The organism is Streptomyces sp. NPDC001816, from assembly GCF_042892235.1.
GTDB lineage: Bacteria > Actinomycetota > Actinomycetes > Streptomycetales > Streptomycetaceae > Streptomyces.
Window position 1 is genome coordinate 113,710 of sequence record NZ_JBIATY010000004.1, and the last position, 56,512, is coordinate 170,221.

Below are 56,512 nucleotides of genomic sequence, written 5' to 3' on the forward strand. Positions count from 1 at the left end.
GTAGCCGACGTCGCCGCAGATCAGGCGGTCCATGGGGACCGACTTCTCCATGTCCTCCTTGACCTCGGCGATGGTGGTGAGCTGGTCGGGGGTCTCCACGTACGGGAAGGCGTCCTCCAGCTCGCGCTGCCAGGGCGAGTCGCCGGCGAAGGCGTGCCCGGGGGCGGCCATGCGGGCGCTGTAGAGCTTGATCAGGTCGGCGGCGATCTCCTTGACCGCCTTCTTGGCGCGCGCCTTGGTCTTCGTCCAGTCCGCGCCGCCGAGGCGGTGCAGGGTGGGGGCCTCGCCGCCGACGTACTTGGTGATCTGCTCCAGCTGGTCGGTGGGGATGTAGAGGCGGTCGCCGGGCTGGCCGCGCTTGGCGGGGGCGTACTCCACGACCAGGTACTCGCGGGTGGCGCCCTGGACGGTGCGCTGCACCATCTCGATGTAGCGGCCGACGCCGTGCTGTTCGTGGACGATGTAGTCGCCCGGCTCCAGGGTGAGCGGGTCGATGGTCTTGCGGCGGCGGGCCGGCATGCGGGCGCCGTCCTTGCCGGCGGCCTTCTGGCCGGACAGGTCGGTCTCGGTAAGGACGGCGAGCCCCAGCGCCGGGTCGACGAAGCCGAAGTCGATCGAGCCGCAGGCGACGTGCACGACGGAGGGGTTCAGTTCGCCGAGGTCGGCGTCGAGGCGGGCCGCGATGCCCTCGCCGCCGAGCACCTCGACGGTGCGGGCGGCCGGGCCGTGGGCCTCGGTGACGAAGACCGTGCGCCAGCCGTCGGCGAGCCAGCCCTTGGTGTCGGCGAGGGCCTTGGCGGTGTCGCCGCGGTAGGTCTCGGGGGCGTGCATGCCCAGCTTGAGGGTGTCATCGTCAAGCTCTTCGTCGGCGGCGAAGGGCGAGACGGACCACCACATCATGTCCAGCTCGCGGGCGCGGTCGCGGACGTCGGCGATGGACCACAGGGAGGCGGCGCCGACGTCGATGGGGGCCTCGCCGCCGCCTGCCGTGGCCGCCCAGGAGGCCTGCAGGAACTCCTGGCTCGTCGCCACCAGGTCCGCGGCACGGGTGCGCACCCGCTCCGGGTCGCACACGACGGCCATGGCGCCCTTGGGCAGGACGTCGAGCAGCAGCTCCATGTCGTCCACCAGGACCGGCGCCAGGGACTCCATGCCCTCCACCGCGATGCCCTCGGCGATCCTGCCGAGCAGTTCGCCCAGCTCCGGGTGCTCCTCGGCGAGGGCACGCGCGCGCGTACGGACGCTGTCCGTCAGGAGCAGTTCGCGGCAGGGCGGGGCCCACAGGCCGTGCTCGGCGACTTCGAGGGAGCGCTGGTCGGCAACCTTGAAGTAGCGGATCTCCTCGACGTCGTCGCCCCAGAACTCGATGCGCAGGGGGTGTTCCTCGGTGGGCGGGAACACGTCCAGGATGCCGCCGCGTACGGCGAACTCGCCGCGCTTCTCCACCAGCTCCACGCGCGCGTAGGCGGCGGCCGCGAGGGCTTCCACGACCTCGTTCAGGTCCGCCGTCCGGCCCGTCCTCAGGGACACCGGCTCCAGGTCGCCGAGGCCCTTGACCTGCGGCTGGAGCACGGAGCGTACGGGCGCCACGACCACGGAGACCGGGCCGGTCTCGGGGTCGTCGGGGCGGGGGTGGGCGAGGCGGCGCAGGACGGCGAGGCGGCGGCCGACGGTGTCGCTGCGCGGGCTGAGGCGCTCGTGCGGGAGAGTCTCCCAGGAGGGGTACTCCACGACGCCCTCCGGGGGCAGCAGCGAGCGCAGGGCCGCCGCCAGGTCCTCGGCCTCGCGGCCCGTCGCCGTCACGGCGAGCACCGGGCGGGCGGCCTCGCGGGCGAGGGCGGCGATCGCGAAGGGGCGGGCGGCGGGCGGGCCGACGAGGTCGATGTGCATGCGGTTGCCGTCCGCGGCCGCCGTGATCGCTTCCGCGAGGGCGGGGTCCTTGACGACGGCGTCGAGCAGGCCGTGCAGGCTCATGGGGGGTTTTCCGTCCGGAGGTGGGCAACGCAAGTAGCCCGGCGCGGGTGGCAGCCGGGGGTGTCCAGCCTACGACGCTGCCGCGGTGGGCGTCGGAGCCTGTGGATAACTCGGGTGGCCGACAGCCCCGGCGGGGGAAAAGCCCGGTGCCGGGAAGTCCCGTAGGACTTCCCGGCACCGGGTCTTCCCCCGCAACCCCCGTATGCGGTGGCTGTCGGCCGTGGGGCCGTTAGTCGGTCGCGATGGCGTTCAGTACGTTCATCCGGGCCGCCCGGAACGCCGGGATCAGGGCGGCGAACAGGCCCACGAAGGCTGAGCCGATGAAGACGGCGATGATCGTCGGCCAGGGGATCTCGAGGACGTTGAGACCCTCCAGGGCGAGCAGCTTCTGGGCGGTGGCGCCCCAGCCCATGCCGAGGCCGAGGCCCAGCAGGGCGCCGAAGAGGGCGATCACCACGGACTCCAGGCGGATCATGCGGCGCAGCTGGCGGCGGGAGAGGCCGATGGCCCGCATGAGGCCGATCTCCCGGGTCCGCTCGACCACCGACAGGGCCAGGGTGTTCACCACGCCGAGGACGGCGACGATGATCGCGAGCGCCAGCAGGCCGTAGATCATGTTCAGCAGCTGGCCGATCTGGTCCTTGAGCGCCTTCTTGTAGTCGGTCTGGTCGCGCACGGTGTACGCCGGGTACTGGTGCAGCGCCGACTTCAGGGCCTTGTAGGCGGCCGCCTGCTGTCCGTCCTTGGCGCTGGCGAAGACCAGATCGTCGAGCGGCATCCTGCCGGCGGGCACGTACTTGGCGACGGTGGCGATGGAGGCGTACATCGCGCCCTTGTCGATGAGCACGTCGTCGCTGGTGATCGCGCGGACCGTCAGCCTGGCCCTCGTACCCTCCTTGAAGTCCACCGTGACCGTGGAGCCGAGCTTGATGCCGTGCTTCTTGGCGAAGCCTTCGAAGACGGACATCGAGTCGGGCTTGTAGGCGTCGGTGAGGCTGCCGGCGACGGTCTTGGTGCGCAGGTCCTTGGCGTAGGTCGGGTCGGCCGCGTTGATCGTCTCCTTTGTGGAGACGTGCCCGTCCGGGGTGGTCAGGTCCGCGTCGAGAACCTTGTACTCGGTGACCCGCTCCAGGCCGGGTGTGTCCTTGACGGCCTTGACCGCCTGTGTGTTGATGAGGCCGTTCTGCGGGTTGTCCGGCGCGATGATGAAGTCCGTGCCGACCGTCTTGTCGAGCTGGTCGGTGGCGGAGGCGACCATGGAGGAGCCGACCACCGACAGGCAGGCCACCAGGGCCAGGCCGATCATCAGCGCGGCGCCGGTCGCGCCGGTGCGGCGCGGGTTGCGCAGCGCGTTGCGCTCAGCCATCCGGCCGACCGGGCCGAAGATCCGCAGCATGACGGCGCCGAGGACGCGGACCAGGCCGCCCGCGAGCAGCGGGCCGATGACGACGAAGCCGATCAGGGTGAGGACCACGCCGAGGCCGAGCATCCCCGAGCCGCTCTTGGCCTTGTCGGCTTCGGCGGCGGCGTACAGGCTCGCGACACCGGCGCCGGTGAGGACCAGGCCGATCAGGGCCCGTACGAGCCCGGCCTTGGCATCGGCCGGGGCGCCGGCCTCGCGCAGCGCGGCCATCGGGGAGACCTTGCCGGCACGGCGGGCGGGCAGGTAGGCGGCGAGGACGGTGACGATCACGCCGAGGAGCAGGCCGACGGTGGGGGTCGTCCAGGCGACGGTCAGGTCGTCGGTGGACAGGTGCATGCCCATGGTGCCCATGAGCTTCATCAGGCCGACCGCGATGCCCACGCCCGCGCCGACGCCGAGCACGGAGCCGATCACACCGAGCAGCAGCGCTTCGACCAGCACGGACCGGTTGACCTGGCCGCGGGAGGAGCCGATGGCCCGCATCAGGCCGATCTCCCGGGTGCGCTGGGCGACCAGCATCGAGAAGGTGTTGATGATCAGGAAGATGCCGACGAGGAAGGCGATCCCGGCGAAGCCGAGCATCGCGTACCTCATGACGTTCAGGAAGCTCTCGACGCTCTTCTGGTTGGCCTTGGCGACCTCTTTGGCGGTCTGCACCTTGTAGCCGTGGCCGAGTTCGGCGGTCACGTTCTTCTTCAGCTGCGCGTCGGTGACGCCCTTGGCGGCGGTGACGTTGACGTTGGTGTACACGCCGGTCCGGCCGACCAGGGTCTGCTGGGCGGTCTTCGTGTCCAGGTAGAAGATCGCCGCGCCGGGGTTGGTGACGGTGAAGGTGGCGATGCCGGACACGCGCGCGTGGTGCGTACCGACGGCGGTGATCACGCCTATCTCGTCGCCGAGCTTGAGGTGGTGTTTGTCGGCAGTGTCCTCGTCGACCATGATCTGGCCGGGGCCCTTGGGCGCCGCACCGGAGGTGATCTTCATGGTGCGGGCGTCGTTGCCGTTCCAGCTGCCGACGATGGTCGGGGCACCGCTGCTGGGCGAGAGCTTGTCCAGGTCGTGGTCGACGACGGTCACCGCGGTGGAGAACACCGTCCCCTCGGCCTTCTGGACGCCCGCGGCCTTGCGGACCTCGCCCAGCACGGAGGCCGGCATGACCGGCGGCTTGCCGGTGCGCGACGTGGTCTGGCCGGTGTCGGAGGAACCCTTGGCGCTGACCGTCACGTCCGACGAGGTCGCCTGGAAGAGCTTGTCGAAGGTGGTGTTCATCGTGTCGGTGAACACCAGGGTGCCGCAGACGAAGGCGACCGACAGCAGGACCGCGATCGCCGACAGCGCCATGCGGCCCTTGTGCGCGAAGAAATTGCGCATCGAGGTCTTCAGGACGGTCATGACGTACGCCCCCGGGCGTCGAAGTCCTTCATGCGGTCCAGGACCTGATCGGCCGTCGGCTGGTACATCTCGTCCACGATCCTGCCGTCCGCGAGGTAGAGCACGCGGTCCGCGTAGGAGGCGGCTACGGGGTCGTGGGTGACCATCACGATGGTCTGGCCCAGCTCGTCCACCGAGCGGCGCAGGAAGCCCAGAACCTCCGCCCCCGCGCGCGAGTCGAGGTTTCCGGTCGGCTCGTCACCGAAGATGATCTCCGGGCGGGCCGCGAGCGCACGGGCCACGGCGACGCGCTGCTGCTGGCCGCCCGAGAGCTGGGTGGGCCGGTGCTTGAGCCGTCCGGCGAGCCCGACGGTCTCCACGACCCGGTCCAGCCACTCCCGGTCCGGCTTGCGGCCCGCGATGTCCATGGGCAGCGTGATGTTCTCGAGCGCGTTGAGCGTCGGCAGCAGGTTGAAGGCCTGGAAGATGAACCCGATCCGGTCGCGGCGCAGTTGGGTGAGCTTCTTGTCCTTCAGGCCGGTTATCTCGGTCTCGTCCAGGTAGATCTGCCCGCCGGTCACGGTGTCGAGGCCGGCGAGGCAGTGCATCAGGGTGGACTTGCCGGAACCCGAGGGGCCCATGATCGCGGTGAACTGGCCCCGGGCGATGTCCACGTCCACGTGGTCCAGGGCGACGACACGGGTCTCGCCGGACCCGTACGCCTTGACGACCTGCCGCGCCCGCGCGGCAACGGCCGTACGCCCTCCAGTTCCCCCGTGCCTGGTAGTGGTCACAGCCGATGTCACGGTATGTCTCCTAAATCGGTTGGCAGGTGTGTCGTCGCGCCCCGGTGTGCCGGTGCGTCGTCCTGGGTACGGCGTCGAGTCTCGCGTGCGGCGGGCGTTCCCCGCGCTGGTGCGAAGCCCCCTCTTGTGCGGGGGATAACCCCACCCCCGCCGGTTCGGTCAGCCGCCCCCCGGCGGCGTAAAGCCAGATTAAGGACGGCACCCGGTCCGTCTCCTCCTCCGGCGGTACGAACCCTCCCCAGGTCGCAGTGCGGAGATACCCCTAGGGGTGGTCCACCGCCGGGTGGAGTCGTTCTCAGGGTCGGCTCCACCCTCCGACCCAGAAAACGCTCCACCCTGCCGTCGCGTCAGGGTCAAGTCGAGCGGGCCGTGGGAAGCTGTCGTACCGGAGATAGGTGCAGGGGGCACGGGAGGGGGATCCGGTGGGGGGTACGACACCCGCGATACGCGACGGCGCCACGGCGGAGCAGCGCACCGGCAGGAGAGGCGCGGTCGTCGCCGCGCTGATGCTGTCGATGGCGCTGGCCGCGCTGGACGCCACGATCGTCTCCACCGCCGTACCGCAGATCGTCGGCGACCTCGGCGGGTTCTCCGTCTTCTCCTGGCTGTTCTCCGGCTATCTGCTCGCCGTCACCGTCACCCTGCCCGTCTACGGCAAGCTGTCCGACACCTTCGGCCGCAAGCCGGTCCTGGTCGCGGGCGCCGCCGTGTTCCTGCTGGGCTCGCTGCTGTGCGCCGGCGCGTGGAACATGGGGGCGCTGATCGCGTTCCGGGTCGTGCAGGGGCTGGGCGGCGGCGCGTTGCAGGGGACGGTGCAGACGCTGGCCGCCGACCTGTATCCGCTGGCGGAGCGCCCGAAGATCCAGGCCAGGCTGTCCACGGTGTGGGCGGTGTCGGCGGTGGCCGGGCCGGGCCTGGGCGGGGTGCTGGCCGCGTACGCCGACTGGCGCTGGATCTTCCTCGTCAACCTGCCGATCGGCGCCGCCGCGTTGTGGCTGATCGTCCGTCACCTGCACGAGCCCGAGCGGGAGAAGGCCGCACGCGCGCGCGTGGACTGGGCGGGCGCGCTCGCGGTGTTCGCGTGCGGCGGGGTGCTGTTGACCGCGCTGGTGCAGGGCGGGGTGGCCTGGGCGTGGCTGTCGGCGCCCTCGCTCGCGCTGTTCGGTGCGGGGTTCGCGCTGGTGGGTGTGGTGGTGTGGGTGGAGCGGCGGGCGGCGGAGCCGATCATCCCGGGGTGGGTGTGGCGGCGCCGGACGATCGCGGCGGTCAATCTGGCGTTCGGCGCGCTGGGGCTGCTGATGGTGGCGCCGTCGGTGTTCCTGCCGACGTACGCCCAGTCGGTGCTCGGACTCGGGCCGGCGGCCGCCGGTCTCGTGCTGTGTGTGTGGACGCTGACCTGGTCGGGGTCGGCGGCGCTCAGCCAGCACGTGTACCGGCGCATCGGCTTCCGTGACACCGCACTGCTCGGCATCGGCATGGGCGCGCTGGTCCTGCTCGCGTTCCCGTTCCTGCCCTATCCCGGGTCCTGGTGGCAGCCGATGCTGCTGATGCTGGCGCTGGGCGCCGTGCTGGGCCTGTTCCAGCTGCCGCTGATCATCGGGGTGCAGTCGACGGTGGGCTGGTCGGAGCGGGGGACGACGACCGCGTCGGTGCTGTTCTGCCGGCAGACCGGGCAGACCGTGGGCGCCTGCCTGTTCGGCGCCGTCGCCAACGGGGTGCTGGCGGCCAGGCTGGGCGGGGCGGGCGACCTGGAGTCCGTCACGCGCGCGTGGGACGGCGGTACGGCTCCGGAGGCGACGCGGCGGGCGATCGCCGCGGCGGTGCACGCGGTGTACTTCGGCGCGGCCGGGGCCGCGGCGCTGGCCTTCCTGGTGCTGCTGGTGGTGGCGCCGCGGAAGTTCCCGGTGCGGCAGGAGTAGCCGCACGGGAGGCGACGCGACCCTCCCCGACTCGCTCGGTTAACGCGGGTAACACCCGAGATCAGACCCGTTTTCGCCCAATAAGCGCATACCGACCGTCCAGTTTGGCGAAAACCGCGCGCGCACCCAAACCGGCGAGTAACGTGCGTGACTCCGCTTTCCCCCACCCCCCACCTCCCTGCGGTCCGCCGCCACGGACCCGAGCCACGCAAGGAGCCCCGGGATGTCCTACGACCCGCCGCACCCCCCGTCGTACCTCACCTACCCCTGGCAGCCCCCGCCCCCCGAACCGCCCCGCCCACGCCGCACTCCGCCCCGCGAACCCCTCGGCCACCACAGCGACCTGCGCATCCTGCGCGGCGCCTACCGCTGGCAGCGCCGCACCGCCGCCCTCACCGCGCTCGGCTACTTCACCCTGTTCCTCGTCCTGTCCGCGTTCGCACCGGACGTCATGACGAGGACGGTCGTCGACGGCATCCCGGCCGGCCTGCTGCTCGCCCTCCTCCAACTCCCGGTCACCTGGCTGGCGATCGCCCTGTACGAGCACACCGCGCGCCGCCATGTCGACCCGCTCGCGGACCGCATCCGCAAGGAGGCCGAACTGGACGCACGGCGAGGAGCGGCCCGATGACCGCCGGCGCCGCCCCGGACCTCTCCGGCTTCACCGGCTTCAGCAGCTCCGCCCAGACCATGTCGCTGGTCGCCTTCTCCGCCGTCGCCACCCTCACCCTGCTGCTGTGCGTGATGGCCGGCCCCGACCGCGACGACCTCGACGAGTTCTACACCGGCTACGGCTCCCTGTCCCCGCTGCGCAACGGCCTGGCCATAGCGGGCGACTACATCTCCGCCGCCACCGTCCTGGGCACCGGCGGGGTGATCGCCCTGTGCGGCTACGACGGTGTCGTGCTCGCCCTCAGCACGGCGCTGTCGCTGATGCTCCTGATGTTCCTGCTGGCCGAACCGCTGCGCAACGCGGGCCGGTTCACCATGGGTGACGCGCTGGCCCGCCGGATGCCGGGCCGCTCGGTGCGGATCACCGCCTGTGCGGTGACGATCGCCTCGCTGCTGCCGCTGATGCTGGTCCAACTCGCCGGCACCGGGCAGCTGATGGCGTTCATCCTCGGCTTCTCGAACGAGTCGCTGAAGACCGGCTGTGTCGTCGGACTCGGCGCACTGATGATCAGTTACGCGGCGATCGGCGGCATGAAGGGCACCGCCCTCATCCAGATCCTGAAGATCGTGATGCTGGTCGGATCGGGCGCCGTGGTCGCCGTACTGATCCTGCGCCGCTTCGACTGGGACCCGGGCGCCCTGTTCGGCGCCGCGGCGCAGCGGAGCGGGGCCGGGCCGGCCTTCCTGCACTCCGGGCTCGAGTTCGCCGGGCACCCGGGCGCCCGCCTGGACATGATCACCTCGGAGCTGACCATCGTGCTCGGCGGCGCCTGCCTGCCGCACATCACCATGCGCATGTACACCGCCTCCAGCGCCCGCCAGGTGCGCCGCTCACTGTCCTGGGCGGTGTCGATCGTGGCGCTGTTCGTGCTGGTCATCACGGTCATCGGGTTCGGCGCCACGGCCCTCGTCGGCAGCGGCGCGATCGCGGCGGCCGACCCGCAGGGCAACACGGCCTACCTGCTGGGCTCGCGGGCGGCGTTCGGCGCCGACGTGTCGACGGCGGAGACCTTCCTGTTCACCATGGTCACCACGGCGATCTTCCTGACCCTGCTCGCCTCGGTGGCCGGGATGATCCTCGCCTGCGCCAACTCCCTCGCCCACGACGTGTTCGCCGCCCGGGTCCAGGAGATGCCGGCTCGCAGGGAGATGACCCTGGCCCGGCTGTCCGCGCTCGCCATAGGAGTCCCGACGATCCTGCTGGCCACCATGGTGCAGAAGTACAGCCTGCAGCCCCTGATCACCCTCTCCTTCTGCCTGGGCGCCTCCGCCCTCGCGCCCGCCCTGGTCTACGGCCTGTTCTGGCGCCGCTACACCCGCAGCGGGCTGATGGGCACGCTGCTCGGGGGCTCGCTGACCGTGCTGCTGCTCATGCCGGGCACCAACCTCGTCTCCGGCTCGCCCGTCTCGGCCTTCCCGCACGCCGACTTCAACTGGTTCCCGTTCACCACGACCGGCATCGTCTCCATCCCGGCCGGCTTCTTCTTCGGCTGGCTGGGCACGGTCGTCTCGGGCCGCCGGAAGGCGGAGGAACAGCGGCGCCAGTACGAGGCCGTGGAGGGATGGATCCTCGCCGGGGCGGTACGCAGAGGCGGTTGACGACGTCCGCGCGGGGGGCTACTCCAGGGTCGCCCGGCCCGTCAGCGAGATGAGGCTGCTGCGCACGTGGTCCATGTGCGCCTGGACGTCGTCCCAGGTCTCGCTGTGCTCGCGCAGCACCCGCTCGGTGTCCAGGGCGATGCGCTCCTCGCGCGCGTGCGCCTCGGCGATGATGTCCGCGGCCCGCGCGCACGCCTCGTCCTGGCAGCGGCGCGCGGACTCCTCGGCCTCTTCGAGGGCGCGTTCCGCCTCCGACAGGGCGGCCTCGGCGCGGGCGATGCGCTCGGCGGCGTCGGCCTCAAGGGCGGCCGCCCGCTCGGCGTCCTCGCGTTCCGTGGCCTCCCACCGCTCGGCCAGCTCCCGGGACTGCTCGGCGAGCATGCCGGTGGTGCGCTGCCGTACCTCCCGCAGCGCGGCGAGCGCCTCCCCGCGCGCTTCCTTCACTTCGAGCCGGGCGCCGACGCGCAGGTCTTCGGCCTCCGCGCGCGCGGCGAGCAGACACTGGCGGGCGCGCTCATCGGCGTCCGCGCGGAGCGCGTCCGCCGCTTCCTGCGTCTGCTGACACAGGTCGAGGGCTTCCGCTTCGGCCCGCGCGACCTGTTCGTGCGCTTCGCGCCGCGCACGGTCGCGGACGTCCGCGACCTCCTGCAACGCGAGCTGGTAGAGGCGCTGCGCCTGCTCCCCGAGGGTCTCGTAGGTCTGGGGAGCGAGCTGCGCGACCGCCTCACGCAGCCGCGCGGCCTCCGCCCCCATGTCCTTGGCGAGCACGGTCAGCCGCGCGGCGCGCTCCCACGCGGCGTCCCGGTCCAGCGACAGCGCCTCCATGAACGCGTCGACCTGATCGGGGCGGTAGGCGCGCCCCCGGACGGTCGGGAAGCCGTGCGGCGTCATCGATGCGCTGCTCACCCTGCGAACCCCTCTCCACCGGACATACACGACAGGACGACGTGGCGCACATCTTGATGGATGGGGCGTAAGCAGGCATAACGCGACACTCCGCAGAGATGTCACGGTCGAAATCTCGATGTATGGCGCAGTTCCCGATCCGGGGTAACACCCGGGGGCCAGGGCGGGCGCTCTACAGCACGCCCTCCTCCAGGCGGGCGTCGCCGGCGTGAGCGGCACACCCGGATCCTCGCTCGGTGCCCCGAGCCCCGACGGCAGCGGGTGCCGCGCGCGGTCCTCGAGTGCGCTCAAGCAGACGTTGGTCGCGATCCGGTACAGCCAGGTCCGCACGGACGCGCGCGGGGTCGTACCGGTCTCGGGCCTCCAGCTCCGCAGCATCGTCTCCTGCGTCAGGTTGAATAGCAGTACGCCACCAACTCACCGTTCCTAAAGACTGAGCGGGAGTGAGTCCTGTTGCCAGGACCCATGCTCAGCCGAACGCCCCGAACGGTGTTGGGCGTTCTGGTCCACCGCGTTCGCTCCGCGTCCGGCGCGCACGGATCGTGTCCGTGGTCCGGGGATGCGGGGGCGGTTTCCCTCACGCCTCGGGGTGCCCCATCGGGCCTGGACGGTCCGATGCCCCGCACGATCGCTCTGGTCGTGCGGGGGCGGTGCCGTCCGTCGCCGGATCGGGTGGCCCAGGGCGCGCCTGCCGATCGCCACGGCGGCAGCGTCGTGGCGAGTGGTCTTGCGAGTCTGGGTGGTGAGGGGTTTCTGCCAGTGTTCGGCGCCCCACTTGCTTGTGTAGGCCGGGTCGACGGCGACGATGGTGATGCCGAGTTCGGCGGCCATGCTGACGAGTTGGGCCCGCAGCCTGGACACGGGCATGCCGGAGATGAGCTTGCGGAACTTCTTGTGGCGGCCGTGTTTCTCGCGGGTCTTCTCGGCGGTGAAGTCGAGGTCTTCGATCGCGATCGCGAGGCCGCGGCGCTTCGCCCAGTGCAGGAGGCGGATGAGGGCGTGCCGGACCTCCGCGTCCCGGTGCTGGGCGTTGCCGGTGAGGTCGTAGTCGAACCGCAGTGGTTCGCCGACCGGGTTGCCGTGTTCGTCCAGGCGCCACGCGGCGAAGTGGTCGGCGTTGGTGTCGACCCCGATCAGGCCGTTCGCGCGGGCCGCCGCCAGCGGCACGGTCTGGACTGGAGGGATCGTCCAGGACGCGGTGAGGTACCAGCGCCCACGCAGCGTGTCTTCGTGGATGCGGTAAGCGACGGCCCGGTTCGCAGTGACGCGGTCGCGCCACTGCTCGCCCCGATGCGCGAATGACACCCGAGAGGCGAGCACATACCGGCCGTGCGGGGCGTTCGCCAGATGAGCCAGCGGCGCGGGGAGCTTGATCGATACCTCGCCGTCGGGGGTGACGCGGATCGTCTCGTTGCCGTACGGCTTCCCGGACTCGCCGTCGGCCTGCAGAAACCGGCGCCCGGCCTGCCACTGCGTGCGCCACTGCTCCTCGGTGAGCTCCGCCTGGTCGAGATGGTGGCGGGTGTTCAGCAGCCGCTTGCCGCCGCGCACCACGTGCACGATGCCGGCCGCACGGTCGGCCCGCGCCGCATCCAGCCGGTCGGCGAGCACGTGCAGGCGGCGGGTCTTGGCGAACCACTCCTGCCGGGTGCGGTAGCCGCCCGGAGCCTTCCTGCCGCCCTGCTCCCCGACCGGGAGGGACAGCCGGTGCGCGATCGTGCGCACACCCGATTCCAGACTCTGGATGTGCGCGAGCTGGCCGCGCCGGGCGAGCGCCCACTGATCATGGGTGGCCTTCGTGATGGACCCGGCCCAGCGCGAGGAAGACTCCCCCGTGAGGAGGCGCTTGCGCTCGGCCCACTGTTCGGTGTCGTGCTCCAGCCCCGCCGCGCAGCGGGCTTTCAGATCCCGGGAGGCGAGCGTGCCCAGATGGTCGCCGACCAGGCGCAGTACCTTCTCGTCTTCGGCAGTCAGGTGCTTGAGCCGGTCGCGGACTGCGACCCCGGACGGCCCCAAGGCGACGAACGGCGCCGCCAACTCCCGCAGCCCACCCATCCCTTCGCCCCCGTCCCCGCGCAGCCCGAAGAACCCGTCACCGCACCCAACGACCACCGCAGGCAAAGGTCACCCATTCGACAGAGAAACCTCTGTTCTATGTGTCGTCGCCCGAAGCTCACTGATGTGCGCCAGAACACACCCGTGCACCAGTCAATCGCCAGCAGTTGCAACCCCGGAACGGCTCCAATTCCACCCGCGCATCATGCCCTTCACGCGCGCGCGTGAAGGGCATGATGCGATCGGACTCCTCAGACCCCCTCACACACGGACTACAGCAGCCCGTCCCACATCTGCTCCAGCAGCACCGACCACCAGCTCTCCGGCGAACCGAGCGCCGCCGGGTCCAGGGAGGCCAGCTGGGCCTGGAAGTCGACGGTCCAGCGGCCCGCCTGCTCCTGGTTCAGCCCGAACCTGAGCCGCCACATCCGGCCCAGCAGCGCCAGGCAGCGCGCGAACTCCGGCAACCCGGTGTTCACGAACTGCGGCGGCACCGGCGCACCGCCCGGGCCCGCCTCCACGGGCACCGCGACGATGTTCGCCGTCCCGTACTGCACACAGATCGCCCGGCCGAAGTCCGTGCCCATCACCAGGTACGAGCCCGCGTCCGAGGCCGGCTGCACCCCGCGCTCGGCCGCCAGCTCCGCCAGCGTCGGCACCGGACGGCCCGGCTGGGCCTGCGCCCAGAAGAACGGGGCCATGTCCGTCGGCAGCCCGGCCACCACCAGCGTGTGCGCCACGATCGGCGGCACACCCTGCCGCGACACCGCCTGCTGCTCGAACCGGAAGACCCCCGGCCCGAACGCCGCCGCCAGCTCCTGCGCGATGCCCTCCGGAGGGACGGGCTGCACGGCCTGCACCGGCGGCAGCGGCGCCCGCACCGGCGCCGGCCGCGCGGGACCGTCCGCCACCTGGTGCAGCTCGCCCTGGTGCGCCAGCAACTGCTGCATGCCCTGCTGCCGGCTCGCGTGGTCCGTGCCGTACGGCGCGATGCTCGTGATCCGCGCCTGCGGCCACTGCTCGCGGATCATCCGCGCGCAGTACGCACCCGGCAGCTCGCACGACTCCAGCTCCGTGTGCAGCTCCAGCACCTGGTCCGGCGGCACGTTCATCGCGCGCAGCTCGTGGAAGATCTGCCACTCCGGGTGCGGCGTACCCGGAGCCGAACGCCGGATCAGCTGCTGCTCCGAACCGTCCTGCGCGCGGTAGCGCAGCACGGCCTGATAGCCCGGGCCCACCGTCGGCTGCCCCTGCTGCGGGTAGCCGTACGCCGGAGGCTGCCCCGGCACGGGCCCGCCCGGCGGCGGCATCGCACCCGGCGGCACGGCTCCCGGCGGCATCGGCTGCGGGGCACCCGGGACGCCGGGCGGCATACCGGGAGTGCCCGGCGCGCCGAGTGCGCCGGGGGCGGGCGGCGGCGGGGGCGCGCCCGGGCCGCCCACGGGAGGCGCGGCCAGCACGGTCTCCGCGTGGTGCACAGCGCCACGCCCGCCTCCGGAAGCACCGGGGGCGCCAGGCGCGCCGGGCATGCCCGGGGCACCCGGAGGCTGCGGCGCGCCAGGGGCGCCGGGGGGCCGCGGTGCGCCGGGGGTCGGAGGCATGCCCGGGGCGCCCGGTGCCGCGGGAGCGCCGGGCGGGTGCGGCATGCCCGGGGCGCCCGGAGGCTGCGGCGCACCTCCGCCCATCTGATTCGGGTCGGCCAGCATCGTGGCCGCGTGGTGCACGTTGCCCGGAGGCGTGCCACCGGGAACGCCCGGCGCACCAGGCGGGTTGGGGGCGCCCGGCGCCTGCGGCGCGCCCACGCCCCCCGGGGCGCCGGGGGCACCCTGCACCTCAGGCCCCTCGGGACCGAGCGCCGACACCAGCTGCGTCGGCACGTACCCGCCCGCAGGCGCGCCCGGAGCACCGGGCGCGGGCGGCGGAGGCGTGCTCCCCGGGCGTGCGCCCGGCGTACCCGGAGCGCCCGGCGGCGGAGGCGGCGTGCCCAGTCCACCGCGTGCCTTGCGCGGCGGCGGTGCGGCCTTGCTCGTCGCGGCGTCCGCGATGTCCCCGGCATGCGGCGCGAGCGGACGCCCCGGGGCGCCGGGGCCCGCCGGAGGCTGCGGCGCGTTCGGGACGGCGCCCGGCGCCTGCGGATACCCGTACCCGGGAGCACCCTGCGGACCACTGGGAGCACCCGGCGCGCCCGGGCCCTGCGGGTATCCGTACTGCGAGGCGCCCGGAGCCGCCGGCGGAGTGCTGCCCTGCGGAGCACCAGGCACACCAGGCGCACCAGGCGCGACAGGGGGCGCGGGCGGAGTGCCCGGGGCCGCCGGGGAGTAGGCGGGCGCGCCCGGCGGGGGCGTGCCCTGTGCCGCCGGACCCTGCGGATAGCCGTACGGCTGCGCGCCCGCAGGCGGCGGAGGCGTGCTGTTCTGCGGCGCGCCCGGCACACCGGGAGCGGCGGGCGCCCCGGGCACACCAGGTGCGCCCGGCGCCTGCGCCATGCCAGGCACTCCCGGCGCCTGCGCGAAACCGGGCGCCCCCGGAGCACCACCCGGAACGGGCGCACCGTCCTGCGCTCCCGGCGGGAAGTTCTGCGCTCCCGGCGCGTTCGAACCGTCGAGCGCCGGCGCGACCGCCGTCGGCGGCAGCTGGCTGCCCCCCGACATCAGCGCCGTCTTCGCGTCCGGCGCCACCGCCGGCGGCCGCGAAGGCTCGACGTCCGCATCGCTCAACGGCGGCGCGAACACCGTCGCGGGCAACGGCACCGAACGGTCCTCACCCGCATCCGCGTTGGTGTCCGTACCGGCCCACGGCGTGGCCCCGTCAGGCACCTCCGCCGCACCCGGCACTCCCGGCGCCCCACCGGGCGCACCCACGCCCGGCGCACCGGCACCGGCACCGACCGCCCCGGCAGCGGGCCACGACGCACCGCTCCCGGACCCGCCGGCCGCACCCGCACCGTCGGTTCCGGCCCGCGCGTCGGCAGCCGCAGGCACCCCGGCCTGCGTCTCGGCAAGCGCACCACCCCCGACAAAACCGCCACCCACAGAACCGGACCCGGCACCGGAGCCGGCCGCAGCCGCGGCGCCCGCGTCCTGCGCCGACCCCGCCCGACGATCCGGAATCCCCAGCTTGTCCGCCGCCTCCTGCAACCACTCCGGCGGACTCAGCAGGAACGACGTCTGGTTCAGGTCCACCCGGGCAGCCGCCGGTGCCGGCACCGCGTCCTCGACCTCGGCGCGGCCGTACTCCTCCTCGTACCGGCGGATCACCTCACCCACCGGCAACGCGGGCCACAGCGTCGCCTCGCCGCTGTCCCGGGCGATCACCAGCCGCTGCGCGCCCGCGTCCGAACGCGGGCCCTCCGCACGGTCCTCGCCCCACACCACGAAGCCCAGCTCGAACTCCCGCACCCGCACCTCACGATGCTGGTACGCGGGAACGTCACCGTTGATCCACTCCTCGGCGCGCTCCTGCGCCTGTGCGAACGTCACCATCGCGAAGCTCACTCCCCCGCCGAAGAGACCGGAACGGCATGCGCGAAACCGCCGTCCACCATCAGGTTCGCCACCGTCTCCAACTCCGGCGGATTGCCCGCCAGCCGCGACAGGAAGGCATCGAAGTCGTCACCGCACAGCAGCAACAGGCGCTCCACCCGCTCCGCCGGGGACCACGACGGATCCACGTCCCGCGCATCGTCGTACGCGCAGAACCACACCGAACCGACCCGCTCGCCCTTCACCTTCACCGCGAGCAGACCACCCTGCACGAAACCGACGCCCAGGTAATCCTTCGTCAGATGGTCACGCAGGCACTTGTTGACGTACACGAGGTCATTGACCGCCGCCTCGTCCCGCACCGTGAAGAACGGCTGATCCAGCAGCAGTCCCAGCTCGGCGTCCAGCGCAGCGCCCACCGGCGCGGCACCGCCCGCCGCCTTCAGGAACGAACGGTAGGCACCCGGCAGACGGTAGCCCAGGTCCTCCTCCACGCCCTGAACCTGCGACTCCGTCACCGCCACACCCGACTTCGACAGCCCGAAGTGCGCCGGACGCGTCTCCTGCAACGGCCGCGTACCACGCTTGCCCTGGTCCACCCGCGTCGTCGCCACGCCACCGTGATGCCGCAGCAACGCCTTCACCTCGACCGGAACCAGCTCCAGCCGCCGCGAACCCACCACGTGGTGCCACGTCCAGCCGTGCGGTGTCGCCACCGCCGGCACCGTGTCCCACAACTCGTGCCCCGACGCCGCCAGAGCCGCGTTCGCCGACACGTAGTCCGTCAGCCGCAACTCGTCGACGCCGAAACCCTCCGGCGGATCGGCGATCTGAGCCGCCGCGCGCGCGTACGGCGAGAAATCCGGGTAACCGCGCTCGTCGATCCGTACCCCTCTCGGGTGACGTGCCGCCCGGACCGGATCCGGGAAGTGCACGACCTGCCCGGCATAGGCCGCGTTCGGCGGCGCGGCTTGCTGCCCGAGCCGACCTGTCGTCATGGCGGTTGCCCCCTGCGGCGTTCTCTCTGGCCTGAACGGCGGTGTCGATCGCGGATGGCGACAGCCTATGCGGTACTCGAACCCCGGTCACCGGCGCTCCACCCCACTCCTGCACTTCCCACCTCCCCTTTCGTGACCAGCCGTCACCCTGTCGTGACAGCCCGCCCAAACCCGGGCGTGTCGCGCCGCCCCAGCTTCCGCACCAGCCACGGCATTTGGCACTCTGTGTCCTTCGGGGGGATGCCCGGGGAGGGGATGACGATCATGAATACCTTGCAGACCGGAGGTAACGACGTGCGGGCCGGAGACCCTCGCATCGGCTGGAGCGGCACCGACACACCCCCCGCCCCCACCCTTCTGCACCGCCGCGACGGCATCCTCCCCACCATCGCCGCCGCCCTCTCCGTACGCGGCTCCACCCTCACCGGCACCGCCGCCCGCGGCGACCAGCCCCCGCCCCTGCACCCCCTCGTCCAGGACTTCCTGGACACCCTCACCAGCACCCAACGCGACCGCTTCACCGGCCGCTGCGCCGAAACCATCCTCATCTCCCGGCACATCGCCGCCGCCGACGCCACCCGCAGCAAACGTGCCGCCCGCAAACCCATGACCAACGGCGAAGCCCGCAAATCCCTCAGGCAGGCCAAACTCACCGCCCGCCGTATACGCGAGGACGGCGACCCCCTCCACGGGAGCTTCGCCACCCCCTGCCGCGCCTGCGCCGCCCTCAGCGCCCACTTCGGCGTCCGCATCGTCGACCCGACCACCACCGGCGACTGACACCCCGGCCCGCCCCGGCACCGACCAGAACCACCCAGCCGGCACAAGTCAGCACGAGCCGGCACGACGATCGAAGGGCCGATGCACCCCGACCGCACCTCGACCACCCGCTTCCCCGTACCCGTCGACGCCGCCCTGCGCGCCGCCGGCTGGCAACCCGGACGCTGGGACATAAAACAGGCCGAGATCTGGGCCGACACCCTGCGCGAACACACCTCACCCGCCGGACACCGGCACACCGTCTTCCCGGCCGCCGTCGAAGCCTGGGCCGAATTCGGCGGGCTCCACATCAAACCCGGCGGCCCCGGCCGCCAGGTCGCCCCCGCCACCCTCCACCTCGACCCGCTGCACGGCCTCCACCACGCCCGCACCCTCGGCGACCTCGGCCGCGCCCTCGGCACCGAAGTCAGCCCCCTCGGCGAAGAAGCCGACACCGCAGCCCTCCTCGCCATCGACAGCGAAGGCCGCGTCTACACCCTCGACCACACCGGCGACTGGTACGTCGGCCCCGACATCGACCACGCCCTGTCCACCCTCGTCGCCGGCACCGAACCCGTACGCCTCACCGTCGCCTGACGCACCCCGCGCCCCGGGCCACGCACCCGGGCTACGCCGCCGGAATCACCGCCGACACCCGGAAACCCCCGGCATCCGTCGGCCCCGAAACAAACACACCACCCAGGGCGACCACCCGCTCCCGCATCCCCACCAGGCCATTACCACCCGACGGCAACCGCGCCGCCGACGCCGACCCGGGCTCCGGCGGCTCGTTCTCCACCTGCATCGCGATCTCCGCCCCCCGATGCGCCAGCCGCACATACGTCTTCGCGCCCGCCGCATGCTTGTGGACGTTCGTCAACGCCTCCTGCACCACCCGGTACGCCGTCTGCTCGACCTCCGCCGCATACACCCGCACCTCCCCCTCGACCGAGAGATCCACCACCATCCCGGCCGCCGCCGACTGCCCGACCAGCTCCTCCAGCTCCTCCAGACACGGCCCGTCCCCAACCGCCTCCTCGGCAGCCACCTCCGACACCGCCTCCGCAGCCGCCACCCCCACCGCGGCGGGCGGCACCGACGCCACACGCCACTGCGCACCATCCCCGGCCCGCAGCACCCCGAGCATCTCCCGCAACTCGGTCAACGCCTGCCGGCCCATGTCCCCCACCAGCGCCGCGTTCCGCACGGCCTTCTCGGGATCCTTCCGCGCAACCGCCTGCAACGCCGCCGCATGCACCACCATCAGACTCACCCGATGCGCGACCACGTCATGCATCTCCCGAGCGATCCGCGTCCGCTCCTCGTTACGCGCCCACTCGGCCCGCTCCTCCGCCCGCTCCGCGAGCAACTGAAGCTCCCGCTCCAGACTGTCCGCCCGCTCCCGCAGACTCTCCATCAACCGACGGCGCGCACCCACGTACAACCCGAGCAGCACCGGCGGAGCCGTCAGCCCCAGAGACGTCGTGATCGAAGCGAACGGCACGAACCAGTCACCCAGGGTCAGATCACCCCGCGCCATGTCCTGCCGCACCCGCACGAACGTCACGATCATCGTGCCCAGCAGCGACATCCCCGCCAACGCCACGATGATCCGCCGCGGCAACTCGGCCGCGGCCAGCGTGTACAGGCCGACGATGCCCATCAGGAAACCCATCTGGGCCGGCGTGATCGCGATCGCGACCAGCACCACGGCGATCGGCCACTTCCTGCGCACCAGCAGAACCGAACCGGCGATCAAACCGAAAACGATCCCCACCGACACCGGGATCCCCGCATCGCGCGCGAACGGAATCCCCTCCGCGCCGCACTCCACCGCGGACACCAGCGCGAGACTCCCGTCGAGCACCGCACTGCGCCGCCTTACCCACCACCATGGGCCGGTCAGGGCCCTGGCATGCTCTTCCCCCGTCGCGGTCATGCCTCCAGCCTACGGGCGGGGGCAACGGCATTTCCGGTGACTTTCGCCTACCGGCGCCGACCACACTCCGCATTCGAATGGCATCGAAACCCGCCGGTATCCCTCGAACTACTGAACGTCACCCGTTCACACCCGGAAGCGAAGATTCCGCCCGGACGGTATGCGTATGACACATGCATCCGGCAAGAGCGGCAAGTATGAGGACTTCGAGGGGTTGCGGGAGCGAGCGGTCACGTTGCGGCGGGAGGGGCTCAGCCGACGGCAGATCCGGGACCGACTGCACGTCGACAACAACGACATCCTCAACCGGCTACTGGAGGGGGAGCCGCCGCCGGAATGGACGAAGCGACCGAACGCGAAGGATGACCTTCGAGAGCGGGCGCGGGAGCTACGGCTACAGGGGTGGACTTACGACCAGATCCAGGCCGCGCTGGGCTGCTCCAGGAGTTCGGTGTCCCTGTGGGTCAGGGACCTGCCGAAACCCGAGCCTCGGTACACCCAGGAGGAACAGCTGGCACTCATGCAGGAGGGGCTGGCAAGGTGCCGCACCGCGGAGCGCGCGAAGCGCGTGGCGTCCAAGGTCTCCGCCGTCGGAGAGATCGGGGACCTGACGGATCGCGAGCTCTTCTTGGTGGGGGTCGCGCTCTACTGGGCGGAGGGCTCAAAGAGCAAGCCCTACGACCGGCGCGAGCGGGCGGTCTTCGTCAACAGCGACTCCGGTGTGATCCAGACCTACCTCGCGTGGCTGGACCTGCTCGACGTGGACAGGGGACGCCTGACCTTCCGCGTACTCATCCATGAGTCGGCGGATGTGGAGGCAGCCCATCGGCACTGGGCGGCTGTCGCCGACGTGGACGTGTCCGTCTTCGCGAAGCCGACCCTGAAGAAGCACAACCCCAAGACGGTCCGCAAGAACACCGGCGACGACTACCACGGCTGCCTGGTCATCGTCGTAGCCAGGAGTGCCCACTTGTACAACCGAATCGAGGGCTGGTGGAGCGGAATCGTGGCCCAGGCGCAGGCACGTCTCGGGTAAGGTCTGAAGCGCTGTCCCCCGTGGTGTAACTGGCAGCACACTGGTTTTTGGTACCAGCAGGACAAGGTTCGAATCCTTGCGGGGGAGCCACAGCACACAAGACCTAGGTTCGGGCCCTGACGGCACAGCCAGGGCCCGCTCTCATATCCCCCCAACCCCACCCCGGTATCCTTCGGCTGTCACCCCCACCATCCAGAGCCGAAGGGCAACCCCGTGAGCGCCATTCGCCCGGCAGCCGTCGTCGTTCTCGCAGCGGGTGAGGGCACCCGTATGAAGTCGGCCACACCGAAGGTCCTGCACCAGATCTGCGGCCGTTCCCTGGTGGGCCATGTGCTGGCCGCCGCCCGCGAGTTGGACCCCGCGAACCTGGTGGTCGTCGTGGGCCACGCCCGTGAGCAGGTCACCGCGCACCTGACCGAGATCGATCCCGGCGTGCGCACGGCTGTGCAGGCGAAGCAGAACGGCACGGGGCACGCCGTACGGATGGGGCTCGAAGAGCTGGGCGGGGGTGTCGACGGGACCGTCGTGGTCGTGTGCGGGGACACCCCGCTGCTCACGGCCGACACGCTTCAGCAGCTCGCCGCGACGCATCACGCCGACGGCAACGCCGTGACCGTGCTGACCGCCGAGGTCCCGGACGCGACCGGTTATGGCCGTATCGTCCGCGACGAGGCGAGCGGTGCTGTGACCGCGATCGTGGAGCACAAGGACGCCAGCGACGCCCAGCGGGCGATCCGGGAGATCAACAGTGGGGTGTTCGCCTTCGACGGGCAGTTGCTCGCGGACGCGCTGAAGAAGGTGCGGACGAACAACAGTCAGGGCGAGGAGTACCTGACGGACGTGCTCGGGATTCTGCGGGAGGCCGGGCATCGGGTGGGGGCGTCGGTCGCCGTCGATCACCGGGAGATCGCCGGGATCAACAACCGGGTGCAACTCGCGGAGGCGCGTCGGATTCTCAACGACCGGCTGCTGACTCGCGCGATGCTCGACGGCGTGACTGTCGTGGACCCGGCCACCACCTGGGTCGACGTGACCGTGACCTTCGAGCAGGACGCTGTCGTCCATCCGAACACGCAGCTCACTGGTTCGACGCATCTCGGTGAGGGTGCGGAGGTCGGGCCGAACAGCCGGCTGAAGGACACCCGGGTGGGTGCGGGGGCCCGTGTGGACAACACGGTGTCGGACGGTGCGCGGATCGGTGAGCAGGCGTCCGTGGGGCCGTATGCGTATCTGCGGCCGGGTACTCGTCTGGGTCTCAAGGCCAAGATCGGTACGTATGTGGAGACGAAGAACTCTTCCATCGGTGAGGGGACGAAGGTTCCGCATCTGTCGTACGTCGGTGATGCGACGATCGGTGACTTCACGAACATCGGTGCCGCGAGTGTGTTCGTGAACTACGACGGTGAGAGCAAGCACCACACGACCGTCGGTTCGCACTGCAAGACGGGTTCGGACAACATGTTTGTGGCTCCTGTCACGGTCGGGGACGGTGCTTACACCGCCGCCGGGTCCGTGATCACGAAGGACGTGCCGCCCGGTTCGCTGGCCGTGGCCCGTGGTCAGCAGCGGAATATCGAGGGTTGGGTGGCCCGGAAGCGTCCTGGGAGTGCTGCCGCGAAGGCGGCTGAGGCCGCGGCCCGGAAGGGCGAGGGCGAGGGCTGACCGGAAACGGGTGCGCCAAACACGGCGTACCGTGATAAGTGCACATCCGCACGAGTGCATACCCGCTGCTGAGACACCTCTGAGGAGATAGTGCTGTGACCGGGATCAAGACGACCGGCGAGAAGAAGTTGATGTTCTTCTCCGGCCGCGCCCACCCCGAGCTTGCCGAGGAGGTCGCCCAGCAGCTGGGTGTCGGGGTCGTCCCGACGAAGGCCTTCGACTTCGCGAATGGCGAGATCTACGTCCGTTACCAGGAGTCGGCTCGTGGTGCGGACTGCTTCCTGATCCAGAGCCACACGGCTCCGATCAACAAGTGGATCATGGAGCAGTTGATCATGATCGACGCGCTGAAGCGTGCGTCGGCGCGGTCCATCACGGTCATCGTGCCGTTCTATGGTTACGCGCGGCAGGACAAGAAGCACCGGGGTCGTGAACCGATCTCGGCGCGTCTGGTCGCGGATCTGATGAAGACGGCCGGTGCCGACCGGATCCTGACGATGGATCTGCACACGGACCAGATCCAGGGCTTCTTCGACGGGCCGGTGGACCACCTGTTCGCGCTGCCGCTGCTGGCGGACTACGTGGGCGAGAAGGTGGACCGGGACAAGCTGACGGTGGTGTCTCCGGACGCGGGTCGCGTGCGGGTGGCGGACCGTTGGTGTGACCGGCTGGGTGCGCCGCTGGCGATCGTGCACAAGCGGCGTGACAAGGACGTGGCGAACCAGGTGACCGTCCACGAGGTCGTGGGTGAGGTCAAGGGCCGGGTCTGTGTGCTGGTGGATGACATGATCGACACGGGTGGCACGATCTGTGCGGCTGCGGATGCGCTGTTCGCGCACGGTGCGGAGGACGTCATCGTGACGGCGACGCACGGTGTGCTGTCGGGTCCGGCGGCGGACCGGCTGAAGAACTCGCGGGTGAGTGAGTTCGTGTTCACGAACACGCTGCCGACGCCGGCGGAGCTGGGCCGGGATCTGGACAAGATCACGGTGCTGTCGATCGCTCCGACGATCGCGAGCGCGGTGCGTGAGGTGTTCGAGGACGGGTCTGTGACCAGCCTCTTCGACGAGCAGTGAGGTTTCTGCGGGCCCGCCTGGCGGGCTAGCTGAAGATCCTTTTGGGTACGGCCTTCCTGCCGAGTAGACTGCTGCAGTTGCTCGGCGAGGGAGGCCGTACCTGTTTCATACGGGTATCGGCTGTCCGTTATCGACGCGCTCTTCGTAGCAGGCCGTTCGTGGCCGGGTGACCCTGTCCGTTCGCGATTCCTACGAGGAGTGATCAACATGTCCGAGGTGAAGCTCACCGCCGAGACGCGCACCGAGTTCGGCAAGGGTGCCGCCCGCCGTATCCGCCGTGACAGCAAGGTTCCCGGTGTCCTGTACGGCCACGGCTCGGACCCGCTGCACCTGACCCTGCCGGGCCACGACCTGCTGCTGGCGCTGCGTACGCCGAACGTCCTGATCTCCCTGGACATCGACGGCAAGACCAACGAGCTGGCGATCCCGAAGTCCGTGCAGCGTGACCCGCTGAAGGGCTTCCTGGAGCACGTCGACCTGCTGCTGGTCAAGCGTGGCGAGAAGGTCACGGTCGAGGTTCCGGTCCACGCCGAGGGTGAGCTGGCCGCCGGCGGCAACCTGCTCGAGCACGTTCTGAACGCCCTGCCGGTCGAGGCCGAGGCCACCCACATCCCCGAGGCGCTGACCGTCTCCGTCGAGGGCCTGGAGGCCGGTGCCTCCGTCCTCGCCAAGGACGTCAAGCTGCCCTCCGGTGTGACCCTGGCCGTCGACGAGGACGCGGTCGTGCTGCAGGTCCTGCAGGCGCAGGTCGAGGAGGCCGTCGAGGGCGAGGCCGCCGAGGGCGAAGAGGCCGCGGAGGCCTGAGCCTGCCTACCGGCGGTTCGGCCGTAGCAGGGCTGGGGCGCGTTTCGTAGGCGCCCGGTGCTGCAGGCTGTGCCCACCCGTTCCGCCCTGCGGAACGATTGCCCACAGCGGTAGCTGTACGCTCCAGCCGCTGCTTCCCTTGGGGGAGCAGCGGCTGTTGCACGTGAGGAGACATGGACGTGACCACCCCCGCCAACGCCCCCTGGCTCATCGTGGGCCTCGGTAATCCTGGGCCCGAGTACGCCATGAATCGGCACAACGTCGGGTTCATGGTGGCGGATCTGCTCGCGGAGCGGATCGGGGGGAAGTTCAAGCGTGCGGGCAAGGCGCAGGCGCAGGTGCTGGAGGGGCGGATCGGTCCGATGGGGCCGGCGAACCGGCGGGTGATCCTGGCCAAGCCGATGTCGTTCATGAACCTGTCCGGCGGTCCGGTGAACGCGCTGCGGGACTTCTACAAGGTGCCGGTGGCGAACATCGTCGCGGTGCATGACGAGTTGGACATCGACTACGGCACGCTGCGGCTGAAGCTGGGCGGTGGCGACAACGGGCACAACGGTCTGAAGTCGATGACGAAGGCGATGGGGGCGGACTACCACCGGGTGCGGTTCGGGATCGGCCGGCCGCCGGGGCGGATGCAGGTGGCGGACTTCGTGCTGAAGGACTTCTCGTCGGCGGAGCGCAAGGAGCTGGACTACTTCGTGGACCGTGCGGCGGACGCGGTGGAGTGTCTGGTGATCGAGGGCCTGGAGCGGGCGCAGGGCGCGTACAACTCCTGACTTGTCCGGCCATGCCGCCCGCGGGAGTTGACCGGTCGTGGGGGGATGGCCAATGATCCCGGCCATGCCTGCCACAGCCGCCACCGCTCGCCAGGCCTCCGTGACCGCGCTGCGGTTCGGGCGGGTCGCCGCGATGGGTGTGCTCGCCGCGCTGATCCTGTTCACCGGGGTGTGGGGTTCCTGGGGGACCGCACAGCACGTGATGCTGACGAAGGGGCGCGAGCGCGGCACGGTCAGGGTGACGAGCTGCAGCGGGGACACGTGCCGGGGCCCGTTCACGCCGGCGTCCGAGGGGGCGCGGGCGCGGTCGAGCGTGGAGATCGCGCATTCGGTGGCGGTGCGCAAGGGGCTGACGTACACCGTGGTGGTGAAGCCGGGGACCGACGAGGTGGTGCGGTCGGGGCCGGCGGGGATCCTGTACGCCTGGATTCCGCTGGGCGGTGCGTTGCTGCTGGCGTCGGTGGTCGTGGCGGGCGGTATGCGGCTGACGCGGGCGGCGTGGGTGCTGGCGGGGTCGGGGATCGCGCTGCTGACGGGTGCTTTTCTCGTGACCCTCTGATGCCGTGCCCGTCCGATTTCGTGCCCGTCCGATTTCGTGCCCGTCCGATTTCGCGCCCGTCCGATTTCGCGCCCGTCCGATTTCGCGCCCGTCCGATTTCGCGCCCGTCCGATTTCGCGCCCGTCCGATTTCGCGCCCGTCTGATTTCGTGACCCGCTGATTCGTGACCCGCCGAGGGGTTGGGGCGTTCTTCACATCTGTGGGGGGTCTGTTCGTTGCCTGTTCGTGCTTGACCGGCTGTCAGGCGGGGCTGGAAGCTGAGCCGCCCCCTCCACATCTTCCCCGTTCGCCACTCGAAGATGGACCCTGCCCATGCGTACCCTCATCCGCACCGGCGCGCTGACCGCCGGTGTCGCGGCGGCGCTCGTGTGCGCCCCCGCCGCCCACGCGAGTGCCCCTGGTGACAACGGCACTGTAAAGATTCATGACGCCAAGACCGGCGAGGAGCTGCGCCGCAACGAGCCGCACGTGTGCACCTTCTACCTGGACGCCTTCGGTTTCGACAAGGTGCAGCAGGTGGACTGGCACATCGAGGCCTGGGCGCCGACGGCTGCGACGAAGGGCGCGACGGTGAAGTCGGGCGCCCTCACGCTGGACGCGGACGGTCACGGCCGTAGCGAGGACCTGTCGCTGCCGGACGGTCACTACAAGCTGTTCTGGAACTTCGAGGGCGAGAAGGGCGCGGCCAAGCACAAGGTGTTCTGGACGGACTGCGCCGGCTCGCAGGGCGGCGGGGGCGGTACGGCGACCCCGTCCGGTTCGGCGTCGCCGTCCTCGTCGTCCGGTACGGCGACCGGCGGGTCCGGGTCCCCGTCCGGGGGCCCGTCGCAGGCCGGGTCGCCGGGCTCGTCGTCGGCCCCGTCCTCCGCGCCGTCCGCCCAGGGCACCGGCGGTGACCTCGCCGAGACCGGTAACGGTGCCCCGGTGGGCCTGCTGTCGGCCGTCGCCGCCGCGCTGGTCGGTGCGGGCGGTTATCTGGTGGCCCGGCGGCGCAGGGCCCGGCAGGGCTGAGGCGGCTGGACGCACGGGTGCCCCCGAGGTCGTACGGACCTCGGGGGCACCTTTTGTTGTGCTTGTTGTGCGCCGGCGGTCAGCCGGTGTTGCGCAGGCCCGCTGCCACGCCGTTGACGGTGAGGAGCAGGGCGCGGGAGAGCAGCGGGTCGGGTTCGGCGCCGGCGGCCGCGGCGTCGCGCTGGCGCTTGAGCAGGGTGACCTGGAGGTAGGAGATCGGGTCCAGGTAGGCGTCGCGGATGGTGAGGGTCTGCCGGAGGGCGGGCTGGGCGTCGAGGAGTTCCTTCTCGCCGGTGACGCGCAGCACCTCGCTGACGGTCAGCTCGTGTTCGGCCTTGATGGTGTCGAAGACGTGCTTGAGCTCGTCGGGGACGAGGGTGTCGACGTAGTGCTGGGCGATCCGCAGGTCCGTCTTGGCGAGGGTCATCTCGACGTTGGACATGAAGTTGCGGAAGAAGTGCCACTGCCCGTGCATCTCGTCGAGCACGCTGTCCAGGCCGGCTTCGCGCAGGGCCTTGAGGCCGGAGCCGACGCCGAACCAGCCGGGGACGATCTGCCGGGACTGGGTCCAGCCGAACACCCAGGGGATGGCGCGCAGGCCGTCGAGCGAGACGCCCGAGCCGGGGCGGCGGGAGGGCCGCGAGCCCAGGTGCAGGTCGGCGAGCTGGTCGACCGGCGTGGAGGCGAGGAAGTACGTCGGCAGGTCGGGGTCCTCGACGAGCCTGCGGTAGGCGGCGTGGGCGGCGTCGGAGACGACGTCCATGGCCGCGTCCCAGCGGGCGAGGGCCTCGTCGGACTGGCGGGGGGCGGTGTGCAGGGCGGAGGCCTGGAGGGTGGCCGCGACCGTCAGTTCGAGGTTCTCCCGGGCCAGGGACGGGATGAGGTACTTGTCGGAGATGACCTCGCCCTGCTCGGTGACCTTGATCTCGCCCTCCAGGGTGCCCCAGGGCTGGGCGAGGATGGCGTCGTGGGAGGGGCCGCCACCGCGGCCGACGGTGCCGCCGCGGCCGTGGAAGAGGCGCAGCCGCACCCCGTAGCGGTGCGCGACGTCGCGCAGGCGGCGCTGCGCCCGGTGGATCTCCCACTGGCTGGTGGTGATGCCGCCGAACTTGGAGGAGTCGGAGTAGCCGAGCATGACCTCCTGGACGTCGCCGCGCAGCGCGACCAGGCGCCGGTAGGACGGGTCGGAGAGCATGTCCTCCAGGATGGAGTCGGCGGCGCGCAGCTCGTCGGTGGTCTCCAGGAGCGGGACGATGCCGATCTTCGCCCAGCCGGCGTGCAGGTCGAGGAGGCCGGCCTCGCGGGCGAGGACGGCGGCGGCGAAGACGTCGTCGGCGCCCTGGCACATGGAGATGATGTAGGACTCGATGACCTCGGGTCCGAAGACCTCCAGGGCGCGCTTGACGGTCTCGAAGACGCCGAGGGTCTTGGCGCCGGCCGCGTCGACGGGGGCCGGGGTGGGGGCCAGGGGCCTGCGGGAGCGCAGTTCCTTGGCGAGGAGCTTGGCCCGGTAGTCGCGGGGCATGTCGGCGTAGCGCCAGGACTCCTCGCCGAGGCGGTCGAAGAGCTGGCCGAGGGCGTGGTGGTGGGCGTCCGCGTGTTCGCGTACGTCCATGGTGGCGAGCTGGAGGCCGAAGGCGGCCAGGGTGCGGATGGTGCGGCTCATGCGGCCGTCGGCGAACAGCGCGCCGCGGTGCTCGCGCAGGGAGGTCTGGATGAGCCGGAGGTCGGTCAGCAGTTCGCCGGTGCCGAGGTAGTCGCGGCCCGCCTCGTGCGGGGTGCCCTTGGCGAGGCGCTGCTTGGTGTTCTCCAGCTTCTGCCGGATGCAGGTGGCCTTGAGCCGGTAGGGCTCCTCGGCGTTGAGGCGCTTGTAGCGGGGGCTGATCTCGGGCAGCCGCTCCAGGTCGGCCTGGAGGGACTCGAGGAGTTCCTCGGTGGCGCCGGCGTAGCGGATGGAGTTGGAGAGCAGGCCGCGCAGCTCGTCGATCATCTCCAGGGCGTCGTTGATGCCGTGCTCGTGCTGGAGGATGAGGACGTCCCAGGTGACCTGGGGGGTGACGTTGGGGTTGCCGTCGCGGTCGCCGCCGATCCAGGTGCCGAAGGTCAGGGGGCGGGTGTCGTCGGGGAGCTTGACGCCGACGCGCTCCAGTTCGGCGGTGAGGTCCTCGAGGACGTCGCCGACGGCGTCGGCGTGCAGCTCGTCGAGGTAGTAGATGGCGTTGCGGGCCTCGTCGGCGGGCTCGGGGCGCACCACGCGCAGTTCGTCGGTCTGCCAGACGAGGTCGATGTTCTCGGCGAGGCGGACGTCGTGGCGGCGGCGGTCGGAGTCGAGGACGGGGGCGTCCAGGAGCGCGGCGATGCGCCGGAGCTTGTTGAGGACCGAACGGCGCGCGGCCTCGGTGGGGTGTGCCGTGAACACCGGACGAACGTTGAGGTGCTCGACGCTCTGCCTGATGTGCTCGGGGTCGGCGTCCTTGAGGCGGTCGGCGGTGCGGGCGAGGAGGCCGCCCTCGGCGGCGCGGCGGGCGCGCAGCTCGCGGCCGCGGTGCACCTGTTCGGTGACGTTGGCCAGGTGGAAGTAGGTGGAGAAGGCGCGGACCAGCTTGGCGGCGGTCTGCAGTTCGGTGCCGCGCAGCAGCTCGGCGGCGGCCTCGCCGTCCTCGCGGGTGAGGCGGCGGACCTTTTCGACCAGGTCGAGGAGTTCGGGGCCTTCCTGGCGTACGAGGGTCTCGCCCAGGAGGTCGCCCAGCCGCCTGATGTCGGCGCGCAGCTCGGTGCTGGTCGTGGTGGTCTGGTCGTCGGCACTGCTCACAGGTGCGGCTCCTTGCAGTGTTGAAGCTCGTCTGGGAGGGAACCCGGGGCACCATCCAGCAGCGGCGAGGGTGCCGCATACGGGCCGGAACGTCCGGGAAGGATTCAGAGCGGACCGCGCTGTCCGACCGACTCCAAGGATAGGTGTCGATACGGACGCGCAGGCTCTCGGGCTCTTGCCGCGGCTCGGCACGCTGCCATACTTACGTCGCCGTAGGTTACGGAACCGTAGGGAAGTACCGCTGGAGTCCCGCTCGGTCCGGCCGGCCCGGCGCCCTGTCCCGACCCTCGAACCCCACAGGGGACACGCATGACCTCACGTTCCGATGTGATCGAAGAATCCCGTACGGCCGACGACACTCCCATCGCCTCCGCCACGCTGGGTGGCGAGCAGAAGCGTTCGATCGAGCAGATCACGCTGCTCCTGTTCATCACCGTGCCGTTCCTGGCACTGGTGGCGGCCGTGCCGCTGGCCTGGGGCTGGGGGGTGAGCTGGCTCGATCTGAGCCTGATGGTGTTCATGTACTTCCTGGGGTGCCACGGCATCACGATCGGTTTCCACCGGTACTTCACCCATGGTTCGTTCAAGGCCAGGCGGCCCCTGAGGATCGCGCTGGCGATCATGGGGTCGCTGGCGGTCGAGGGCCCGCTGGTGCGGTGGGTCGCCGACCATCGCAAGCATCACAAGTTCTCCGACGCCGAGGGTGACCCGCACTCGCCGTGGCGGTACGGGGAGACGGTCCCGGCTCTGCTGAAGGGTCTGTGGTGGGCGCACATCGGCTGGATGTTCGACGAGGAGCAGACGTCGCAGGAGAAGTACGCGCCTGATCTGATCAAGGACCCGGCGATCCGGACGATCTCCCGCCAGTTCGTCTACTGGACGGCCGTGTCCCTCGCCGTGCCCCCGCTGGTCGGCGGTCTGGTGACGATGTCCTGGTGGGGCGCGTTCACCGCGTTCTTCTGGGGTTCACTCGTGCGAGTGGCGCTGCTGCACCATGTGACGTGGTCGATCAACTCGATCTGCCACGCGGTGGGCAAGCGGCCGTTCAAGTCGCGGGACCGCTCGGGCAACGTGTGGTGGCTGGCGGTGCTGTCCTGCGGTGAGTCCTGGCACAACCTGCACCACGCCGACCAGACGTCCGCGCGGCACGGTGTGGAGCGCTGGCAGCTGGACTCCTCGGCGCGGTTCATCCGCTGGTTCGAGATGCTCGGCTGGGCGTACGACGTGCGCTGGCCGTCACGCTCGCGTATCGATTCGCGCCGTAACACCGAGGAAGGCGGCTCCCGGCGCCGGAAGGAGCCCGTGAAGGCGGCATGATTGACGGCGTGGCGACCGACTCCAGCACCCCCAGCACCGACAAGCCGCGGCGAGCGCGCCGGACCCGTATGACCGGTGCGGAGCGCCGCCAGCAGTTGCTGGAGATCGGTCGCACCCTCTTCGCCGCGAAGGGCTTCGAGGGCACCTCGGTGGAGGAGATCGCGGCGAAGGCCGGGGTGTCCAAGCCGGTGGTGTACGAGCACTTCGGTGGCAAGGAGGGGCTGTACGCGGTGGTGGTGGACCGCGAGATGCGGCGGCTGCTGGACATGGTCACCGGCTCGCTGACGGCCGGCCACCCCCGCGAACTGTGCGAGCAGGCCGCCTTCGCTCTTCTCGACTACATCGAGGAGTACACGGACGGCTTCCGCATCCTGGTCCGTGACTCCCCCATCCCGCAGTCGACGGGCTCCTTCGCCTCGCTGATCTCCGACATCGCCACCCAGGTGGAGGACATCCTGGGCCGCGAGTTCAAGTCCCGCGGCTTCGACCCGAAGCTCGCCCCGCTGTACGCCCAGGCCCTGGTCGGCATGGTCGCCCTGACCGGCCAGTGGTGGCTGGACGTACGCCGCCCGAAGAAGGCGGAGGTCGCGGCGCACCTGGTGAACCTGGCCTGGCACGGGCTGGACGGGCTGGAGCAGAAGCCTCGGTTGATAGGGCACCGCAAGAGCTAGCAGCGTCCGCCGCCGGGTGATGATCACCCGGTGTGATGACCTTTGTCGGTCCCGGCGGCTACCGTGGGTACTCAGGACGAGAATCCCGTTCATGGGAGGAATCACCATGACTGCCGAGCCGAGCGCCGCACACGACTCCGAGCCCGGCATCCACCTGCCCGTGCCGCCGCCCGAGGGCTTCACGGTCGACGACCTGTTCACCTTGCCGGACCTCCCGCCGCACACCGAGTTGATCGACGGGAGCTTGGTCTTCGTGAGTCCGCAGCGACGTTTCCACAGCAAGATGATGGAACTGCTGGTGAACGGCTTGCGCTCGACACTGCCGGAGAATCTGAGTGTTGAACGGGAGATGACCGTGATCCTGGACCGGCGCAACGGTCCGGAACCAGACGTCAGCGTCGTCCGCGCGGAAGCCGTCACAGGGCTTGAGCAGACCCGGTTCAAGGCGGAGGACCTGGTGCTCGCCGTCGAGGTTGTCTCACCGGACTCCGAGGCCCGTGACTACGACACCAAGCCCTTGAAGTACGCGGCAGCCGGGATCCCCCATTTCTGGCTGGTCGATGTGGCCGAGGGCAATCGGCACCCCGTGATCCGGACCTACGAACTCGACCCGGTGACCAAGGCGTATGGGCTCACTGGCATCCACCACGACAAGCTCGAGCTCGCCGTGCCGTACGACATCGCCATCGACATCACTCTGAACGCCCTGAAGCATCTGTAGCCACCGGCTCCAGGAACTCCAACCGGTTCCCCACCAGGTCCTCCGAGTAGAAGCGTCGGTGGCCCGGCAGATTGTCGTCCCAGGTCACCGGCGCGCCCCTCTCCGCGAGCCGGGCCGCGTACGCCTCGATGTCCGTCACCCTCAGTCCGGGGTGTGCCTTGCGGGCCGGCCGGAAGTCCTCCTCGATGCCGAGGTGGAGCTGTACGACCCCCGCCCGGAACCAGCAGCCGCCGCGCGCCGCGAGCACCGGCGGCTTGGGGATCTCCGTCATGCCGAGGACGTCGGCGTAGTACGCGCGCAGGACGTCCTCGGAGCCGGGCGGTGCGGCCAGCTGAACGTGGTCCACAGCGACGAGCATGCTCATGCCCCCTTCACGGCCACCGCGAACAGCCGCCGGAAGGGCAGGACCGTGCCGTACGGCGCGCTCGGGTAGGCCTCGCGGAGCAGGTCCCGGTACTCGGTGACGAAGGCGTCGCGGGCCTCGGGGTCGTCGGCGAGGGCGGTGAGGGCGGGGCGCAGGCCGGTGCCCTTGACCCAGTCCAGGACCGGGTCCTCACCCGCCAGGACGTGGAAGTACGTCGTCTGCCACACGTCGGCCTCGCAGCCGAGGCGGGCGAGGCGGTCCAGGTAGGTGCCGGGGGTGTGGACGGAGTCCTCGTGGCGCAGGACGTCGGCGAGGCGGGGCTTCCAGCGGGGTGTGGCGGCCAGTTCGCGCATCAGGGCGTGCAGCGGGGCGTCGATGTTGTCCGGGACCTGGAAGGCGAAGGTGCCACCGGGCTTCAGCGCGCCGATCCAGTCGGCGAAGCGGTCGGCGTGACCCGGCACCCAGTGGAGGGTGGCGTTGGAGAGGATCAGGTCGTGCGGCCCCTCGGGCGTCCAGACGCGGGCGTCGGCGTGGGCGAAGTCCAGGCGGCCACCCCCGGCTGTGGCGCCCTCGTGGTCGACGTGCGCCTTGTCGAGCATCTCGGGCGAGTTGTCGTAGCCGGTGATGTGCGCGGTGGGCCAGCGTTCGGCGAGCAGGGCGGTGACGTTGCCGGGGCCGCAGCCGAGGTCTGCGATGCGTGGCCGGTCATCCGGCAGGGCAGGGACGCGGGCGAGCAGGTCGGCGAAGGGGCGGGCGCGGTGGCCGGCGTGGCGGAGGTACTGGGCGGGGTCCCAGGTGGGCGTCGTCATGACTCCACTCTCCCGCCCCACATATCTTGAAGTCAAGAGACTTGATCTCAAGAAGATTGAGATCAAGAGACTTCATGTCGACACAACCACTACACTGATCTCCATGGAGGACGAGGTCGATCGGCTGGTCGCAGCGTGGCGCCGGGAGCGTCCGGACCTCGACGTGGAGCCGCTGGAAGTGCTCAGCCGGGTGAGCAGACTGGCCCGGCACCTGGACCGCGCACGCCGGCTCGCCTTTTCCGAGCACCAGCTCGAACCCTGGGAGTTCGACGTACTGACCGCGCTCAGGCGCGCGGGATCGCCGTACCAGCTCTCCCCCGGTCAGCTGCTGACGCAGACCCTGGTCACCTCCGGCACGATGACCAACCGGATCGACCGGCTCGCGAAGAAGGGCCTGGTGGAGCGACTGCCCGACCCGAGCGACCGGCGGGGCGTACTGGTCCGGCTGACCGACACGGGCCGGGACCGCGCGGACCAGGCACTGGCGGGCCTGCTGGAACAGGAGCGGGCGATCCTCGGTGAGCTGTCCCGAGCCCAGCGCGCCGAACTCGCCAGCCTGCTACGCCAGTTGACCGCCCCGTTCGACAACGTCCCCGGCTAGGTCCACCGGACCGACTCCGGCCCGCCGGGCGAGCGCCACGGCGGCCAGGGTCGAGTGGACGCCCAGCTTGCCGAGGACGTTCTGCATGTGGGTGCGCACGGTGTGCGGGGAGAGGAACAGGCGTTCGGCGACGGCCTTGCGGCCGAGGCCCGCGACCATGCAGCGCAGCACCTCCCGCTCGCGCGGGGTCAGCGACTCCACCAGCTGCTCGCTCTCGGTGCGGTGCTTGCGCGCGGCCGTCAGCTCCTTGAGGACGCCGGTGAGCAGGGCGGGCGGCAGATGAGTCTCGTCGCGCAGCACCCCCCGGATCACCGTCAGCAGCCGGGAGAGCGAGCAGTCCTTGGCGACCCAGCCGGAGGCACCCGCCTGCAGCGCGAGGGCCGCGCGCCGGGGGTCGTCCTTCTCGGCGAGGACCACCGTGCGCACCGCGGGCTGCGCCGAGCGGACGCCGACGACCAGTGAGATCCCGTCGACCAGGCCGTCCTCGTTGCCCTCCTGCACCGGCACGGCCGGGCGCACGCCGGGCAGGTTGCCGCCCAGGTCGGCGTCGACGAGCAGGACGTCGTAACGGCGGCCCTCGGCGGCCGCGCGCTCCAGGCAGCGCAGCGCGGCCGGGCCGCTGCCGGCAGCCGAGACGTCGACGTCGGGCTCGGCGGCGAGCGCCGCGGCCAGCGACTCGGCGAAGATACGGTGGTCGTCGACGACCAGGACTCGGATACGAACCACGAAACCCCCTTCCCCAGGCTCCGCGTGGAGCAGGGGATGACCAAGGTCCGGAGCACGACGACCCGCGCGGGCACGACACCTGCGGAAGGAACGCCGACCGCACGGCCGCCGCCGTTGCGGAAACTGCTACCCCCACCACAGGCGCCGTACCCGCCTGTCTCGCCCCCTGATATGCACCGGCCCCCACCGGTGCTGTTCATCAGAGTACGGATGGGAGCAGAGAGCGGAAGCCGATTTGCAGAACTGGCCGTCCGGCACGTTTATGGTGTGCCGCATGTTTCGTATTGAGGCGGAAGTCGACAAAGCCCGACGTGATCTGCTCCGCTCCCGGCTGCGGGACACCAACACGGCGGCCTCGCCGGTCCTGGCGGCGCTTCGGGGCACGCCGGGGGAGCGCGAAGTCCCGCTGCACGTCTGGGCGCTGGACCCGGCGGGAGACCTGGCCGGAGGTCTGGTCGGCCACACCTGGACGACCTGGATGCACGTCACCTACCTGTGGGTCGACTCCGCCCACCGCGGCACGGGCCTCGGCTCCCGCCTCCTCGCCGAGGCCGAGCACGTCGCCCGCACCGACCGCGGCTGCACGAGCGCCCGACTGGAGACGTGGGACTTCCAGGCACCGGAGTTCTACAAGAAGCAGGGATACGACGTGGTGTGCGTGATCCCCGACTATCCGCCGGGGATTACGGAGTTCACTTTGACGAAGCGGCTGGGGTGAGGCGGTCGCGCTTCTCTACGGCCCTTGCGGCGCCCGTTCACTCCGCAGCGAACCCCCATGTCCTTCGTGCTGTAGCGGGGAAGGTCGGTGGTGTCGATCGTCCAAGTGCCGAGGTCGGTAGCCACGGTGACCGGCTTGCCGTACGCGAGGTGCAGCCGGTTCTCATAGACGGGTCGGCCCTCGGCCCGGCCGATCCCCCACAGGTAGGTCCACGTTCCGTCGCGCAGGTCGAGGATCAGGTAGTGGGGGATGCCCATGGCGGGGTAGTCACGGGTCTTGTCCCGGTAGTCGTTGTCCGGGTTGGACGGGGAGACGATCTCGATCGCGAGGGTGATCTCGCGGGGGTCGAGAGGGTCGTCGGTGTCCATGGCGTCGTAGGAACAGACGTGAAGGTCCGGGACCCGCAGCTTGCCGAGTGCCTCGTCGTCGATGTCGGTCGCCTGGAAGACACCCAGCCCGTCAGGGAGTTCGGCGTCGAGTCGCTTCCGCAGGAGTGCTGCGGTCAGATGGTGGCGTGGGCGCGGGCTTATCGCAATGACGATCATCCCGTCACTGATCTCGGAGAGCATGAGGCACTGCTCCGGTCTGGTCCTGATCGCCTCGTACTCGACCCCGAACTCCCGATCGGCCGACCCCTACACTCGCGATTCCGCTACGAGCCCTACATGCGCGATCAAGCGTTCGCGGATGTGTGCCCATGCTGCACTGCGGCTCGCTGTCTCGGAGGGAAACGAGCAGCTGAGCGGCGTATTACCGGCTTGGGCAGAGGCGGGAAGGTGCTTCCCGGGCGCAGCGCATCGCGCCCCAGTACCGTAAAGCCGACACAGCGACCAGGGAGCCACGACCACAATGACCACGCACCCGGCAGAATCCGGCCCATCTCACCTGCCCCCCATGCGCACCATCGGCGAACTCCGCGCCTCCCTCACCATGGGCTACGGCTTTCCCGGTGATGCCGACGACTTCGAGGCCGAGCTGGCCCGCGAGATCAACCACTCCGACCCCGCCGACCTCTCCGGTGTCGTCCGCCTGGTGGAAGAGTTCCGTGGCCGGATCATCGCCCGCCAGGATCCCAACTTCGACACCGCCGTCACGGCAGCTGTCTCCGAGATCCGCGCGGCCCGAGGGACCTCCGAGTGACCAAGGAACATCAGCAGGTCGTCGCCGAGATCACACACGAGGCCCGCACCCGCTGTCTGGCCATCGGCGGAGGGGCACTCGAAGCCGTCGAGACCCTGCGCGCCGACCTGGAAAAGTCCCCGACGCTTGGGCGGCGCGCCCGAAACGCCGTCAGTGACATGAAGATCTACACGACCCGCATCGAAGCAACGGACACCAGCCCAGCCCTCACCGTCACCTACGTCTACGACGCACCGCCGCCCGAGCCCGGCCTGATTCGCATCGCTCTCGTGTCCCCCGTGCGCTTCGCGGGCGGCGGCACCGAGGTTTGAACCGGCACCGCCTCCCTGTCTAAGCCGATCCGGCCTGCCCCCGACGAAGGCACCGCCTCGAACGCCCGCGGGACCATGAAGCCCGCCGCCGCGCAGGACTCCTTCACCTCCTTGGCGGCGGAGTCCACGTCGGTGGACTCCGCCAGGGCGATCATCGAGCCGCCGAAGCCGCCGCCGGTCATGCGGGCGCCGAGCGCGCCGTTCGCCAAGGCGGCATCGACGACCATGTCCAGCTCCGGGCAGGAGATGCGGAAGTCATCGTGCAGGGAGGCGGCGTGCCTTCGGCGCCGAGTTCCTGAGCGCTGCTCCTCAGGTCGGTACTCAAACGGGAGGTGGTGGCGGAGGCGGGTAGGGCGGCCGGGGTGGGACCCTGAGCCCGGGCGGTCCCACCGGCGGTGGCGGCTGAGGCTCCATCGACCGCCGGGGGCGGGGGGCTGGCGGCCGGGGGACGAAGGGCGGTGCCGGGGCCGGCGGAGGCGGAGGAGGCAGCAGCGTCTCGTCGTCCGCGAGGAGGGATCCGCCGGCCCGCAGCCGCTCGATGGTCCGCTCGGCCCGGCGCCGGGCGCGGGGGTCGTCGTCGCGCCGGTAGACGAGCCCCACGGTGAGGGGGCCCTGCGGAAGCCCGAGCACGAGGCCGGGGCCACGGGTCTGCTCGGTGGAGATCAACTCGTAGCCGAGCGCGTACGCGACCCTCTCGGCCCGCTCCTTCAGGGACGCCCCGCCCCGGAGCTCCACCAGCCCCCGCCCGTCGAACCGGGACCGTATCTCGTCGTCGTCCATCAGCGGCTCCCGTACCTGGGCAGCTCCTCGGGGAAGTCGCGGGGGTTCTCGCACTCCGCCAGCTGATAAGCGTGCTCGGCGAGCCGGTAGGCGAAGTCGGTCAGGGCTTGGCCCAATGCCATGCCGGAGACCCTGGTCTTTCCCACCACATTGGCCTCGGCGACGACGGCGTAGGTCTGGTCGGCATCGCCCGCCCGGACACCGCGGGGAACGCAGGGGACGTAGACGGAGGAGCTGCCTCTGTCACCGTCGACCTCGGCCAGGGCCTCGATCCCGTCCGAGGACACGCGGACTGTGCGGCGGTCGGCGGAGCCGCCGTAGTGGCTGAGCCAGGCCTGCGGGGAGGCGTCGTCCACTCGCGCCGCACCCGAGAGGATCGAATCCGCGCTCGTGTATACGTGACAGGAGAAGCGCAGGTCCGCACCTTCGTGTCGACGCTTTGACCCTTCCTCCGCCGTTCGCGTACGTGGCAGCGTCCGGATCACCAAGTCGCGCTCGACGGCACCGTCGCACACTTTGGACGGCAGCCGCTCAAGCCCCGTCGTGAGGGCGAACCAGGCGCCTGCGCCGACGAGAAGAAAGCCGACCACGCAGGCAACGAATTTCTTCGCGCTGTACTCTCTTGCCCCACGTTTTGCGCTGCCGGACCGTTCACCCACGCGGACGCTCCTTCGAGTTGCTCAAGAATTCACTGGCGTCGTCCCAGCCTTCGTTGACGGCACCACGGATGGTGTCGTTCGTGCCGCCCTTGGGGAGATCCACATGATGCCGTTCCAAGGCATCCGAGACAGAGGACTGCGTCTGCTGATTGACCGAATCCCGGGTCGCGTACAGGTCCTTGGCGCTGGCGTAGAGGGCCCCGTCGCGGGCCCCTTCCAGCTCTTGGCCCTCCATCAGACGGTCCACGGCCAATCCGATGACTCCCCCGGCGAAACCGCCGACGGCAGCACCGGTCGCCGAACCCACGCGACCCTCGGGGAAAAGAGACACGGATCCGTACCCGACGCCGGTGCCGAGCCAGGTCTTGACGAAATCACCCTTTTTCTGAAGAGCGTCGTTGTAATCCTTCTCTCCCGCGACGACGGCTTGCACCTTCTCGTCCGCCACCGAATGAGCGACGATCCCCTCGATGATGCCCGCGTTCCGGCCGATGTCTTCGAGGACCTGCTTGCGAGAACCATCGAAGAGAGAGGGGTCCGAGAGATGTGCATCCAGGAGTCCACTGGTGTACACGCCTTCTCCGACGATGATTCCCGCTCGGCCTGCGGAATCCGCAGACACCGCTGAAAGGAATCGCGTCACGTCCGCGGTCTCCAGCCCCTCTGGGTCATCGCTGTTGGTGAGGAACACGACGGCATTGGAGCTTCCGAGTGCCCTGCTGATCTCCGGCATGTAGGAAGCCGCCATGTTGCCCAGGCTGTCACCCAGCCCCTTACTCACCAGGCCCGCGCCTCCATCTGGTTGTGCCACGGCGAACATGATGTTGGCCATGATCTTCACTTGGGCGGCGCTGTGAGGCGGCGCCGACGAGGTGAAGTCATTGACACCGACTCCGGTGACCGCACTTTGCAAGGCCCGCCCCAAGGACTCCCCCCGGTCCGTGAACTTGGTGGTGCCGAGCATGTGGTCCAGGTCCGACTTGGACTCGAAGGCGTGCTCGGCCGCCTCGGGGTTGTGGGAGAGGCCGTCGAACAGTCCCTCCAGCGGGTCCCGGCCGTTGCCGTCACCGAAGACGAGGTCCGTCGCGTCGTAGCCCTTGACCCACAGGTCGTCGGTGCTCGACTCACCCGCTCCCTTGTCCTGCTTGAAAAGCTTCTCGCGGTAGTCGTCCAGGAACTCGGTGTCGTACTGGCCTTTGCGCATGAGGCTGCTGATGACCTGGGAGCCGAGGGCGCCGATCGGGTTGGGCGACTTGTCGGCGCGGAAGTTCGTGTTGGTCTCGGCGAGCAGGTCCTTCTTCCAGTCCCGCATCGCGTCCGAGTCCGAGAAGGACGCCGTGGCCAGCGTCATGCTCAGGTTGCTCTGCAGGTCCTTCATCATGTCGAGTTCCGAGCCCCTGGCACCGGCGTGGGTGTAGGTCATCTCGGTCCAGAACCGGAGCGTCCCCTTGGCCCCCAGGCGCGTCGCGAACTGCTCCGCGAACAGGGGGTCGTCGTGGTACTTCGCCATCGTGCGGTTGAAGGCGGTGATGTCGTCCAGGGACATGTCGGCAGGCTTCTTGGCCATCTCCGCCAGCTCCTTGGCGGCCGCAACCGCCTTGGCCGCTTCGTCCCGGTCCGCGTAGGAGGCGTCGGAGAAGCCGTACTTGGCCTGGTCGACAAGGAGCTTCAGGGCCTCCGCGGCACTGGTGTCACTCTGCGTCGCCTTCGTCAGGATGCCCTCGATCTCCTTGCAGAAGGCGTCCACCACCTTCTGATCCGTCACCCCGGTCTTTCCGCTGGGGTCGGACGCCCAGTCGGGCCGGGTGTTCCCGGCGACGGTGAACGTGCCGCAGCCGGTGTCGACCACGGTCAGGTGCTGCTCTGCAGCCCGCCTGATCGCGTCGTTCAGCTGGGTGCGGTAGCCGATGAGTTCACCGCGTGTGTCGCTGAGGATCTTGGTGATGGAGTCGGCCTGGGTGTGCGCGTCGGCGAACTCGGCGGCCGTCCTGGAGATGAACTCGCGGCTGACGGTGGCGTTGACCCCCTTCCACTTGGCCTTGTCGGCCTGAGCCTTGAGGTTGTTCTCGGCGTCCTTCTGCAAGTCCGCGAGTTTCTTCGTCATCTGTTCCCAGTCGGTGACCGCTTCACCGAGCTTCGAGAAGTTGCCGTAACGGAGCGCGTCGAGGTCCATCGGCGTCAGTGGCCCTTCCGGTCGTCGAAGCCCTCGTCGAGCGTGGCGATGCTGCTGACCGCGCCGCCGATGTAGGAGTCGTCGGCTGCGTGCTGGTTCTTGGTGTACCTGAGATGGTTGGAGATGTGGGCGCAGGCGTCCAGCAGGGTTTTGGTCTGCTCGCTCCAGCGCTCCGTCACATGCTCCAGCGCGCCCCCAGGGCGAAACCCTCGCCCTTCAGCCCGCCAGCGGCCGCCTCAGAAGCCACGCGCGCGTGCCCGCTGTAGGCCGTGAAGTCGTTGAACAGGTCATGAGCCGCCTTGCCGACCGCCTCAAGATCCGCATGCCCTACTACGAGGTCTCCCTGCGTGCCGCCGCCTCCCGGGTCGGCCGGGTACTGGTTGAGCTGCATCTGTGTGGAAGGCTGATCGGCCGCCCGAGCCTTCGCCTGCTCCCACTCGTCCCACGCCATATGGGCCCTCCCCCGTGTCTCTCCCGGTCCACCGCCGGCTCTGCCGGACAGGTGCGAACGTGCGACCGCAACGCCGCGGTGAGCGCCATGTACATTACCGGCCCTTGCCAAGTTCCCTACTACGGCTTGGCACTTCGACGCCCGGCGCCGAGGTCTTGGACGACGACACCGGCCCCGTACACATCGATCGCGTACGAAGCCGGTGTGAGCCGTAGGAACCGATGCCGTCAGTCCACCCGCCGCGCCCCCGCCGAAGGCACCGCCTCAAAGACCCGCGGAGCCGTGAAGCCGGCCACGGCGAAAGCCTCCTCGACCGCCTTGGTGAGGGTGTCCACGTCCGTCGCCTCCGCGAGGACGATCGCCGAGCCGCCGAAGCCGCCGCCGGTCATGCGGGCGCCGAGTGCGCCGTTTGCGAGGGCGGTGTCGACGACCAGGTCCAGCTCCGGGCAGGAGATGCGGAAGTCGTCGCGCAGGGAGGCGTGGCCCTCGGTGAGGACGGGGCCGATGGCGCGGGTCTCGCCGGCGCGGAGGAGGGAGACCACGCGCTCCACTCGCTGGTCCTCCGTGACGACGTGCCGGACCAGGCGGACGATTTCTTCCTCGTCGCCGAGGCGGGCGAGGGCCGCGTCCAGGTCGGCGTAGGCGATGTCGCGCAGGGCGTCCACGCCGAGCAGGGCCGCGCCCTTCTCGCAGCCGGCCCGGCGCTTGCCGTACTCGCCGCCGCTGTGGGCGTGCTTGACCTGGGTGTCCACGACCAGCAGGCGCAGGCCCTCGGCGGCCAGGTCGAAGGGGATCTGCTGCTGGGACAGGTCGCGGGTGTCGAGGAAGAGGGCGTGCCCGGACTCGCAGCAGGCCGAGGCTGTCTGGTCCATGATGCCTGTCGGGGCGCCGACGTAGACGTTCTCGGCGCGCTGGCACAGGCGGGCCAGCTGCCAGCGCTGCAGGCCGAGGTCGTACAGGTCGGCCAGCGCGAGCGCGATCACGACCTCCAGGGACGCGGAGGAGGACAGGCCCGCGCCGGTCGGGACCGTGGAGGAGAGGTGGACGTCGGCGCCCGTGACCGGGTGACCGGCCTCGCGCAGGGCCCAGACCACGCCCGCCGGGTACGCCGTCCAGTTCGGGTCGCTCTGCGGGGCGAGGGAGTCGAGGCGCAGTTCCACGACCCCGCCCTGGACGTCCGCCGAGTGCAGGCGCAGGACGCCGTCGGTGCGGCGGGAGACGGCCGCGGTCGCCTGGTGCGGCAGCGCGAAGGGCATCACGAAGCCGTCGTTGTAGTCGGTGTGCTCGCCGATGAGGTTGACGCGCCCCGGTGCCGCCCAGACGCCCTCCGGTTCGGCTCCGTACAGCTCGGCGAAGCGCTCCCGGACCTGCTGTGCCCCCACTAGTGCTCCTTAGCGATGTGCTGCGCGAACTCCCACGCGTCCGCGACGATCCCCGCGAGGTCCGCGCGGGACGGGTTCCAGCCCAGCTTCTCGCGGGCCGTGTCCGCCGAGGCGACCAGGACCGCCGGGTCCCCCCCGCGGCGCGGGGCCACGACCTCGGGGATCGGGTGGCCGGTTACCTTACGGACGGTCTCGACGACCTCGCGGACGGAGAAGCCGCTGCCGTTGCCGAGGTTGCAGATCAGGTGCTCGCCCGGCCGCGCGGCCGTGAGGGCCAGCAGGTGGGCCTCGGCCAGGTCCGCGACGTGGATGTAGTCGCGGATGCAGGTGCCGTCCGGGGTCGGGTAGTCGTCGCCGTAGACCGAGATCGCCTCGCGTCGGCCCTGGGCGACCTGGAGGACCAGGGGGATCAGGTGCGATTCGGGGTCGTGGCGCTCGCCGTACGCCCCGTAGGCGCCGGCCACGTTGAAGTAGCGCAGGGACACCGCGGCCAGGCCGTGGGCGTTCGCCTCGCTGGTGATCATGTGGTCGACGGCGAGCTTGGTGGCGCCGTAGGGGTTGGTCGGCTTCGTCGGGGCGCTCTCCACGATCGGGACCTGCTCCGGCTCGCCGTAGGTGGCCGCGGTGGAGGAGAAGACCAGCTTGCGGACGCCCGCCTGGCGCATGGCGCCGAGCAGGGCCATGCTGCCGGCCACGTTGTTGTCCCAGTACTTCTCCGGCTTCACCACCGACTCGCCGACCTGCGAGGAGGCGGCGAAGTGCAGCACGCCGTCGTAGGAGGGGTCGAGCCACTTGGCGGCGTCGCGGATGTCGCCCTCGACGAACGCGGCACCGGCGGGCACGCCCTCGCGGAAGCCGGTGGAGAGGTTGTCGAGGACGGTGACCTCGTGTCCGGCCTCCAGCAGGTGCTGGGCCACCACGCTGCCGACGTAACCCGCACCGCCCGTCACCAGGTACTTCATGAACTCGCTACCTCTCGCAGTCGCTCGGCCGCGCGCTCCGGCGGCACATCGTTGATGAACACGTTCATGCCGGACTCGGAACCCGCGAGAAACTTCAGCTTGCCGGAAGTGCGGCGGATGGTGAAAAGCTCGAGGTGGAGCGCGAAGTCGTCCCTCGTCACACCGTCGAACTCCTCCAGCGCGCCGAACGGGGCCTGGTGCCAGGCCGCGATGTAGGGCGTGGGGGGCTCACCCGAGCCGAAGATCCGGTCGAAGCGCCTCAAGAGTTCCAGATAGATCTGGGGGAATTCTGTGCGTGCCGCCTCGTCGAGCGCGAGCAGATCGGGGACGCGGCGCTTCGGGTACAGGTGGACCTCGTAGGGCCAGTGCGCCGCGTGGGGCACGAAGGCCATCCAGTGTTCACCCTCAAGGACGACCCGCTCCCCGGCGAGTTCCTGCTCCAGGACGGCGTCGAACAGGTTCTCCCCGCCGGTCGCCTCCTTGTGGGCGGCGAGCGAGCGGAGCATCAGCGCGGTGCGGGGCGTGATGAAGGGGTAGGCGTAGATCTGACCGTGCGGGTGTCCGAGGGTCACGCCGATCTCTTCACCCCGGTTCTCGAAACAGAACACCTGCTCGACGGAGGGCAGGTGCGACAGCTCCGAGGTGCGGTCCGTCCAGGCGTCCAGCACCAGGCGGGCCTGCTCCTCGGTGAGGTCGGCGAAGGAGGCGTCGTGGTCGGAGGTGAAGCAGACGACCTCGCAGCGGCCGGAGTCGCCGGCCAGCGACGGGAAGCGGTTCTCGAAGACGACGACGTCGTACGTGGAGTCCGGGATCTCGCTCAGGCGGTCGCTCATGGATGGGCAGAGGGGACACTCGTCGGCCGGCGGATGGTACGTGCGGCCCTGTCGGTGGGAGGCGATCGCCACCGAGTCGCCGAGCAGCGCGTCGCGGCGGACCTCGGACGTGGTGATCGTACGGTCCAGCGGGCGGCGGTCGACGGCGTCCCGCACGGTGTCGTCCCGAAGGTCGTAGTAGATCAGCTCACGACCGTCGGCCAGCCGGGTCGAGGTCTTCTTCACAACAACTCGCCTTCCATCGCTGCCGAGGGTCGCTGTGGAGCGGGCATGTCCGCACCCAAGCACTCAACACAATCAAACATAACAGACCACAACCCGACAACACCCTGGACCATCACAATCAAACAAAGGACATCAACAGAAGTGTTCAATTGCTGAACGCGGAGGCATAGGTTCCGCTCCGGATCAGTTCGCGCAACGAAGCGAGTTCTCATGCAAACCCCCACATATGCCCCCACAGAACTGGCGGCGGAGCTACGGCTCCCCACGAACGGGCTGGACTACGCGATCCTGGCGATCTACTTCGTCGTCGTCCTCGGCATCGGCTTCGCGGCCCGGCGCTCGGTGAAGACCAGCCTCGACTTCTTCCTCTCCGGACGCTCGCTGCCCGCCTGGATCACCGGCCTCGCCTTCATCTCGGCGAACCTGGCGGCCACGGAGATCCTGGGCATGGCCGCGAACAGCGCCCAGTACGGCGCCTACACCGTGCACTGGTACTGGATCGGCGCCATCCCCGCCATGGTCTTCCTGGGCCTGGTGATGATGCCCTTCTACTACGGCAGCAAGGTCCGCTCGGTCCCCGAGTTCCTGCTGCTGCGCTTCGACCGGGGCGCCCACCTGCTCAGTTCGATCTTGTTCGCCTTCGCCGCCATCCTGATCGCCGGCGTCAACCTCTACGCCCTCGCGATCGTCGTCGAGGCCCTGCTCGGCTGGCCGCAGTGGGTGGCCATCGTGGTCGCCGGCGCCTTCGTGCTCGCGTACATCACGCTGGGCGGCCTGTCCTCCGCGATCTACAACGAGGTGCTGCAGTTCTTCGTGATCCTCGCCGCCCTCATCCCGATCACCGTCCTCGGCCTGAAGAAGGTCGGCGGCTGGAGCGGCCTGACCGACAAGCTCACCGCGCAGCACGGGCCGGACTTCGTCACGGCGTGGGGCGGCACGGGCATCGGCAGCGCCAACCCGCTCGGCGCCAACTGGCTGACCATCGTCCTCGGTCTCGGCTTCGTGCTCTCCTTCGGCTACTGGACCACCAACTTCGCCGAGGTGCAGCGCGCCCTGTCCGCGAAGAACCTCTCCGCCTCCCAGCGCACCCCGCTGATCGCCGCCTACCCGAAGATCTTCATCGTCTTCCTGGTGATGATCCCGGGCCTGGTCGCCGCAGCGATCATCCCGAGGTTCGGCGCCCCCGGCTCCGGTTACCAGTACAACGACGCCATCCCCTTCCTGATGGAGGAGCTGCTGCCCAACGGCGTCCTCGGCATCGCGGTCACCGGTCTGCTCGCCGCGTTCATGGCCGGCATGGCGGCCAACGTGTCGTCGTTCAACACGGTGTTCACCAACGACATCTGGGAGAAGTACGTGGTGGCCGGGCGCGAGGACGCGTACTACGTCCGCTTCGGCCGTCTGATCACCGTGATCGGCGTCTGTGCCTCCGTCGGCACGGCCTTCCTGGCCTCGTCGTTCTCGAACATCATGGCCTACCTGCAGACGCTGTTCTCCTTCTTCAACGTGCCGATGTTCGTCGTCTTCATCGTCGGCATGTTCTGGAAGCGCGCGTCCGTCAAGTCCGGCTTCTGGGGCCTGCTCGCCGGCACCGTCACCGCGATGGTCAACTACTTCGTCTTCTACAAGAAGGGCATCATCTCGATCCCCACCGACCAGGGCGCCAACTTCGTCTCCGCGATCGCGGGCTTCGTCGCCGGCGCGGTCGTCATGTTCGCGGTGTCCCTGTTCACCCGGCCGAAGCCGGCCGAGGAGCTGCAGGGTCTCGTCTACGGCACCCGCTCCCCCGGCATGGCCGAACCGCCCGCGCCCGGTGACGAGGCCTGGTACCGCAAGCCCGCCCTGCTGGGCTGGGGTGCGGTCATCCTGGCCGCCGCCTGCTACATCCCGTTCTCGTTCTGACCGCGGGAGGATGAGGAAACCATGACCGAGCATCCCGAGCACCCCCGCCGTCACGACCACTGGACCGAGGAAGAGGTCGCGCGGGAGGTCTTCGAGCTGGAGACCAAGTCCGCGACCGCGTCCCGCATCTTCGACCTGCGCCGCATCATCGGCGGGCTCTTCGTGGTCTACGGCGTCATCGTCACGATCGTCGGCATCACCGACTCCCAGGCCGCCATCGACAAGGCCCAGGGAGTCAACATCAACCTGTGGACCGGCATCGGCATGCTGCTCCTCGGCATCTTCTTCCTGGTGTGGCTGAAGTTGCGCCCGACTCCCCCGCCGTTGCCTCCGACGGAGAAGCAGTAGCCTCCGGCGGAGAAGCAGTAAGGGGTACGGCCGTCCCTTGGCTGTGGGTGCGTCGTGGCTGGTCGCGCAGTTCCCCGCGCCCCTAAAAACCTGCGTAGCTGCGGGCAGTCGTGCCGCTAGGGGCGGCACGGGTGGGCGCAGCGGCACCCCGCCGGCGCGGGCAAGCGACCCCACCCCGCCCAGCTACAGCTCCGGCCCCCCTGGATCCGTCAGGAGCCCTGCCCTGTCCAGCAACCCCGTCCGCGCCGCCAGTGCCGCCGCCTCCAAGCGCGAACCCACGCCCAGCTTCATCAGGACCCGCTGGACGTGGGTGCGGGCGGTGCTCGGGGCGATGCCCATGCCCGCCGCGATCAGGCGGGTGTCCTCGCCGTCGGCCACCCGCACCAGCACTTCGACCTCCCGCGGCGTCAGCATCTGCAGCAGCCGCTGCCCCTCGTCATCGGGCTGGGCCGCCGGATTGAGCAGCTCACCGAAGGCGCCCTGCAGCAGCTGCGGGGCCACCGCCGCCTCCCCCGCGCGGGCCTTCATGATGGCCCGCTCGACCCCCTCGATCCGCTCGTCGTGCCGTACGTACCCCGACGCACCGGCCGCGAAGGCCGCCGCGATACCCCGCGGCGACGGCACCGGGCCCAGCACCAGCACGGCCACCTGCGGACGGTCCCGCTTGATCTTCACCACCGGGTCGAAGGCGCCCGGCTCGGCCGGTGCCGCCGTCCCCAGCAGGCACACCTCCGGCGCCCGCGCGATCACCAGATCCGCCGCGCCCGCGGCCGGCGCCGCCGCCGCCAGCACCCGGTGCCCGCGCAGCTTCAACGCCGACGCCAACGCCTCCGCGAGCAGGCGATGGTCGTCGACGACCATGAGCCGCACTCCCATAGAGCAACCCCCCAGTCCCCCCCCATGGATGCCCCACTATGGCGCCCACCGGTCCAGCACGACAGAGGGCCGCCCCCCGGCGCCCCTGCCTTCATGCCCCCGGAAGCTACACGCTTGTTCGACGTCGCGCTGCCCCTATGCAGGAGAAGTGCCCCGGATCGACGAAATCCGGGGCACTCCCTGGTAATACCTGGCATTCACCCCGGGCGCTCTGAAGCGCCCGGGGGCGTGCGATCAGCCGCCCGCGCCGAACGCGAGCAGCAGATACTCCTTGTCGTACGACACCTTGTGCGCGTACGCGGCCGACATGAACAGCCGTCCCTGCCCGTACCGGATCTCCGCGTACTCCGGGGACATCGTGGACTCCGCCTGCCGTACGTCCTGCGTGGCCGGGTTCTCCAGCAGCTTGGTCGCCTTGAAGGAGCCGCCGTCGAGGCTGACGACCTGGCCGCCCTTGTTGTACGGCGGCTGCTTGTAGGCGAGCAGGTTGCCGCCGTCCATGCGCAGCGGGGAGATCGTGTAGCCGTCGCCGGCCTCGGCGCGCTGGCCGGTCTGCTTGCCGGTGGTCAGGTCGAAGGCGACGATCTCGTTGGTCTTGCTGTACTGGCCGGTGCCGTCGTGCTCCTCGGTCGGCACGTACAGCTTGCCGGCGCCCGCGACGACCTCCCGGCAGTCCTCGACGCGGGTGATGCCGTCGCAGCGGCCGGCGTAGGTGTCACCGGGCGCGGAGATGCGGGTGAGCAGCTTGCCGGTCTTGTTGTCGATGGAGAAGTAGTCCGAGATGCCGCTGCCGTCGCCCGCGCTGCTGCCGACGTCGGCGGCCACCACCAGCGGGTCGGTCGAGACGACGCTGGCGTACTCGATGCCCGTTGCCATCTGGTAGTCGGAGATCACCTTCCCGGAGGTCGGGTCGATGGTCTGGATGTGCAGCTGCCGGCTGCCGTAGCTGCCGCACTTGCGCACCGCGACCAGCTTGGGGCCGCCGCCGTAGCCGTCGTCGTAGCAGGAGTCCGTCGGCTTCGGCTGCCACAGCGGCTTGCCGGAGTTGATGTCGAACGCGGCACCGCCGCTGGTGCTGCCGACCGCGACGGTGTGCTGAGAGACCGTCACGTTCTCCAGGCTGACCACGGAGTCACCGGTCTTGACCGTCTTCGTCCACAGCTTGGTGCCCTTGCTGAGGTCGATGGCCGCGACCTGGCTGCATCCCGCGGTGGAGCCCTTCGCGGGCATCTTCGGCTGGAAGACGATCGCCGTCTTGTTGTCCGCGGTGACGTGCTTGCTGGCCGTGCACACCGGGCCGGGCAGCTTGAGCGTCCACAGCTTGGAGCCCTGGGCGACGTCGTAGCCGACGATCTCCGCGATCCCGCTCTTGGCGTACACCGTGTCGGTCAGCCAGGAGCCCGTGGTGACGACGGAGTCGTTCGTCTTGGGCATCGGGACCTTGAAGAGGAGCTTGGCGGCGGGGTTCGCCGGCACCTTCTCCTTGCCGCCCGAGGACGTGCCCCCGGAGCCGTCCTTACCGCCCGAGCCCCCGCTGGAGCTCGCGGTGTCGTCCTTCTTGCCGTCGCCCCCGGAGGACTTGGCGTACCAGACACCGCCGCCGACGATCAGGCCGATCACGACGAGCGCCGCGACGATGATGACGAGGGCGCTGTTGTTCTTCCCGCCGCCGGACTGCGCGGGCTGCGGAGCCATCGGCACGGTGGGAGCGCCCGGGTAGCCGTAACCCTGCGGCTGGGTGTACGAGTTCTGCGGCGCGCCGGGGTAGCCGTAGCCGGGCTGGGGCGGCTGCGGGGCCTGGGGTGCCTGCGGGTAGCCGTAGCCGGGCTGGGGCTGGGGTGCCTGCGGGTAGCCGTAGCCGGGCTGCGGGGCCTGGGGCGGCTGGGGTGCCGGGGGCTGGGGCGGGCCGAAGCCGCCCTGCTGCGGGGGCTGGTTCGGCGGCTGGTTCGGGGGCGGAGGAGGCGGCTGGGTCATGACGGAGGTACCTCGGTGAAGCTGTCGGGGCCGGACGGCGGAAGGAGGACGGGAGACGGGCCGGGACTCACTTGCCGAAGGCCATCATCAGCTTCTCCTTCGAGTCGTCGTTGCCGGACAACCGGGAGGAGGAGATGAAGAAACGCCCGTCGGCCCACGCGACGTCGCCGTCGAAGAAGGAGTCCTCGATCTCCGCGGTGCCCGCCGGGTTCTGCAGCACCTTGGCCGGGGTGTGCGAGCCGCCGGAGGTCGGGATCGACACGATCTGGCCGCCCGCCTCGTACGACGGCTGCACATACGCGATCAGCTTGCCGCCCTCGGTCCGCAGCGGGGACATCGACTCGTCCGCGGGGGACTTGACGCGCCACTTCTGCTTGCCGTTGGCCAGGCTGATGGCGACGATCTCGTTGGCGCCGGTCGTGGTGTCGGTGGGCAGGTAGAGCGTGTCGCCGTCGACGGCGACGCCCTGGCAGCCCTGCAGGTCGCGTTCGAGGACCGCCCAGCCGCAGTGCGGGGCGAACTTCTCGTCCACCTTGACCTCCGAGCGGAACTTGCCGTCCTTGGTGAAGGTGGAGATGTTCCAGGCCTTCTTGCTCTGGTTGGTCAGGTAGACCACCAGCGGGTCGAGGGAGTACGTCCGCGCGACCGTCCAGCCCTTCTTGACCGGCTGCGTCCACTTCACCTTGCCGCTGGCCGGGTCGAGTTCCTGGATCTCGTCGTGCTCGTTGCTGCCGCCGGCGCCGCAGGAGGCCACCTGGACCAGCCGGCCCGGGCCGCCCGCGAACGCGGTCGGGAAGCAGGCCGTGCCGTACTTCTTCTTGTCGAACAGCTTGTGGCCGGTCTCCAGGTCGTACGCCGTGCCCGACTGCGAACGGCCCACCATCAGCGTCTTTCCGCTGATGGTCAGCTCGATGCTGATCGCGCTGTCGAACAGCGCGCCGTCGGCGACCTCGCCGCTCCAGCCCTTCTTGCCGGTGTTCAGGTCGATCTGCTGGATCTGGTTGCACTTGGCGCGGTCGCTGACGCCGCTCATGTACGCCACGACGATCTTGTCGTCGGCGGACTTCTCCGGGGTGACCGCGCAGATCTTCTGCGGGAAGGCGATCGGGTCCCAGGTCGGGTTGCCGTTGCCGACGTTGTAGGCGACGAGTTGCTTGTACGCCGCCTTCACCGCCGTCTTGCCGGTGATCCACATGCCGGGTGCGTCGGCACCGGAACCGGGGGCGTCGGGTGCGGTCTTGTACCAGAGCACCTTCGCCTCGCCGGGCTTGCGGCCGGCGTTGAGGTTCTCCGGGTCCGCGCCGCCGTCGCCGCTGCCGTCACCGGGGTTGACCGGGTCACCGGAGGACTGCTTGCCGTCGTCGCTCTTCTGGGCGACGGGCTTCTTGCCGCTGCCGTCGTCGCTCGTCAGCGCGTAGACGGTGCCGCCGATGACGGCCAGCGCGGCCACCGCGGCACCGATGATCAGCGCCGTCCGCCCCTTGGACGCCGGCTTCCCGCCGTAGGGGGCACCGGGCACGGTGCCTGGCGCGCCCGGGAACTGGGGCGGCTGCTGCGGATAGCCGTAGCCGGGCTGGGCGGCGTACGGGCCGGGCTGCGGGGGCTGGGCGTACGGGCCCGGTGCGCCGGCTCCGGGTGCGCCGGGGGCTGCGTACGGGCCCGGCTGGGCGTAGGGGCCGGGCTGCTGCGGGTAGCCGTAGCCGGGCTGGGGCTGCGGGGGCTGGGCCGGTGCCTGGGGCGGCTGGGCCGCCGGCGGCGGTGGCGACTGCGGGGCCCCGAATCCGCCACCGTGCGGCGGCTGGTCCTGCGGCGGTCCGAAGCCGCCCTGCGGCGGCTGGTTGGGCGGCTGAGCCATCAGCGCGTTCCCCCGTTCGATCACTGATTTTTAGCCACGCCCTGAGGTTCGTGATGACCCAGAGTCGTACTCAGAAAGTTCTCAGACGGCTCTTTCTATCACTCACAACTGACAAGGCACGGGGCCGGTTCACCCCCTGTTCCCAAGGGAGGACCGGCCCGTGATGCCCTCGTTATACGCCTTCACGCACCCTTCACGCGTCCTCGGCCAGTTCCAGCCAGCGCAGCTCCAGTTCCTCGCGCTCGGTGGCCAGATCGCGCAACTGGCCGTCCAGTTCGGCGACCTTCGCGAAGTCCGTGGCGTTCTCGGCGATCTGAGCATGCAGCTTGGACTCCTTCTCGGAGACCTTGTCCAACTGGCGCTCGATCCGCTGGAGTTCCTTCTTGGCGGCGCGCTGGTCGGCGGCGCTCTTCTCCGACGCGTCCGGCTTGGGCGCGGTGGCGGCGGCCTGTGCGGCGACCGCCTCCTCCATCCGCTGACGCCGCTCCAGGTACTCGTCGATGCCGCGCGGCAGCATCCGCAGGGCGCCGTCGCCGAGGAGGGCGAACACCCGGTCCGTGGTGCGCTCCACGAAGAACCGGTCGTGGGAGATGACGATCATCGAGCCGGGCCAGCCGTCGAGGACGTCCTCCAGCTGGGTGAGGGTCTCGATGTCGAGGTCGTTGGTGGGCTCGTCGAGGAAGAGGACGTTGGGCTCGTCCATCAGCAGGCGCAGCAACTGCAGGCGCCGGCGCTCACCACCGGACAGGTCGCCGACCGGCGTCCACTGCTTCTCCTTGCTGAAGCCGAACGTCTCGCACAGCTGGCCGGCGGTCAGCTCGCGTCCCTTGCCGAGGTCGACGCGCTCCCGGACCTGCTGCACGGCCTCCAGGACCCGCCAGGTGGGGTCGAGTTCGGCGACCTCCTGGGAGAGGTAGGCGAGCTTGACGGTCTTCCCGACCGCGACCCGGCCGCCCGCCGGCTGCGCCTCGCCCTCGGTCCGCGCCGCCTCGGCCATGGCCCGCAGCAGGGAGGTCTTGCCGGCGCCGTTGACGCCGACGAGGCCGATGCGGTCGCCGGGGCCGAGCTGCCAGGTGACGTGCTTGAGCAGCACCTTGGGTCCGGCCTGCACGGTGACGTTCTCCAGGTCGAAGACCGTCTTGCCGAGGCGGGAGGAGGCGAACTTCATCAGCTCGCTGCTGTCCCGGGGCGGCGGCACGTCCGCGATCAGCTCGTTGGCGGCCTCCACCCGGAAGCGCGGCTTGGAGGTGCGCGCGGGCGCCCCGCGACGCAGCCAGGCCAGCTCCTTGCGGATGAGGTTCTGCCGCTTGGCCTCCTCGGTCGCGGCGATCCGCTCGCGCTCCGCGCGCGCGAAGACGTAGTCGGAGTAGCCGCCCTCGTACTCGTAGACGTCGCCGCGCTGCACGTCCCACATGCGGGTGCAGACCTGGTCGAGGAACCAGCGGTCGTGCGTCACGCAGACCAGCGCCGAGCGGCGGCTTTGCAGGTGCCGGGCCAGCCAGGAGATGCCCTCGACGTCGAGGTGGTTGGTGGGCTCGTCGAGGACGATCAGGTCCTGTTCCTCGATGAGCAGCTTGGCGAGCGCGATACGGCGCCGCTCGCCACCGGACAGCGGCCCGATGACGGTGTCGAGCCCCTTCGGGAAGCCGGGCAGGTCGAGCCCGCCGAACAGCCCGGTGAGCACGTCCCTGACCTTGGCGTTGCCGGCCCACTCGTGGTCGGCCATGTCGCCGATGACCTCGTGGCGGACGGTGGCGGCAGGGTCGAGGGAGTCGTGCTGGGTGAGGACGCCGAGGCGCAGCCCGCCGGAGTGGGTGACGCGTCCGGTGTCGGCCTCCTCCACCTTGGCGAGCATCCGGATGAGCGTGGTCTTGCCGTCGCCGTTGCGGCCCACCACACCGATCCGGTCGCCCTCGGACACACCGAGCGAGACGCCGTCCAGCAGGGCACGGGTGCCGTACACCTTGCTGACGTTCTCGACATTGACCAGGTTGACGGCCATTTCACTCCTGCCAAGGGGGACGGATCGACCTTCCAGCGTAGTCGGCGGCGGCCGTGCCCCTTCCCGCCGCAGGTCAGCGGCCTCAGGCAGGCAGTACGGTGGCGCCGGACGCGGGCGCCGTCGCCGTGCGCACCGTGCGGCAGGTGCCGGAAGCCCGCAGGGCCTCGGCGACCTTCGACGCGGACTCCGCGTCGCGGGCGAGGAAGGCCGTCGTGGGGCCCGAACCGGAGACGAGCGCGGTGAGCGCGCCCGCGCCACGACCCGCGTCGAGGGTGTCGGCCAGCTCCGGGAAGAGGGAGAGCGCGGCGGGCTGCAGATCGTTGGAGACGGTGGCCGCGAGCGCTTCGGGGTCGCCCTTGGCGAGCGCGTCGAGCAGGTCGGCGCAGGCGGTCGGCTCGGGGATCGTACGGCCCTCGGCAAGACGGTCGAACTCGCGGAAGACGGCCGGGGTGGACAGCCCGCGTTCGGCCATCGCGAACACCCAGTGGAAGGTGCCGCCGACCTCCAGGGCGGTCAGCTGCTCACCGCGCCCGACACCGAGGGCCGCGCCCCCGACCAGACTGAACGGCACGTCGCTGCCGAGATCGGCGCAGATGGCGAGCAGTTCGGCACGGGAGGCGCCGGCGCTCCAGAGCGTGTTGCACGCGAGAAGCGCACCCGCGCCGTCCGCGCTGCCGCCCGCCATGCCGCCCGCGACCGGGATGTCCTTGGCGATGTGGATGTGCACGGCCGGCTCGATGCCGCGGCGTTCGGCGAGCGCGACGGCCGCACGCGCGGCGAGGTTGGTGCCGTCCAGGGGGACCTGGCTCGCGTCCGGCCCCTCGCAGGTGATGCGGAGCCGGTCCGCCGGCGTGACGGTGACCTCGTCGTACAGACCGACCGCGAGGAACACGTTGGCCAGGTCGTGGAACCCGTCGGGGCGGGCGGCCCCCACCGCGAGCTGGACGTTGACCTTCGCCGGTACCCGGACCGTCACGCTCACTTGCCCGCCTCCTTGTGCTCGGCGATCCGAGCGAACTCCTCGACCGTCAGTGACTCCCCGCGCGCCTGCGGCGAGATCCCGGCCGCGACCAGCGCCGCCTCGGCGGCCGGGGCGGACCCGGCCCACCCGGCGAGCGCCGCGCGCAGGGTCTTCCTGCGCTGCGCGAACGCCGCGTCGACGACCGCGAAGACCTCGCGCCTCGACGCCGTCGTGCTGAGCGGCTCAGCCCGCCGGACCAGCGAGACGAGCCCGCTGTCGACGTTCGGCGCGGGCCAGAAGACGTTGCGCCCGATGGCCCCGGCCCGCTTCACGTCCGCGTACCAGTTGGCCTTCACGGACGGGACGCCGTACACCTTGGAGCCGGGCGCGGCGGCCAGCCGGTCGGCGACCTCGGACTGCACCATCACGAGCGTCCGCTCGATGCTCGGGAAGGTTTCGAGCATGTGCAGCAGCACCGGTACGGCCACGTTGTACGGCAGGTTCGCCACCAGGGCCGTCGGCGGCGGTCCGGGCAGTTCGGCGACGTGCATGGCGTCGGAGTGCACCAGCGCGAACCGCTCGGCGCGTTCCGGCATGCGCGCGGCGACGGTCGCGGGCAGCGCGCCGGCCAGCACGTCGTCGATCTCGACGGCGGTGACCCGGTCGGCGGCCTCCAGCAGCGCGAGCGTGAGGGAGCCGAGCCCCGGGCCGACCTCGACGACCACGTCGTCGGGGCGGACCTCGGCGGTACGGACGATACGGCGGACCGTGTTGGCGTCGATCACGAAGTTCTGGCCGCGCTGCTTGGTGGGACGGACACCGAGCGCTGCCGCCAGCTCACGGATGTCGGCGGGGCCGAGGAGGGCGTCGGGGGTGGGGCTGCTCACGGGACAAGGGTACGGGGGTGTGGACAGCCCGGTTGCCAGGGCGTCGGCCGACGGTGGTGGGACTGCGGCTACCTGTGCAGCCGGGCTCCGCAGTGCGGCCAAGGGCTGGCGCCGGCGCGTACGTACAGCTTCTTCGCGCGGTACGTCTGCTCCTCCGCCGTCGCGTCCTGCGGACGCCCGCTGCCGCCGAGGCTGTGCCAGGTGTGGGTGTCGAACTGGTAGAGCCCGCCGTAGTTCCCCGACGGGTCCACCGCGTGCGGACGGCCGCCGGACTCGCACTCGGCCAGCGCGCGCCAGTTGAGGTGGTCGGCGCCCTGCACGGACTTCGGCCGGGGCTTGGTGCCCACCTTCACCAGCTGCTTGCGCGGCCCCCGCACCACCTCGGACGTCTCCTTGCGCGGCTTCTCCCGGACGCCGTTGACGGTGCGCAGGAGGTAGGTGTCCCGGCGCAGCCCGGGCTGTCCGGGCTGTTCGACGACCTCGGTGCCCTTGAAGAGGGAGGGGTCCTCGGTCCGCTCGACCGCGAAGGGGATCTGCTCCTCGCGCACCTCCTTGACGCCGGTCACCCGCAGCACGGTCACCGTCTGCCCGTCGCGCGGGAAGCTGTCGGCCGGGACGGAGGTGGTGTCCTGCCCGTGCAGGGTGACGCCGGCCTCCTCGACGGCCTCGCCGACGGTGGCCGCGTTGGTGCGGATGGTGCGGGTGCGGCCGTCCGCCATGATCGTGACCGCGCGCTCGGTGCGCACGTCCAGCGCGAGCCCGGCACGTCCGATGCTCCGGGACCGCGAGGCCGACAGGTACGCGCCCTCTGCGCGCACCCCCAGCTCCCTGAGCGCCTCGTCCACCGTGTGCCCCGTCGTCCACACCTCGCGCCGCTCGCCGTCCAGGGTGAGCCGTACGGGGCGCCCGTAGCGCACCGCGACCTCGTCACCGCTGGCGAGCGCCGCGCCGGGGGCGGGCGCGACCATGTCGTGGGCTCCCACGCGCACGCCCTCCTCGGCGAGCAGCTCCGGCACGTCGTCGGCGAAGGTGTGCAGGGTGCGCGGTTCGCCGTCGACGCTCAGCTCGATCGCCTTGTCCTTGGCGACGAAGGCGGTGGTGCCGCCGGCGAGGAAGGCGACGACCAGCGCCTGCGGCAGCAGACGGCGCACCGCGGACTCCGGGCGCTCGGCGGAGCGCGCCCTGCGCCGGCGCGCCGCCCGCCCGACCGCCTCCTGGGGCGCGG

The 56,512-nt window shown here is 70.5% G+C and carries 49 protein-coding genes, 1 tRNA gene and 2 pseudogenes (2 of these 52 running past the window's edge); 22 read left to right on the plus strand and 30 right to left on the minus strand.

What is annotated here, in order from left to right:
- From mfd to ACFYZZ_RS16050, 3 genes are all read right to left on the minus strand, one after another.
- On the minus strand, positions 1–1,974 hold the 5' portion of the coding sequence (gene mfd / locus ACFYZZ_RS16040) for a transcription-repair coupling factor (protein WP_389175945.1). 1,560 nt of this gene lie to the left of the window's left edge; only the first 1,974 of its 3,534 coding nucleotides appear in the window; the start codon lies at positions 1,972–1,974; its stop codon lies beyond the left edge, outside the window.
- Between the two features lie 229 nt (positions 1,975–2,203).
- Positions 2,204–4,789 carry an ABC transporter permease gene (locus ACFYZZ_RS16045; protein WP_389175947.1) on the minus strand — a complete coding sequence of 862 codons (2,586 nt, stop codon included), beginning with the start codon at positions 4,787–4,789 and terminating at the stop codon, positions 2,204–2,206.
- Positions 4,786–5,574, minus strand: a complete 789-nt coding sequence (locus ACFYZZ_RS16050) for an ABC transporter ATP-binding protein (protein ID WP_145876588.1) — start codon at positions 5,572–5,574, stop codon at positions 4,786–4,788. The genes ACFYZZ_RS16045 and ACFYZZ_RS16050 overlap by 4 nt, the downstream gene beginning before the upstream one ends.
- A 422-nt stretch (positions 5,575–5,996) precedes the next feature.
- On the opposite strand from ACFYZZ_RS16050, the gene ACFYZZ_RS16055 reads away from it, so the two are divergent.
- From ACFYZZ_RS16055 to ACFYZZ_RS16065, 3 genes are all read left to right on the plus strand, one after another.
- Positions 5,997–7,493: an MFS transporter gene (locus ACFYZZ_RS16055; RefSeq protein ID WP_389175949.1), complete on the plus strand. Its 1,497-nt coding sequence runs from the start codon at positions 5,997–5,999 to the stop codon at positions 7,491–7,493.
- 223 nt (positions 7,494–7,716) lie between these two features.
- Entirely contained in the window at positions 7,717–8,124 is a 408-nt protein-coding gene (locus tag ACFYZZ_RS16060; RefSeq protein ID WP_389175951.1) for a DUF485 domain-containing protein, read from the plus strand.
- A complete protein-coding gene (locus ACFYZZ_RS16065; protein WP_389175953.1) occupies positions 8,121–9,764 on the plus strand; it encodes a cation acetate symporter in 1,644 nt (547 codons plus the stop codon). Before ACFYZZ_RS16060 ends, ACFYZZ_RS16065 begins: the two co-directional genes overlap by 4 nt.
- 18 nt (positions 9,765–9,782) lie before the next feature.
- Here ACFYZZ_RS16065 and ACFYZZ_RS16070 read toward each other — a convergent pair whose 3' ends face one another.
- From ACFYZZ_RS16070 to ACFYZZ_RS16090, 5 genes and pseudogenes are all read right to left on the minus strand, one after another.
- A complete protein-coding gene (locus tag ACFYZZ_RS16070; protein WP_389175955.1) occupies positions 9,783–10,670 on the minus strand; it encodes a cellulose-binding protein in 888 nt (295 codons plus the stop codon).
- Between the two features lie 276 nt (positions 10,671–10,946).
- A pseudogene (locus tag ACFYZZ_RS16075) lies at positions 10,947–11,075 on the minus strand (sigma factor); the annotation flags it as partial.
- Positions 11,076–11,096: 21 nt separating this feature from the next.
- On the minus strand, positions 11,097–12,725 hold the full coding sequence (locus ACFYZZ_RS16080) for an IS200/IS605 family accessory protein TnpB-related protein (protein ID WP_389175957.1): 1,629 nt from the start codon (positions 12,723–12,725) through the stop codon (positions 11,097–11,099).
- Positions 12,726–12,997: 272 nt separating this feature from the next.
- Positions 12,998–16,207: an SUKH-4 family immunity protein gene (locus tag ACFYZZ_RS16085; RefSeq protein WP_389175959.1), complete on the minus strand. Its 3,210-nt coding sequence runs from the start codon at positions 16,205–16,207 to the stop codon at positions 12,998–13,000.
- A gap of 8 nt (positions 16,208–16,215) precedes the next feature.
- Positions 16,216–17,205 (minus strand): SMI1/KNR4 family protein, encoded by a 990-nt coding sequence (locus ACFYZZ_RS16090; RefSeq protein ID WP_389175961.1) that lies wholly within the window; start codon positions 17,203–17,205, stop codon positions 16,216–16,218.
- A 255-nt stretch (positions 17,206–17,460) separates the two neighbouring features.
- On the opposite strand from ACFYZZ_RS16090, the gene ACFYZZ_RS16095 reads away from it, so the two are divergent.
- Positions 17,461–17,985 carry a YwqJ-related putative deaminase gene (locus tag ACFYZZ_RS16095; RefSeq protein ID WP_389175963.1) on the plus strand — a complete coding sequence of 175 codons (525 nt, stop codon included), beginning with the start codon at positions 17,461–17,463 and terminating at the stop codon, positions 17,983–17,985.
- An 81-nt stretch (positions 17,986–18,066) separates the two neighbouring features.
- Complete coding sequence (locus ACFYZZ_RS16100; protein WP_389175965.1) at positions 18,067–18,561, plus strand: SUKH-3 domain-containing protein; 495 nt, start codon at positions 18,067–18,069, stop codon at positions 18,559–18,561.
- A gap of 31 nt (positions 18,562–18,592) precedes the next feature.
- On the opposite strand, the gene ACFYZZ_RS16105 is transcribed toward ACFYZZ_RS16100, so the two are convergent.
- Positions 18,593–19,903 (minus strand): sensor histidine kinase, encoded by a 1,311-nt coding sequence (locus ACFYZZ_RS16105; RefSeq protein WP_389175967.1) that lies wholly within the window; start codon positions 19,901–19,903, stop codon positions 18,593–18,595.
- Positions 19,904–20,069: 166 nt separating this feature from the next.
- On the opposite strand from ACFYZZ_RS16105, the gene ACFYZZ_RS16110 reads away from it, so the two are divergent.
- The 8 genes from ACFYZZ_RS16110 (at position 20,070) to ACFYZZ_RS16145 (ending at position 26,827) form a co-directional block, all read left to right on the plus strand.
- Positions 20,070–20,939, plus strand: coding sequence for a helix-turn-helix domain-containing protein (locus ACFYZZ_RS16110; RefSeq protein ID WP_389175969.1), 870 nt, complete (start codon positions 20,070–20,072; stop codon positions 20,937–20,939).
- A 14-nt stretch (positions 20,940–20,953) separates the two neighbouring features.
- A tRNA-Gln gene (locus tag ACFYZZ_RS16115) sits at positions 20,954–21,029 on the plus strand.
- A 123-nt stretch (positions 21,030–21,152) separates the two neighbouring features.
- Positions 21,153–22,601: a bifunctional UDP-N-acetylglucosamine diphosphorylase/glucosamine-1-phosphate N-acetyltransferase GlmU gene (glmU, locus tag ACFYZZ_RS16120; protein WP_389175971.1), complete on the plus strand. Its 1,449-nt coding sequence runs from the start codon at positions 21,153–21,155 to the stop codon at positions 22,599–22,601.
- A gap of 95 nt (positions 22,602–22,696) precedes the next feature.
- On the plus strand, positions 22,697–23,677 hold the full coding sequence (locus tag ACFYZZ_RS16125; RefSeq protein ID WP_386573224.1) for a ribose-phosphate diphosphokinase: 981 nt from the start codon (positions 22,697–22,699) through the stop codon (positions 23,675–23,677).
- A 207-nt stretch (positions 23,678–23,884) separates the two neighbouring features.
- The gene (locus ACFYZZ_RS16130; protein ID WP_389175974.1) at positions 23,885–24,481 is read left to right on the plus strand and encodes a 50S ribosomal protein L25/general stress protein Ctc; all 597 of its coding nucleotides are present in this window, start codon (positions 23,885–23,887) and stop codon (positions 24,479–24,481) included.
- Positions 24,482–24,654: 173 nt separating this feature from the next.
- Positions 24,655–25,257: an aminoacyl-tRNA hydrolase gene (pth, locus tag ACFYZZ_RS16135; RefSeq protein ID WP_386573226.1), complete on the plus strand. Its 603-nt coding sequence runs from the start codon at positions 24,655–24,657 to the stop codon at positions 25,255–25,257.
- Between the two features lie 52 nt (positions 25,258–25,309).
- The gene (locus ACFYZZ_RS16140) at positions 25,310–25,816 is read left to right on the plus strand and encodes a hypothetical protein (protein WP_389175976.1); all 507 of its coding nucleotides are present in this window, start codon (positions 25,310–25,312) and stop codon (positions 25,814–25,816) included.
- 312 nt (positions 25,817–26,128) lie between these two features.
- A complete protein-coding gene (locus ACFYZZ_RS16145; protein WP_389175978.1) occupies positions 26,129–26,827 on the plus strand; it encodes an LPXTG cell wall anchor domain-containing protein in 699 nt (232 codons plus the stop codon).
- Positions 26,828–26,906: 79 nt separating this feature from the next.
- Here the strand turns inward: ACFYZZ_RS16145 and ppc are convergent, their stop codons facing one another.
- Complete coding sequence (gene ppc / locus ACFYZZ_RS16150) at positions 26,907–29,639, minus strand: phosphoenolpyruvate carboxylase (protein WP_389175980.1); 2,733 nt, start codon at positions 29,637–29,639, stop codon at positions 26,907–26,909.
- Between the two features lie 309 nt (positions 29,640–29,948).
- On the opposite strand from ppc, the gene ACFYZZ_RS16155 reads away from it, so the two are divergent.
- From ACFYZZ_RS16155 to ACFYZZ_RS16165, 3 genes are all read left to right on the plus strand, one after another.
- Entirely contained in the window at positions 29,949–30,956 is a 1,008-nt protein-coding gene (locus ACFYZZ_RS16155; protein ID WP_389175982.1) for an acyl-CoA desaturase, read from the plus strand.
- Entirely contained in the window at positions 30,953–31,627 is a 675-nt protein-coding gene (locus tag ACFYZZ_RS16160) for a TetR family transcriptional regulator (protein WP_386573230.1), read from the plus strand. The genes ACFYZZ_RS16155 and ACFYZZ_RS16160 overlap by 4 nt, the downstream gene beginning before the upstream one ends.
- Before the next feature lie 106 nt (positions 31,628–31,733).
- Positions 31,734–32,348 (plus strand): Uma2 family endonuclease, encoded by a 615-nt coding sequence (locus tag ACFYZZ_RS16165; RefSeq protein ID WP_386573231.1) that lies wholly within the window; start codon positions 31,734–31,736, stop codon positions 32,346–32,348.
- Here the strand turns inward: ACFYZZ_RS16165 and ACFYZZ_RS16170 are convergent.
- Together ACFYZZ_RS16170 and ACFYZZ_RS16175 are read right to left on the minus strand one after the other, a co-directional pair.
- Positions 32,320–32,706: a glyoxalase gene (locus ACFYZZ_RS16170; protein ID WP_389176864.1), complete on the minus strand. Its 387-nt coding sequence runs from the start codon at positions 32,704–32,706 to the stop codon at positions 32,320–32,322. The genes ACFYZZ_RS16165 and ACFYZZ_RS16170 overlap by 29 nt on opposite strands.
- A gap of 2 nt (positions 32,707–32,708) precedes the next feature.
- Entirely contained in the window at positions 32,709–33,521 is an 813-nt protein-coding gene (locus tag ACFYZZ_RS16175) for a trans-aconitate 2-methyltransferase (protein ID WP_386573234.1), read from the minus strand.
- Positions 33,522–33,624: 103 nt separating this feature from the next.
- On the opposite strand from ACFYZZ_RS16175, the gene tamR reads away from it, so the two are divergent.
- Positions 33,625–34,122, plus strand: a complete 498-nt coding sequence (gene tamR, locus ACFYZZ_RS16180) for a MarR family transcriptional regulator TamR (protein WP_389175984.1) — start codon at positions 33,625–33,627, stop codon at positions 34,120–34,122.
- Here tamR and ACFYZZ_RS16185 read toward each other — a convergent pair.
- Entirely contained in the window at positions 34,081–34,848 is a 768-nt protein-coding gene (locus ACFYZZ_RS16185; protein ID WP_386573236.1) for a LuxR C-terminal-related transcriptional regulator, read from the minus strand. The two genes, tamR and ACFYZZ_RS16185, sit on opposite strands and share 42 nt — an antisense overlap.
- Positions 34,849–35,110: 262 nt before the next feature.
- Between ACFYZZ_RS16185 and ACFYZZ_RS16190 the strand changes: the two genes are divergently transcribed.
- Entirely contained in the window at positions 35,111–35,566 is a 456-nt protein-coding gene (locus tag ACFYZZ_RS16190) for a GNAT family N-acetyltransferase (protein ID WP_389176866.1), read from the plus strand.
- Here the strand turns inward: ACFYZZ_RS16190 and ACFYZZ_RS16195 are convergent.
- Positions 35,518–36,135: a Uma2 family endonuclease gene (locus ACFYZZ_RS16195; protein ID WP_389175986.1), complete on the minus strand. Its 618-nt coding sequence runs from the start codon at positions 36,133–36,135 to the stop codon at positions 35,518–35,520. The genes ACFYZZ_RS16190 and ACFYZZ_RS16195 overlap by 49 nt on opposite strands.
- A gap of 325 nt (positions 36,136–36,460) precedes the next feature.
- On the opposite strand from ACFYZZ_RS16195, the gene ACFYZZ_RS16200 reads away from it, so the two are divergent.
- Together ACFYZZ_RS16200 and ACFYZZ_RS16205 are read left to right on the plus strand one after the other, a co-directional pair.
- The gene (locus ACFYZZ_RS16200; RefSeq protein WP_389175988.1) at positions 36,461–36,706 is read left to right on the plus strand and encodes a hypothetical protein; all 246 of its coding nucleotides are present in this window, start codon (positions 36,461–36,463) and stop codon (positions 36,704–36,706) included.
- Complete coding sequence (locus ACFYZZ_RS16205; RefSeq protein ID WP_389175990.1) at positions 36,703–37,017, plus strand: hypothetical protein; 315 nt, start codon at positions 36,703–36,705, stop codon at positions 37,015–37,017. The genes ACFYZZ_RS16200 and ACFYZZ_RS16205 overlap by 4 nt, the downstream gene beginning before the upstream one ends.
- Before the next feature lie 26 nt (positions 37,018–37,043).
- On the opposite strand, the pseudogene ACFYZZ_RS16210 reads toward ACFYZZ_RS16205, so the two are convergent.
- The 9 genes and pseudogenes from ACFYZZ_RS16210 to galT form a co-directional block, all read right to left on the minus strand.
- Positions 37,044–37,289, minus strand: a pseudogene (locus tag ACFYZZ_RS16210) (galactokinase); the annotation flags it as partial.
- A 49-nt stretch (positions 37,290–37,338) separates the two neighbouring features.
- On the minus strand, positions 37,339–37,797 hold the full coding sequence (locus ACFYZZ_RS16215; RefSeq protein WP_389175991.1) for a hypothetical protein: 459 nt from the start codon (positions 37,795–37,797) through the stop codon (positions 37,339–37,341).
- A complete protein-coding gene (locus ACFYZZ_RS16220) occupies positions 37,797–38,456 on the minus strand; it encodes a hypothetical protein (protein WP_389175993.1) in 660 nt (219 codons plus the stop codon). The genes ACFYZZ_RS16215 and ACFYZZ_RS16220 overlap by 1 nt, the downstream gene beginning before the upstream one ends.
- Complete coding sequence (locus tag ACFYZZ_RS16225) at positions 38,449–40,629, minus strand: hypothetical protein (RefSeq protein WP_389175994.1); 2,181 nt, start codon at positions 40,627–40,629, stop codon at positions 38,449–38,451. Before ACFYZZ_RS16225 ends, ACFYZZ_RS16220 begins: the two co-directional genes overlap by 8 nt.
- Before the next feature lie 5 nt (positions 40,630–40,634).
- Positions 40,635–40,808 carry a hypothetical protein gene (locus tag ACFYZZ_RS16230; RefSeq protein ID WP_389175995.1) on the minus strand — a complete coding sequence of 58 codons (174 nt, stop codon included), beginning with the start codon at positions 40,806–40,808 and terminating at the stop codon, positions 40,635–40,637.
- The gene (locus ACFYZZ_RS16235) at positions 40,805–41,080 is read right to left on the minus strand and encodes a hypothetical protein (RefSeq protein WP_389175997.1); all 276 of its coding nucleotides are present in this window, start codon (positions 41,078–41,080) and stop codon (positions 40,805–40,807) included. Before ACFYZZ_RS16235 ends, ACFYZZ_RS16230 begins: the two co-directional genes overlap by 4 nt.
- A gap of 227 nt (positions 41,081–41,307) precedes the next feature.
- Entirely contained in the window at positions 41,308–42,462 is a 1,155-nt protein-coding gene (gene galK / locus ACFYZZ_RS16240) for a galactokinase (RefSeq protein ID WP_389175999.1), read from the minus strand.
- Entirely contained in the window at positions 42,462–43,424 is a 963-nt protein-coding gene (gene galE / locus ACFYZZ_RS16245; protein WP_389176001.1) for a UDP-glucose 4-epimerase GalE, read from the minus strand. Before galE ends, galK begins: the two co-directional genes overlap by 1 nt.
- Entirely contained in the window at positions 43,421–44,482 is a 1,062-nt protein-coding gene (gene galT, locus ACFYZZ_RS16250) for a galactose-1-phosphate uridylyltransferase (protein ID WP_389176003.1), read from the minus strand. The genes galE and galT overlap by 4 nt, the downstream gene beginning before the upstream one ends.
- 210 nt (positions 44,483–44,692) lie before the next feature.
- On the opposite strand from galT, the gene ACFYZZ_RS16255 reads away from it, so the two are divergent.
- Together ACFYZZ_RS16255 and ACFYZZ_RS16260 are read left to right on the plus strand one after the other, a co-directional pair.
- Positions 44,693–46,384: a sodium:solute symporter family protein gene (locus tag ACFYZZ_RS16255; protein WP_389176005.1), complete on the plus strand. Its 1,692-nt coding sequence runs from the start codon at positions 44,693–44,695 to the stop codon at positions 46,382–46,384.
- Between the two features lie 21 nt (positions 46,385–46,405).
- Positions 46,406–46,732: a hypothetical protein gene (locus ACFYZZ_RS16260; protein ID WP_389176007.1), complete on the plus strand. Its 327-nt coding sequence runs from the start codon at positions 46,406–46,408 to the stop codon at positions 46,730–46,732.
- A 183-nt stretch (positions 46,733–46,915) separates the two neighbouring features.
- Here the strand turns inward: ACFYZZ_RS16260 and ACFYZZ_RS16265 are convergent, their stop codons facing one another.
- From ACFYZZ_RS16265 to ACFYZZ_RS16295, 7 genes are all read right to left on the minus strand, one after another.
- Positions 46,916–47,608 (minus strand): LuxR C-terminal-related transcriptional regulator, encoded by a 693-nt coding sequence (locus ACFYZZ_RS16265; protein ID WP_389176009.1) that lies wholly within the window; start codon positions 47,606–47,608, stop codon positions 46,916–46,918.
- Positions 47,609–47,842: 234 nt separating this feature from the next.
- Positions 47,843–49,582, minus strand: coding sequence for a PQQ-binding-like beta-propeller repeat protein (locus ACFYZZ_RS16270; RefSeq protein WP_389176011.1), 1,740 nt, complete (start codon positions 49,580–49,582; stop codon positions 47,843–47,845).
- Positions 49,583–49,649: 67 nt separating this feature from the next.
- Positions 49,650–51,437: a PQQ-binding-like beta-propeller repeat protein gene (locus ACFYZZ_RS16275; RefSeq protein WP_389176013.1), complete on the minus strand. Its 1,788-nt coding sequence runs from the start codon at positions 51,435–51,437 to the stop codon at positions 49,650–49,652.
- A gap of 193 nt (positions 51,438–51,630) precedes the next feature.
- Positions 51,631–53,439, minus strand: a complete 1,809-nt coding sequence (locus ACFYZZ_RS16280) for an ABC-F family ATP-binding cassette domain-containing protein (protein WP_389176015.1) — start codon at positions 53,437–53,439, stop codon at positions 51,631–51,633.
- A gap of 82 nt (positions 53,440–53,521) precedes the next feature.
- Positions 53,522–54,421 carry a 4-(cytidine 5'-diphospho)-2-C-methyl-D-erythritol kinase gene (locus ACFYZZ_RS16285; RefSeq protein ID WP_389176017.1) on the minus strand — a complete coding sequence of 300 codons (900 nt, stop codon included), beginning with the start codon at positions 54,419–54,421 and terminating at the stop codon, positions 53,522–53,524.
- A complete protein-coding gene (gene rsmA / locus ACFYZZ_RS16290) occupies positions 54,418–55,287 on the minus strand; it encodes a 16S rRNA (adenine(1518)-N(6)/adenine(1519)-N(6))-dimethyltransferase RsmA (RefSeq protein ID WP_389176019.1) in 870 nt (289 codons plus the stop codon). Before rsmA ends, ACFYZZ_RS16285 begins: the two co-directional genes overlap by 4 nt.
- 68 nt (positions 55,288–55,355) lie before the next feature.
- Positions 55,356–56,512 carry the 3' portion of a ubiquitin-like domain-containing protein gene (locus ACFYZZ_RS16295; RefSeq protein WP_389176021.1) on the minus strand. 208 nt of this gene lie beyond the right edge of the window, so only the last 1,157 of its 1,365 coding nucleotides appear in the window; its start codon lies beyond the right edge, outside the window — the gene reads right to left on this strand; its stop codon occupies positions 55,356–55,358.

Bases quoted from the DNA above. Each gene is read 5' to 3' on its own strand.
- ACFYZZ_RS16145 (WP_389175978.1), top strand. From the start codon at position 26,129: ATGCGTACCCTCATCCGCACCGGCGCGCTGACCGCCGGTGTCGCGGCG.
- ACFYZZ_RS16045 (WP_389175947.1), bottom strand. From the start codon at position 4,789: ATGACCGTCCTGAAGACCTCGATGCGCAATTTCTTCGCGCACAAGGGC.
- galE (WP_389176001.1), bottom strand. From the start codon at position 43,424: ATGAAGTACCTGGTGACGGGCGGTGCGGGTTACGTCGGCAGCGTGGTG.
- ACFYZZ_RS16175 (WP_386573234.1), bottom strand. From the start codon at position 33,521: ATGACGACGCCCACCTGGGACCCCGCCCAGTACCTCCGCCACGCCGGC.
- ACFYZZ_RS16200 (WP_389175988.1), top strand. From the start codon at position 36,461: ATGCGCACCATCGGCGAACTCCGCGCCTCCCTCACCATGGGCTACGGC.
- ACFYZZ_RS16065 (WP_389175953.1), top strand. From the start codon at position 8,121: ATGACCGCCGGCGCCGCCCCGGACCTCTCCGGCTTCACCGGCTTCAGC.
- ACFYZZ_RS16215 (WP_389175991.1), bottom strand. From the start codon at position 37,797: ATGGACGACGACGAGATACGGTCCCGGTTCGACGGGCGGGGGCTGGTG.
- ACFYZZ_RS16090 (WP_389175961.1), bottom strand. From the start codon at position 17,205: ATGACGACAGGTCGGCTCGGGCAGCAAGCCGCGCCGCCGAACGCGGCC.
- ACFYZZ_RS16265 (WP_389176009.1), bottom strand. From the start codon at position 47,608: ATGGGAGTGCGGCTCATGGTCGTCGACGACCATCGCCTGCTCGCGGAG.
- ACFYZZ_RS16060 (WP_389175951.1), top strand. From the start codon at position 7,717: ATGTCCTACGACCCGCCGCACCCCCCGTCGTACCTCACCTACCCCTGG.
- ACFYZZ_RS16260 (WP_389176007.1), top strand. From the start codon at position 46,406: ATGACCGAGCATCCCGAGCACCCCCGCCGTCACGACCACTGGACCGAG.
- tamR (WP_389175984.1), top strand. From the start codon at position 33,625: ATGGAGGACGAGGTCGATCGGCTGGTCGCAGCGTGGCGCCGGGAGCGT.
- ACFYZZ_RS16165 (WP_386573231.1), top strand. From the start codon at position 31,734: ATGACTGCCGAGCCGAGCGCCGCACACGACTCCGAGCCCGGCATCCAC.
- ACFYZZ_RS16235 (WP_389175997.1), bottom strand. From the start codon at position 41,080: ATGGCGTGGGACGAGTGGGAGCAGGCGAAGGCTCGGGCGGCCGATCAG.
- ACFYZZ_RS16225 (WP_389175994.1), bottom strand. From the start codon at position 40,629: ATGGACCTCGACGCGCTCCGTTACGGCAACTTCTCGAAGCTCGGTGAA.
- ACFYZZ_RS16095 (WP_389175963.1), top strand. From the start codon at position 17,461: ATGACGATCATGAATACCTTGCAGACCGGAGGTAACGACGTGCGGGCC.
- ACFYZZ_RS16280 (WP_389176015.1), bottom strand. From the start codon at position 53,439: ATGGCCGTCAACCTGGTCAATGTCGAGAACGTCAGCAAGGTGTACGGC.
- ACFYZZ_RS16080 (WP_389175957.1), bottom strand. From the start codon at position 12,725: ATGGGTGGGCTGCGGGAGTTGGCGGCGCCGTTCGTCGCCTTGGGGCCG.
- ACFYZZ_RS16195 (WP_389175986.1), bottom strand. From the start codon at position 36,135: ATGCTCTCCGAGATCAGTGACGGGATGATCGTCATTGCGATAAGCCCG.
- ACFYZZ_RS16100 (WP_389175965.1), top strand. From the start codon at position 18,067: ATGCACCCCGACCGCACCTCGACCACCCGCTTCCCCGTACCCGTCGAC.
- ACFYZZ_RS16140 (WP_389175976.1), top strand. From the start codon at position 25,310: ATGATCCCGGCCATGCCTGCCACAGCCGCCACCGCTCGCCAGGCCTCC.
- ACFYZZ_RS16190 (WP_389176866.1), top strand. From the start codon at position 35,111: ATGGTGTGCCGCATGTTTCGTATTGAGGCGGAAGTCGACAAAGCCCGA.
- ACFYZZ_RS16170 (WP_389176864.1), bottom strand. From the start codon at position 32,706: ATGCTCGTCGCTGTGGACCACGTTCAGCTGGCCGCACCGCCCGGCTCC.
- ACFYZZ_RS16160 (WP_386573230.1), top strand. From the start codon at position 30,953: ATGATTGACGGCGTGGCGACCGACTCCAGCACCCCCAGCACCGACAAG.
- pth (WP_386573226.1), top strand. From the start codon at position 24,655: ATGGACGTGACCACCCCCGCCAACGCCCCCTGGCTCATCGTGGGCCTC.
- ACFYZZ_RS16110 (WP_389175969.1), top strand. From the start codon at position 20,070: ATGACACATGCATCCGGCAAGAGCGGCAAGTATGAGGACTTCGAGGGG.
- ACFYZZ_RS16130 (WP_389175974.1), top strand. From the start codon at position 23,885: ATGTCCGAGGTGAAGCTCACCGCCGAGACGCGCACCGAGTTCGGCAAG.
- ACFYZZ_RS16275 (WP_389176013.1), bottom strand. From the start codon at position 51,437: ATGGCTCAGCCGCCCAACCAGCCGCCGCAGGGCGGCTTCGGACCGCCG.
- ACFYZZ_RS16255 (WP_389176005.1), top strand. From the start codon at position 44,693: ATGCAAACCCCCACATATGCCCCCACAGAACTGGCGGCGGAGCTACGG.
- ACFYZZ_RS16105 (WP_389175967.1), bottom strand. From the start codon at position 19,903: ATGACCGCGACGGGGGAAGAGCATGCCAGGGCCCTGACCGGCCCATGG.
- ACFYZZ_RS16270 (WP_389176011.1), bottom strand. From the start codon at position 49,582: ATGACCCAGCCGCCTCCTCCGCCCCCGAACCAGCCGCCGAACCAGCCC.
- ACFYZZ_RS16085 (WP_389175959.1), bottom strand. From the start codon at position 16,207: ATGGTGACGTTCGCACAGGCGCAGGAGCGCGCCGAGGAGTGGATCAAC.
- ACFYZZ_RS16155 (WP_389175982.1), top strand. From the start codon at position 29,949: ATGACCTCACGTTCCGATGTGATCGAAGAATCCCGTACGGCCGACGAC.